General features: G+C 39.0%; 35 protein-coding genes, 1 pseudogene and 1 riboswitch. Of the genes and pseudogenes, 19 read left to right on the top strand and 17 right to left on the bottom strand.

What is annotated here, in order from left to right; translation table 11 throughout:
* The first annotated feature begins 126 nt into the window (after window positions 1-126).
* The 8 genes and pseudogenes from L641_RS0103055 to L641_RS22160 all read left to right on the top strand — a co-directional run bounded on the left by L641_RS0103055 (window position 127) and on the right by L641_RS22160 (window position 5,345).
* Window positions 127-1,365, top strand: a complete 1,239-nt coding sequence (locus L641_RS0103055) for a site-specific integrase (protein WP_024600955.1) — start codon at window positions 127-129, stop codon at window positions 1,363-1,365.
* On the top strand, window positions 1,362-2,288 hold the full coding sequence (locus tag L641_RS0103050) for a tyrosine-type recombinase/integrase (protein WP_024600954.1): 927 nt from the start codon (window positions 1,362-1,364) through the stop codon (window positions 2,286-2,288). The genes L641_RS0103055 and L641_RS0103050 overlap by 4 nt, the downstream gene beginning before the upstream one ends.
* Entirely contained in the window at window positions 2,285-3,286 is a 1,002-nt protein-coding gene (locus L641_RS0103045) for a tyrosine-type recombinase/integrase (protein WP_024600953.1), read from the top strand. The genes L641_RS0103050 and L641_RS0103045 overlap by 4 nt, the downstream gene beginning before the upstream one ends.
* A 99-nt stretch (window positions 3,287-3,385) precedes the next feature.
* Window positions 3,386-3,517: pseudogene (locus tag L641_RS23155) on the top strand (transposase domain-containing protein); the annotation flags it as partial.
* Between the two features lie 46 nt (window positions 3,518-3,563).
* The gene (locus L641_RS0103040; protein WP_051385852.1) at window positions 3,564-3,848 is read left to right on the top strand and encodes a 5-carboxymethyl-2-hydroxymuconate isomerase; all 285 of its coding nucleotides are present in this window, start codon (window positions 3,564-3,566) and stop codon (window positions 3,846-3,848) included.
* A 38-nt stretch (window positions 3,849-3,886) separates the two neighbouring features.
* Window positions 3,887-4,330, top strand: coding sequence for a hypothetical protein (locus L641_RS0103035; protein WP_138765354.1), 444 nt, complete (start codon window positions 3,887-3,889; stop codon window positions 4,328-4,330).
* A 17-nt stretch (window positions 4,331-4,347) separates the two neighbouring features.
* The gene (locus L641_RS0103030; RefSeq protein WP_024601090.1) at window positions 4,348-4,824 is read left to right on the top strand and encodes a hypothetical protein; all 477 of its coding nucleotides are present in this window, start codon (window positions 4,348-4,350) and stop codon (window positions 4,822-4,824) included.
* A 155-nt stretch (window positions 4,825-4,979) separates the two neighbouring features.
* Window positions 4,980-5,345, top strand: coding sequence for an energy transducer TonB (locus L641_RS22160; RefSeq protein WP_024601089.1), 366 nt, complete (start codon window positions 4,980-4,982; stop codon window positions 5,343-5,345).
* A gap of 385 nt (window positions 5,346-5,730) precedes the next feature.
* Here L641_RS22160 and L641_RS0103015 read toward each other — a convergent pair whose 3' ends face one another.
* Together L641_RS0103015 and L641_RS0103010 are read right to left on the bottom strand one after the other, a co-directional pair.
* A complete protein-coding gene (locus L641_RS0103015; protein ID WP_024601088.1) occupies window positions 5,731-7,320 on the bottom strand; it encodes a sulfotransferase in 1,590 nt (529 codons plus the stop codon).
* An 86-nt stretch (window positions 7,321-7,406) separates the two neighbouring features.
* Window positions 7,407-9,749, bottom strand: coding sequence for a TonB-dependent receptor (locus tag L641_RS0103010; RefSeq protein WP_024601087.1), 2,343 nt, complete (start codon window positions 9,747-9,749; stop codon window positions 7,407-7,409).
* Between the two features lie 107 nt (window positions 9,750-9,856).
* Here L641_RS0103010 and L641_RS0103005 point away from each other — a divergent pair, with 107 nt between their 5' ends.
* On the top strand, window positions 9,857-10,741 hold the full coding sequence (locus tag L641_RS0103005) for an IS982 family transposase (protein ID WP_008465638.1): 885 nt from the start codon (window positions 9,857-9,859) through the stop codon (window positions 10,739-10,741).
* Window positions 10,742-11,189: 448 nt separating this feature from the next.
* On the top strand, window positions 11,190-12,284 hold the full coding sequence (locus tag L641_RS0103000; protein WP_024601086.1) for an NADH:flavin oxidoreductase/NADH oxidase: 1,095 nt from the start codon (window positions 11,190-11,192) through the stop codon (window positions 12,282-12,284).
* Between the two features lie 76 nt (window positions 12,285-12,360).
* Here L641_RS0103000 and L641_RS0102995 read toward each other — a convergent pair whose 3' ends face one another.
* The 3 genes from L641_RS0102995 to L641_RS0102985 form a co-directional block, all read right to left on the bottom strand.
* Entirely contained in the window at window positions 12,361-13,230 is an 870-nt protein-coding gene (locus L641_RS0102995) for a DMT family transporter (protein WP_024601085.1), read from the bottom strand.
* Between the two features lie 192 nt (window positions 13,231-13,422).
* On the bottom strand, window positions 13,423-14,424 hold the full coding sequence (locus L641_RS0102990) for a Gfo/Idh/MocA family oxidoreductase (protein WP_016899601.1): 1,002 nt from the start codon (window positions 14,422-14,424) through the stop codon (window positions 13,423-13,425).
* A 37-nt stretch (window positions 14,425-14,461) separates the two neighbouring features.
* Complete coding sequence (locus tag L641_RS0102985) at window positions 14,462-15,463, bottom strand: AraC family transcriptional regulator ligand-binding domain-containing protein (protein ID WP_024601084.1); 1,002 nt, start codon at window positions 15,461-15,463, stop codon at window positions 14,462-14,464.
* A gap of 89 nt (window positions 15,464-15,552) precedes the next feature.
* Between L641_RS0102985 and L641_RS0102980 the strand changes: the two genes are divergently transcribed.
* Window positions 15,553-17,163, top strand: coding sequence for a GMC family oxidoreductase N-terminal domain-containing protein (locus tag L641_RS0102980; protein WP_024601083.1), 1,611 nt, complete (start codon window positions 15,553-15,555; stop codon window positions 17,161-17,163).
* Here L641_RS0102980 and L641_RS0102975 read toward each other — a convergent pair.
* From L641_RS0102975 to L641_RS0102965, 3 genes are all read right to left on the bottom strand, one after another.
* Window positions 17,160-17,969, bottom strand: a complete 810-nt coding sequence (locus tag L641_RS0102975) for a class I SAM-dependent methyltransferase (protein ID WP_024601082.1) — start codon at window positions 17,967-17,969, stop codon at window positions 17,160-17,162. The two genes, L641_RS0102980 and L641_RS0102975, sit on opposite strands and share 4 nt — an antisense overlap.
* A gap of 6 nt (window positions 17,970-17,975) precedes the next feature.
* Window positions 17,976-18,374 carry a hypothetical protein gene (locus L641_RS0102970; RefSeq protein WP_024601081.1) on the bottom strand — a complete coding sequence of 133 codons (399 nt, stop codon included), beginning with the start codon at window positions 18,372-18,374 and terminating at the stop codon, window positions 17,976-17,978.
* 67 nt (window positions 18,375-18,441) lie between these two features.
* Window positions 18,442-18,861: a DUF3429 domain-containing protein gene (locus L641_RS0102965; protein ID WP_024601080.1), complete on the bottom strand. Its 420-nt coding sequence runs from the start codon at window positions 18,859-18,861 to the stop codon at window positions 18,442-18,444.
* Window positions 18,862-19,160: 299 nt separating this feature from the next.
* Between L641_RS0102965 and ahpC the strand changes: the two genes are divergently transcribed.
* Both ahpC and ahpF read left to right on the top strand, forming a co-directional pair.
* Window positions 19,161-19,730, top strand: coding sequence for an alkyl hydroperoxide reductase subunit C (gene ahpC / locus L641_RS0102960; protein WP_008115650.1), 570 nt, complete (start codon window positions 19,161-19,163; stop codon window positions 19,728-19,730).
* 164 nt (window positions 19,731-19,894) lie between these two features.
* Window positions 19,895-21,472 (top strand): alkyl hydroperoxide reductase subunit F, encoded by a 1,578-nt coding sequence (ahpF, locus tag L641_RS0102955; protein ID WP_024601079.1) that lies wholly within the window; start codon window positions 19,895-19,897, stop codon window positions 21,470-21,472.
* A gap of 95 nt (window positions 21,473-21,567) precedes the next feature.
* On the opposite strand, the gene L641_RS0102950 is transcribed toward ahpF, so the two are convergent.
* The 4 genes from L641_RS0102950 to L641_RS0102935 all read right to left on the bottom strand — a co-directional run bounded on the left by L641_RS0102950 (window position 21,568) and on the right by L641_RS0102935 (window position 26,072).
* Window positions 21,568-21,759: a DUF3185 family protein gene (locus L641_RS0102950; RefSeq protein ID WP_024601078.1), complete on the bottom strand. Its 192-nt coding sequence runs from the start codon at window positions 21,757-21,759 to the stop codon at window positions 21,568-21,570.
* 48 nt (window positions 21,760-21,807) lie between these two features.
* The gene (locus tag L641_RS0102945; protein WP_024601077.1) at window positions 21,808-23,832 is read right to left on the bottom strand and encodes an ATP-binding protein; all 2,025 of its coding nucleotides are present in this window, start codon (window positions 23,830-23,832) and stop codon (window positions 21,808-21,810) included.
* Between the two features lie 336 nt (window positions 23,833-24,168).
* On the bottom strand, window positions 24,169-25,038 hold the full coding sequence (locus L641_RS0102940; RefSeq protein ID WP_084298550.1) for a patatin family protein: 870 nt from the start codon (window positions 25,036-25,038) through the stop codon (window positions 24,169-24,171).
* Window positions 25,039-25,097: 59 nt separating this feature from the next.
* Window positions 25,098-26,072, bottom strand: coding sequence for a helix-turn-helix domain-containing protein (locus tag L641_RS0102935; RefSeq protein ID WP_024601075.1), 975 nt, complete (start codon window positions 26,070-26,072; stop codon window positions 25,098-25,100).
* 151 nt (window positions 26,073-26,223) lie between these two features.
* On the opposite strand from L641_RS0102935, the gene L641_RS0102930 reads away from it, so the two are divergent.
* Window positions 26,224-26,811: a cysteine hydrolase family protein gene (locus tag L641_RS0102930; protein ID WP_024601074.1), complete on the top strand. Its 588-nt coding sequence runs from the start codon at window positions 26,224-26,226 to the stop codon at window positions 26,809-26,811.
* Window positions 26,812-26,931: 120 nt separating this feature from the next.
* On the opposite strand, the gene L641_RS0102925 is transcribed toward L641_RS0102930, so the two are convergent.
* Window positions 26,932-28,356, bottom strand: a complete 1,425-nt coding sequence (locus tag L641_RS0102925) for a diguanylate cyclase (protein WP_024601073.1) — start codon at window positions 28,354-28,356, stop codon at window positions 26,932-26,934.
* A 223-nt stretch (window positions 28,357-28,579) separates the two neighbouring features.
* Here L641_RS0102925 and L641_RS0102920 point away from each other — a divergent pair, with 223 nt between their 5' ends.
* Entirely contained in the window at window positions 28,580-29,473 is an 894-nt protein-coding gene (locus tag L641_RS0102920) for a cation diffusion facilitator family transporter (protein WP_013463085.1), read from the top strand.
* Window positions 29,474-29,515: 42 nt separating this feature from the next.
* Here the strand turns inward: L641_RS0102920 and L641_RS0102915 are convergent, their stop codons facing one another.
* A complete protein-coding gene (locus tag L641_RS0102915) occupies window positions 29,516-34,015 on the bottom strand; it encodes an EAL domain-containing protein (RefSeq protein ID WP_024601072.1) in 4,500 nt (1,499 codons plus the stop codon).
* A gap of 158 nt (window positions 34,016-34,173) precedes the next feature.
* Here L641_RS0102915 and L641_RS0102910 point away from each other — a divergent pair, with 158 nt between their 5' ends.
* The 3 genes from L641_RS0102910 (at window position 34,174) to L641_RS0102900 (ending at window position 36,833) form a co-directional block, all read left to right on the top strand.
* Window positions 34,174-34,728, top strand: a complete 555-nt coding sequence (locus L641_RS0102910; protein ID WP_013463086.1) for an isochorismatase family protein — start codon at window positions 34,174-34,176, stop codon at window positions 34,726-34,728.
* Window positions 34,729-34,858: 130 nt separating this feature from the next.
* Window positions 34,859-36,325 (top strand): methyl-accepting chemotaxis protein, encoded by a 1,467-nt coding sequence (locus tag L641_RS0102905; protein ID WP_024601071.1) that lies wholly within the window; start codon window positions 34,859-34,861, stop codon window positions 36,323-36,325.
* Window positions 36,309-36,833, top strand: a complete 525-nt coding sequence (locus tag L641_RS0102900) for a DUF6436 domain-containing protein (RefSeq protein WP_024601070.1) — start codon at window positions 36,309-36,311, stop codon at window positions 36,831-36,833. Before L641_RS0102905 ends, L641_RS0102900 begins: the two co-directional genes overlap by 17 nt.
* 106 nt (window positions 36,834-36,939) lie before the next feature.
* Here the strand turns inward: L641_RS0102900 and L641_RS0102895 are convergent, their stop codons facing one another.
* The gene (locus tag L641_RS0102895) at window positions 36,940-37,497 is read right to left on the bottom strand and encodes a TMEM165/GDT1 family protein (RefSeq protein WP_024601069.1); all 558 of its coding nucleotides are present in this window, start codon (window positions 37,495-37,497) and stop codon (window positions 36,940-36,942) included.
* A gap of 84 nt (window positions 37,498-37,581) precedes the next feature.
* Window positions 37,582-37,683, bottom strand: a riboswitch (yybP-ykoY riboswitch).
* A 178-nt stretch (window positions 37,684-37,861) separates the two neighbouring features.
* Here L641_RS0102895 and L641_RS0102890 point away from each other — a divergent pair.
* Window positions 37,862-38,173 (top strand): hypothetical protein, encoded by a 312-nt coding sequence (locus L641_RS0102890; protein ID WP_013463090.1) that lies wholly within the window; start codon window positions 37,862-37,864, stop codon window positions 38,171-38,173.
* A 95-nt stretch (window positions 38,174-38,268) separates the two neighbouring features.
* Here the strand turns inward: L641_RS0102890 and L641_RS0102885 are convergent, their stop codons facing one another.
* Together L641_RS0102885 and L641_RS0102880 are read right to left on the bottom strand one after the other, a co-directional pair.
* Window positions 38,269-39,894 (bottom strand): methyl-accepting chemotaxis protein, encoded by a 1,626-nt coding sequence (locus L641_RS0102885; protein ID WP_024601068.1) that lies wholly within the window; start codon window positions 39,892-39,894, stop codon window positions 38,269-38,271.
* A 450-nt stretch (window positions 39,895-40,344) separates the two neighbouring features.
* The coding region (locus L641_RS0102880) for a transposase (protein WP_024601066.1) at window positions 40,345-40,788 on the bottom strand (444 nt) is incomplete at its 5' end.

Below are 40,788 nucleotides of genomic sequence, written 5' to 3'. Positions count from 1 at the left end.
GTTTATACCGAAAGAAAAACTATGCCGAATCACTTGGCTAGAACCCTATAATACAAAGATACTTGCATATGATTGCTTCGGCATAGTGTGATCTGACTTCTAATAATTAATTTACGGAGAAGGATTATGAGTGTTTCGGCATTTTTCAAGTGTAAAAAAACAATAGCGCGACTTCATACGGGCCCTTTGGGCGTTTATATGAAGGCTTATGCAGAGCATCTAATTACTGAAGGTCACTGCTACCAGAGTGGCGCTCGTAACATTAGAGTTGCTGCTGATTATAGCGCATGGTTAGCCAGTAAAAAGTATAAGGTGACTGATGTTAACGAAGCATCAGTACTACAATATGAAAAATTTAGGCAAAAAAATCGACATCCTTTTTTGTCTGATCACGCAGCTCTTATTAGACTTCTTATAGTGCTAAGAGCGCTCAATGCAACAGCAGCAGCAGCAACGATTGTGTTAGATCATCTGTCGCAGATCATTCAGGACTTTGAACAGCATTTGATGCAAAATCATGGACTTTGTGAAACTTCAGTCATCAGACATCGAATACCACTGAGGAAGTTTCTTTGGCAGTGTTGCCCTGATGGTGTTTCATGCTTTTCAAGCTTAAGAGGACAAGATGTAAGGCAATTTCTAGTGCAACACGCACATGACCAAAGCCCTAGCTCTGCAAAAAATATGTGTTGGACACTACGTGCGTTCGCTAGGTATCTTTTATATAAGGGGTATACAACCTACAATTTGTCTTCTGCTGTACCTAGTATCAGAAGATGGAGCCTAACCACCCTCCCAGAACATCTATCTTCTAACCAAATTCAAAAGGTGCTGAACAGTTGCGACACGAGCAGTGCCGTTGGCTTAAGGGATTACGCAGTACTTATGCTATTAAGTCGGCTAGGACTGAGGGCGAATGAAATAGCTCTGTTGAAGTTAGATGACATCAACTGGCATGCTGGTAACCTCAACATTCGAGGAAAGGGTCGAACGCTTATTGCTTTGCCTTTGCTGCCTGAAGTGGGTGCGGCGCTATCAGATTACTTACAAAACGCACGGCCAAAGACTGATAGCCGTTCAGTTTTTGTACGCTCATTGGCGCCACATTCTCAGTTTGCAAGCTCTGCTGGGATCTCACAAATTGCTAAAGCAGCGTTACTGCGAGCTGAGTTAACACTAAAGCATAAAGGGACTCATATTTTTCGCCATAGCCTTGCAACTAACTTGCTTCAAGCAGGTGCTTCACTGTCCGAAATTGGTCAACTACTTCGCCATAAGAGCCATGATTCGACACGTATTTATGCCAAAGTTAATATTGATGGATTAAGAGCATTAGCCATGCCATGGCCGGGAGTAGCACAATGATCTCCTTACGTAAAATATTACATGAATATGTGGATCTTAGACGCGGACTGGGCCACAAGTTTATTCAACCAGCTAGAGATTTAGAAGGCTTCGTTACGTTTATGGAGCAGTACAGTAGTACTTTTGTCACTACCAAACTTGCACTTGAATGGGCAACCCAATCGCCTGGAAAAAATGCTAGCTGGGCTATAAAACTGGCCTATGTTCGCGGGTTTGCTCGGCACTTGCAAACAATGGACATACACACAGAGGTACCGCCGGTTGGACTTTTATCCTATAGCGGCTCTGCTAAACCGTACATTTACTCTGATATTGAGATACAGGCATTGTTGGAGGCCGCATTAGCTCTTAAACCGGTAAACAAATTAAGGCGCTGGACATACCATTGCCTCTTTGGTCTTTTACCGACAACAGGCTTGCGTATCAGCGAAGCTTTGACTCTCAAACGCCAAGATGTAGATCTTGAGAACTGTATTCTCACTGTACGCGATACAAAGTTTGGAAAATCACGCTACGTTCCCATACATGCAAGTACTCAGCGTATTCTAGTCGAGTATGATCGCCGTCGCGATGAACTTATTAACCCTCCTTGCAGTGAGTACTTTTTGGTAGCAGAGCGCGGTGGCCGTTTATTACCGCAGTATGTTTCTCGTGTATTTTTACGTTTATCACGACAAATTGGATTACGTACCCCAAATGCTAGCTCAGGACCACGGATCCATGATTTTAGACATAGCTTTGCGGTCAATACGCTATTACGATGGTATAGAACTGGAGAAAAGGTAGACACCTTGTTACCAAAATTGTCTACTTACCTCGGTCACAGTTGTGTGCGTGATACCTATTGGTATTTATCTGCCTGTCCAGAGCTACTGGAACTTGCTGCGCGTCGCTTAGAAACACGTTTGGAGGCTGAACTATGAAAGCCACTACCGCATTTCCGTGCTTGCTTGAACGTTGGTTTACTATTCGTTTAATCAATCAAAAACGCGTCAGTCACAACACGATATACTCCTATCGAGACACCTTTCGACTGCTATTGGTGTTTGCAAAAAAACAGCTAGGGAAAGCGCCATCTGCGCTAACGCTAGAAGATATCAACGCAGAATTAGTTAGCGCATTTCTTAATGATCTTGAAGAGCACCGAGTAATCAGTGCTCGCACAAGAAATTTACGTCTGACTGCCATTCATTCATTTTTCCACTTTTTAGAATACGAAGAGCCTGGGTATAGCGCACAAATTCAGCGAGTATTAGTTATCCCTAGTAAACGACATGAGCAGAGGCTGATCCACTTCTTGGAGCGAACGGAAATAGAGGCATTACTGGCAAGTCCGGATAAAACGACGTGGATAGGCCATCGTGATCACGCTCTACTTTTTTTAGCGTTACAGACAGGGCTGCGTCTTTCTGAAATCATCGGGCTCAATAGTACGTCCCTATTTCTTGACCAAGGGGCGCATGTCCGATGTCTTGGCAAAGGTCGGAAAGAAAGAAGTACTCCTTTAACCAAACCTGCTGTTCGTATCATGAAAACTTGGCTGTTAGCGCTTCCTGGTATGGAAGAGGATATACTGTTTCCAACAATACGCGGCAATCGTCTTAGTGCAGACAGTGTGCAGTATTTAGTAAAGAAACATGCTGCTAATGCCAGTATTCAATGTCCATCGCTGAAGCAGAAGCATGTAACACCTCATGTGCTTCGACACACCGCAGCAATGGAGCTGCTTAGCGCAGGTGTTGATACCACGGTAATAGCGATGTGGCTTGGACATGAATCTACACAAACGACACAAAGATACTTACATGCTCATATGGCACTGAAGGAAGCAGCATTAGCGAAAGTAGCGCCATTTAATAAGCACAGTGATCTTCACTATAAACCGAGCGATAAGTTGTTAGGTTTTCTCACCAGCTTGTAGTTCTAGGATTAAACTATGCCGAATAGAAACTGGATCCTTACAGTCAAATGACAGTAATACCAGCACACTTATGAAATTGGGCAGCATGTGTTCGGCATAGTTTTTCTTTCGGTATAAACTGCAAGATCCAACGGCTTAACGCCATTTGATTACATCATGCATTGCCTCGATGAGCTTTGTCAGCCTGAGCCAGACATAGAACAATTATTGCCTTGGAATATCAATATCTAGGTGATGATCACCGGACGTTTACTTTGGGTCACATAGCGAGGAATACATTATTGAACAAATTCATTTTGTAGCTCACGCTACAGGTTTATTCGATGAAGGTGATATAAAAGTTAGAGTAAATCCATTTAATACTTTCTCTGTGGGGAATAAGCGTGAAGACTTTATCCATGTGTTTGCCCATATAATGCAAGGAAGAACAGCAGAGCAAAAAGCGAACCTCTCACGAGTAATTGTTAGTAAGCTTGTTACTTTATTTCCTGAAATTCCTAACATTGCAATGAATATTAGTGATTTTGAAAAAGCGACATATTGCAATCGTACGATGCTTTAGCCAGCAATTAAACATAGTTTTGGATGTTTATAAAACGTATGAGTAATTCTCAATTACAAAAAATAATATCTCTTTATACTGCTTTTGTTTTTATACCTACGTTATTGCTTTATTTGATTTATAGTATATTTGGTTGGGTTGTATTTTCAGTTACATTAAATCCTTTATTGGGCTATTTTTTGCTGGGTGGTGCATATGGTTTATGGTCACTACATTCATTAATAAAAACGATGAAAAAATTAACGGTATTAAAGCATCCTATTATTGTGATAGTTGGATTGTTATTAGGTTGTAGTTTTTGTCCTGTCGTTTTAACTACGACTGAATTTAGTACGATGAAACCGCAAGAATTTATTTTTATATATATTATTATTGCACCCTTTATAGCGACCTTTCATTTATTTTATTTATATAAAAAAAACAGTCGACTAGCGCCTCTTGAGGATACTTTAACGAAACTATTTCTCAGTGGGCTTTATTAAACAAGGAGAACACAGGTATGGAACCAAATTACTCAGAATATTCAATTTCAGAGCTAGAAGAGTCATTACGTGCTATCGATCAAGAAGCGTATCCTGAAAGAACAAATGAACTAAAGAAAGAGTTAAATAATCGCCTTGAAAATCCAATAACGAGTCATGAAGTAGAGGATGGTTTTGAGGCGAATGAACAATTTTATAAATGTCCTCATTGTGAAGAAAAAATTGGATTTTTTTCTAAAGCGCTACAAAGTTGGAGCAAGATAAGAGAGTGCCCACAATGCAAAAAACCATTTGCAGTAACCTTTAATGTAAAAGTGTTTTTCGTTGCGCTTTTACCTATGGTTATTTTTAATTATTTTATGATAAAACCTGTTTTAGGATCACTGGGATTAAGTAAGTCCATTGGTTTGGGGATAGTTTGCGGTGTGTTAATTATTATATCAACCCGCTTGATCAGAGTTCGTGATGAAAATGACACTAAAAAAGAGGTTTAAGATAAATTTTGAAATGTTTTGTCTAGGTTTATACGTTCATAGAAAAGCGTTTTTTGTTGGGAGTATTTTAGTAAGTTCGTTTAGCGCTGCTGTACACCTTAGTAAACTTAACAACTAGTTGTACATTTAACTGAGCTATATTTTTAGGAGTGTCTTTGAAGTACATAACTATATTTTTAGTCCTTTTACTGGTTGGTTGTAATAGTACTGATAAAGCGGCAAATTCAAGTATTGTGTATATCAATGCGCAAACAGATTCACCTGCTAAATGGGTTGTGAAGATTGAACCAAAATATCCTGAAGATGCGGCTAAAAATAGCGTAGAGGGCTACTTAAAATTCAAAGCAATAATTAATGAAGTTGGAGCGTTAGAAAGAGTTGAAGTAATTGAATCTGCCCCAAAAGGTGTATTTGAAAAGGAAGGTTTACGGGCTTTAAAGCTATGGCGATTTAAGCCTGCGTTATTAAATGGTAGGCTGGTTAAGGTTGAGTACGCTGGTACTCTCGAGTGGAAGTTATAATGTCTTTAGGGATGAGCATATCATGGAGATCTAAGCAACCTAAACAAAAGCGATGTGATAGGTGTGAACTGTATTATTCTGAATTCTTGGATAAATGTACGCATTGTTCCGATTTAAACGAAGCACAATTACTTATGCTTAAGGCTAAACACCAAGAATCTCTTAAACACAATGCTAAGCTTGGTAAATACTTATTTATAGCTGCTGTAGTAATTGGTGCATTACTTTTTGTTAGTTTTTTATGGTAGCGTTGGATTTTTCCTTAAGTGGAGTAGGGTAAGTTAACAGAGAAAAAACCTCAAATACATTCAGCCTAAAAAATTATATCCATCCGCTAACTTTTAAATTAATCAAACTGAACTATCCGTCCACGTAATATTTTTTGTTATTTAATTAAACCTAAAACTCCTTCCTTAACTAAATAAGACTGCGCTGCGTCTGTATGGGGTTTAAACTTTTTCCAGCGGCCTATGGCTTTGTTGTTAAGCGGTTGGCGCACTTGCATTTTGCTGGCGGTTGAAACCGGTGCGGTGTTTAAATGAAAATCAAGGCACTGTGGTTGCCAGTCTAAGTCGCAATAGCTCACTAATTCTTTTATTTTTTGCTCTGGTGCGGCGATGAGTTCTTCGTATTTTACTAGTTTAATATTGCTGTGCAGGGCGCTGAAGTGCTGTATCAGTTTATAAAAGCGGCTGTAAAATTTAGCGGTGTCGAGTAAGTCTAACGAGTAAGCATAATACGGGTTGTTAATAGTAAATAGCTGACGATAGTTACCAATGCAGGTGTCCATGGGGTCGCGAAGTAGGCAAATTATTTTGGCGTTTGGCAGGGCTTTGGTAATTAAATCAATATAAAAAAAGTTAAACGGTAGTTTATCAATAAAGTGTTTATGGCTGCCGGTTACAACGCGCGTTGCTTCAAGGTAAGTACTGCCAAGTTTTGCAAAATCAAGCTGGTAAACTTGGTTTAAGGTGTCTATATCGAGTACTTGAGGCGTGTGCGTTTGGCTAAGTTTTTTTACACTTAGGCCAAAGTCTTGCAGCTCGCCCGCCGATTGTACGTCGCTGTGGCTTGATAAAATGCGTTCAACTAATGTGGTGCCAGAGCGCGGCATGCCTAATACAAAAATTGGCTCACTGCTTTGGTTGCCAGCTGTTTGTTGGTTTTTGTATTTATCACTGAGCTGTTTTATATGTGCAAATAAAGCCTCAGACGCTTGATTATCAAACGCCTTATTAGCGAGTTTTGCTGCTTTACCTTGTTGTAACGCGGCAAAGGCTGCTGAAAACTCTCCTAAGTCTTGATATTCTTTTGCGAGCGCATGACCTATATGCAGTTTAGCGTCAGGATGATTGACCTGTTCAAATACGTTTTTTAATCGCGCTATGTGGTTGTTTTGCTCAGTGACTTTAGTTAAATCAGCTAAAGCAAAATGACTTTGATGATGAAGCGGATTCAGTGCAATGGCATTTTCAAACGCGTGCTGCGCCTTTTCAAACTGGCCTAAAAATTTAGCACATACCCCATAGTTATAATAAAACTGCGGCTGACCAGTATTACTCGCTTCAGCCAAACTTAACGCGCATTTAAAATAGTCAGCAGCATGCTGATGTAAACCCGCTTGGTTGAGTGCGACGCCTAATGTATCGGCATCAAGTGCTTTACTAATATGTTCAAGCTTAACGCTGAGTGCGGTGCTTTTCGCTTTTTGTAAATCGCCAGTAAGGGCGTAACACTTGGCAAGTTGCGCTGTATATTCAATAGACTTAGTAAAGCTTAATGCTTTTTCAATTAGCTTTATTGCTTTATAAATTTGGCCAACCTGTAAATTAACCATGGCGAGTAAAAAGTAGCCATCAGCAAAGTCAGGCTGCTGTGTCACTAGCTCAACCAGTGCTTTATGCGCTTGCTGAATGTTGCCTTGGTTTAAGTTGTTTATAGCGCTTTGGTGTAGTTGCTTTAAGTTTGGCTGCATGAATACTCTTATAAATAATGTACTTACAAATAAAAAGGCTCAAAATTAATTTGAGCCTTTTTATTGTACTTAAACTTATCGTTTAATTATATTTCAAACTTATAGTTAAATTTAATGCCAACAGTAAGCGGGCGATTAATATAGTAACCATAGTTACGTTGTATGTCTGCGCCATTGGCTGTTGTAATATCCGCATCTGAACGACGAACAGAGGTAACCGCATATTTATTAAATAGGTTATCTACATATAAAGTAGTCGACCATGCATCGGCGGTTAATTTAGCTGAAATATTACTTAAGCTATAACCTGGGAGTGCTTCACCATTATCACGTAGGCCTACTTTTGAAATTACATCACTTTGTGCAGTTAAACCGTAGTTAATATCTAAGGTTTTGTCGTTAAACACTTCTGTTTGGTAGTTAATCCCCATAGAGAACTGATGCTCAGGTGAGCCCGGTAAACGGTCGCCATCTTTTGCGCCATCAGTGCCATCGGCATTAAATAAATACGGAGCGTCTGAGGTTAGCTCTGCTTTTGTATAGGCATAAGTTGCATAGGCAGTAAATGAGTCTGATAAGATTGCACGCGTGGCAATCTCAATCCCTTTCGCATTTGCGCTACCAGCATTTGATAAATACGGTAATTGACCTACTGTTGTTGCACCGGCAATTTGTGCGTTATCCCAATCTACATTGAATAGGGCAGCGTTAAAGTGTAGTTGGCTTCTAAACCAGGTACTTTTAAAACCTAGCTCATAGTTGGTGGTTGTATCTGCCTCATACAACATTTCATCAGGTGTACCACAGCCTGTTTGTTGATCCTCAGGTAGAGGTGTTGGGCAAGGCACTAAGCCATTTGAGCCACCAATTCTAAATCCTTCGCTAATAGTTGCATACGCCATTACTGAATCTGTAAATTGGTATTTAGCATTAAATTTGAACAGATTACCGTTGTCACCGGCTTCGTTCTCTTCAAAGTTAACTGAAATTGCATCAGGTGCAGCACCTTCATACAAGGTATTTGCTAATGGGAAGTCAAAAGCCGCTTTTGATTCTACGTCGTATTCGTAAAAACGCGCGCCAATAGTAATGTCGAGTTTATCGGTTACTTGGTAACCCACTTCACCAAAAAGCGCAGACTCAGTGACTTTGCTGCCAGTAATTTCTAAATACTCTAAAGAGTCTGGTCTAAGTTGTGCGCCACCAAAATTATCAACCGCGAACTGATCAAAGCCTGGTGTGGACTCTCTGCTTGATGCATCGGTGTCGGTTTTGTTGTAAAAACCACCAACAATCCAGCTTAAATCGCTATCACTTTGTGAGACTAAACGCAGTTCTTGGGTAAAGGTGTCTTTTTCGTCAATTTCACGGGTAAATGCTGAAAACGAAGGAAACTCTTCGTAGCCATAGTCTAAGCGAATTAAAAGATCTGTTTGATCACGTTGCCCATCGGCGTCAAATTGTGAAATACCGGTAGCTGATACTAGCTCAGCAAAACCTAAGTCGGCTTTAAGTTCAAGGCTCAATAATTGGTCTTCTTTTATCCGTGGCTCTTCATAACGGTACGCTGACTCGTATTTGCCAATGCGATCACTTAAGCCATTGTTAGCATTAAGGCTGTTGTGATGAACAATGGAACGACCCTCAGTATCTTGCTTTTGATAGAAGTAGTTTAATGTACCTTCGAATGACTCATTTGCTTTGTAACGCAATGAAATACGGCCAGTTGTGGTTGTTTCACCGTTGGCGTCTTTTACATTTTTAAGATTGCTGTTGACTGCATCAAGGTTTGTCCAATCAGGGTCGGTTATCGACACACCTGGTTCACGAACGGTATAGCCGTAGTCAATAAACCCTGGGTCTTCATAAATATTTAAGCTGGTACGTACCGCCAGTTTGTCTTCAATTAAAGGTAAATTGAAGATAAAGCCCGCTTCACCACCGATTGAATCACTTTCTTGAGTTTGAAAAACATCACCAAATACTTCACCTGAGGTGAAATCAAGCTCTGGCTCTTTAAGCATATAGCGAATAGCACCGCCTAGTGTGCCTGCGCCATATAATGTGCCTTGCGGCCCAATAAGCACTTCTACTCGCTCTACATCAACTAAACGCATATCAACTGAGACAGGAATTTCATTAATATAAGTGGCAACAGTGCCACCATCTGATGAAGGCCCTGATGAATTAGTATTTAAACCACGGACTATAATAGGTGAACCGGCACGGCCACCTTGATCTGTAATTGTTAAGCCCGGTACCCAACGTGCTACATCGGCCAACTCACTGATGTTTTGATCTTTCATTACATCAGCATCGAGCGCGGTAATGTTAAGAGGCGCAGCTTGAATTGAGCCACTTCGGCGCGTTGCTGTAACCTCAATAACTTCAAGCGATTTGTTCTTTTCAATAACTTGCTCTTGTGCCACTGCATTACTGCTAAATAACCTGAATCTCGTTTAAGAAAATTGAACTAAATGCCTGTTCCGAGATCCGATCTTTCGACCAAGAACGATTGGATAAACAAGGAACAGGCATGATTAAATTAGTTGAATTGTTTTGCGATGTCGACGATTTTTGCAAAGTATTTATACCTCAATGGGAAAAACAATTACTCGAAGACGGTACCCAAAAACGTCAACGAGCAGGACGTATGACGACCAGTGAAATCATGACAATTGTCATTAGTTTTCATATGTCACATCACCGTGATTTTAAAAATTACTATCTTGGCTATGTTTCACTTATGTATAAAAGTGAATTTCCTAACTTACTCAGTTACACACGATTTTTAGCCGTTATGCCGAGGATACTTGTACCGATGTGTGCTTATTTTACTTCACTTAAAGGTAAACCCACAGGCGTTGAATTCATTGATTCTACATGTATTAAGGTGTGTCATAATATTCGTATTCCCAGACACAAAACCTTTGATGGAATAGCCCAGCGAGGCAAAGGAACGATGGGTTGGTTTTATGGCTTCAAGTTGCATTTAATAGTTAATCACCACGGTGAAATTGTCGCTGCCAAAGTGACAACAGGTAATGTGCATGATACGCAACCAGTGCGTGAATTAGCGAGCTGCCTTACAGACAAATTGTATGGTGACAAAGGGTATTTAAGTAAAGCCTTAGAAGCGGATTTACTCGATAAAGGTGTGAAGCTCATTACGACTGTTCGCAAAAATATGAAAGCAAAAGCGATGTCATTATGGGATAGAGCGATGCTTTCAAAGCGGTTTATAATCGAGACAATTAATGATCAACTCAAGAACATATCCTTCATTGAACATTCGAGACATCGGAGTATGAACGGTTTTATGTTGAATTTAGTAGCTGGGTTGGTGGCTTATTGCTTGAAAGAAAATAAGCCACACCTTAATTTAACTGACGTAGAGCTCAACGCACTAGTTATCGCTTAAGCAGATCTCAGGTTAAATAATACACCGCTCAGTGCGCTTGATACAGCCAAGGTTAACAGGCTTGGTTTAAACATAAAAAGTGATCCTAGTTCAATAAAATGTGTTTATAAATGAGCGCTAATAGTATCAGGGTGTTTTAGTGATGGAAATAAAAATATGAATTTTAATTCACTTTTTTAGAATAAAAATATAAAAGTGAGTTTGAGTGTTTCACGCTGTATATTAAATAAACAAAGGCGTTGCTTTAAAATCAACCAAAATAATAACTGTGCCTAATATAGATAAAAACTGGATAATGAATAGTTTAAAACGTCATTACTTATATTTTTATAAACACTATAAAAATGAATATTCCCCCCCATAACCTTTATAAATACACGTTTAATTATTGATAACACCAACAGCACAATTTAGTTGTGGCTGTGAGTTAGTTATATGAGGATTTATAATGTCAAAGCTGTTTTCACCATTGTCACTTGGTAAGTTAAGCCTAGATAATCGAATTATTATTGCACCCATGTGCCAGTACTCGGCCAACAATGGCGCTGCAAGTGACTGGCATACCATTCATTTAGGGCAATTGAGTTTAAGTGGAGCGGGTTTACTTATTTTAGAAGCGACGGCCGTTAATCCCGAAGGGCGAATTAGTTACGCCGATTTAGGATTATGGGATGATACTACCCAAGCTGCATTAGCAAAAAGTTTAACGGCCGTAAGACAATACAGCCCAATGCCTATTGGTATTCAATTAGCCCATGCAGGTCGAAAAGCGTCAACCGATAAACCATGGGATGGCGGTGGGGTACTTATGCCCGATCACCTCAATGGTTGGCAAACGGTTGCGCCATCAGCCATTGCCTATGATGAAAACAGCCCCACTCCCAAAGCGATGAACCAAGATGATATAGATTCGCTCATAAGTGACTTTGTTAATGCGGCAAAGCGCGCTGACGAGTTGGGCCTTGATTTAATAGAAATACATGGCGCACACGGTTATTTGCTACACCAGTTCTTATCGCCGCTGGCAAACAAACGTGATGATCAATACGGTGGTAGCCTAGAAAATAGAATGCGATTATTACTCGACGTATTTAAAGCTGTAAGAACGGCATTTCCAAGCAATAAAGCGGTGGGTGTACGTATTTCAGCAACCGATTGGGTTGATGGTGGTTGGGATTTACCGCAATCAATTGAACTGGCAAAAGCGCTTGACGCGTTAGGGTGTGACTTTATTCATGTAAGCACTGCGGGTTTAAGCCCTGAGCAAGATATACCTGTTGCTAAGAATTTTCAGGTGCCGTTTGCAACCGCCATTAAACAGGTTGTGAATATGCCAGTGATAGCGGTGGGTTTAATTACCGAGGCGCAGCAAGCTGAAAGTATTCTCAGTGATGAACGTGCTGATGGTGTCGCTTTAGCGCGGGGTATTTTATATAACCCACATTGGCCTTGGCATGCTGCGGCCGAGTTGGGCGCGCAAGTGCAGGCACCAAAGCAATATTTGCGCTCAAGCCCACATGGCCAGCCATCCCCTATAAAATAGTGAATAACTTAACTGCAAAACCCAAGCAAATAGCGTGGGTTTTGTGTGTCTCGGTAGCTTAATATTTAATTAAATATTAAGCAGGAGCTGGCTGCTTTTTACTGTTTGACGTTGAGCTGCCAACCGAGGCAATAATAACTAATAAAATAGCAAGCCACTGCCAAATGCTAAGTAGTTCACCTAAAATAACTAAGCCAGCGAGTGCTGCAATAGCGGGTTCAAGGCTCATCATAATGCTAAACCCTTGCGGCGACATATTACGCAGCGTGATCATTTCTAAAGTGTAAGGTAGGGCACTTGAAAGTACCGCAATGGCAATACCTAACGGAATAATATCCCAAGTAAATGCGGCACTTTGTGATATGCCACCATAAGGTACAAGCACAATAGCTGAAATGGTCATGCCCATCGCTACCGTTGCGCCACCAGAGCTTTGGCTGCCGGTTTTTTTACCGAATAAAATATAACCTGCCCAACACGCACCCGCTGCTAGAGCTAAAATCACGCCAATTGGATCTAAACTTTCTTGGCCTTTCATATCGGGTAACAGTAATAATATTCCGGTTATTGCGCAAGCAACCCAAAATAAATCACGCTTTCGTCTTGATGAAAATAACGCAACGGCAAGTGGCCCGGTAAATTCAAGCGCAACACCAATACCCAGTGGAATACGTTCAATGGCGTAATAAAATAGAATGTTCATGCCGCCTAGGCTCAAACCATAAATTAAGATGGGTAAACGCTGGCTTGCAACCGGAAAGTGTCTCCAAGGTTTAAAAATTAAACAAAGAATAGCGGCAGAAAAACCTAAACGTAAGGCCGTTGTGCCCTCAGGGCCAACAATAGGGAAAAGCTGCTTAGCCAGTGAAGCCCCAGACTGAATAGTGATCATTGCAAGCAATATGCATAAAATAGCCAGTAATAGCTCTTTGGTTGATTTTTGCATGGTCGTCCTTAAATATTGCCATTTAATTGCGGCGCATATTACCTGCTTTTACCTACGCAGGTAAATGTAAATTAACGTTTTACATGGAGTCCCCAGTGATGAGAGGCTATCACTGGGCTGAATGAAAAATAAGCGTTACTCTTTTTAAGATTGAGGTGGCGGGTAATGAGGGCTGACTGATTGAGTAAAAATTTATAGCTCAGCTTTACTATCGGCAGGGTATATAACGCCCAATTGTGCGCGGGCGGTATCGAGTACCGTCATCACATCGCGTGAAAGCTGGTGGTTGTTAATATGTGACTCTAATGCATTTTGCTCAATCATCTCAATAAAGTGCGCCACTTCATACTTCATAAAATGCTCATCAAAATCTGCACTTATTGTTTCTTTTTGGCCATTATTAGCGATGAATTCCACTTTTTTAAGTTGCGATACAGCTTCAATACGAATACGGCCTAACTCACCTTGTATTTCGGTGATGTTCTCGCCTTGCGATATTTTTGAATAACTAATTACCGCTTGTTTATCTGCATAATTTAAAAGTACATCGCCGGCACCATCAACACCGGTTTCTAGTAATACGCCACTGGCGTGCACACTGTTTGGTGCGCCCCACAGTGCTATAAGTAAATAAAGTGGGTAAATACCCAAGTCTACTAATGCGCCATTTGCAAATTCAGGCAAAAAGGTATTAGGGCGCTCGCCGTTTTTGAGCTTATCGTAACGTGACGAATATTGGCTAAATTGGCCAATAAATTTACGCGGTGTACCGATTCTTTTTAATGCGTTTTTTAAAACAGCAAAGTTAGGTAAATGCGTTGTCATCATCGCTTCCATGTACAAACGTTGATGTTTTTGAGCAGCCGTTAAAATAGCAGTAAGCTCATGACTATTTGCTGCTGAGGGTTTTTCGCCAAGTACGTGTTTGCCCGCAGCTAAACATTGCACTGCATAGTCTTTATGCAGACTATTTGGTGCGGCAATATATACTGCCTCTACAAGCTCGTCTTGGCAAACAGCGTCAATGGAGGTAAATATTTTTGCTTGAGAATGAGTGGGGTGATTAGCTAAAAATCGCTCAGCGCTACTTTCTGCCCGAGAACACACACCGTATAAATTAAAATTACTCAGAGTACTTGCCGCATCAAGTAGGGTGTCGCTAATAAAATTGGTACCTACAATCACAAAATTCATGTTTAGCCTTTTTATGTATTTTACACAGCTTTGCAGTTTAACAATATTTTGCTCTAAATGCGCGGGCAGAGCAGTTAAACCAGCGTTTTACACTGGCACTTAATGTGGCTTGTTCTTGATAACCTAACAGCTCGGATATTTGTGAAATAGAAAATTGGTTTTGCATTAAATAGTGTTCACATAATGCGCGGCGAGTGGCATCTTTTAGTTTTACAAAGCTGGTGTTATGTTTTTTAAGTTCACGATGCAAGGTGCGAGGATGCAGATTAAGTGCCGTTGCTATCGTTTGGTTTGAGCATTGAAAAAGGGGCAGCATGGGTCGAATAAGTGCACTTACTTGCGAAGGTAACGACTGAGTATGCGCATTATTAGCGGCTAAAAAGTTTAATGCGGCTTGTACTTTGTGTTGATCAGAAACATTAAGTGGCAATAATAAATCGTTTTTGGCGATTAAAATACCGGCGCTATTTCTGTGTTCAATAACGTTACAGCCAAAGTGTTGATGATAAGCCCGTATATTTGCATCAATCTTTTGCGGTAAAAATACCTTAATGGGTTTACATTGATTTTGGCTCACTTTTTTTAAGGTAGCGAGCGCCAGTGCAATTGTTAATTCAATAACTTGATTTATAACAGGTAAAGGCTTGAGTTTTATTTCGAATGATAAAAATATATTTTGGTCATCTTCAAGTGTATGCGTGGTTAAATTAAGTGCGGGTGTATGTAAGTGCAGGTATTTAATTACCCATGTAAGCGCTTCACCTAAATCAGTTCCACTTTTAGCGGCGATAGCGATATGCCCTAAAATATCAAAACTTTGTTTGCTAGCGAGTTTAAGGCCAAAACTTGGGCAGTTTAAGCTATGAGCGCAGTATTCTAAAAGTTCGGCATAATGGCGATAAGTTAAGCTTTGGGTTTCAAGGGAGTTTAACGTTACCTCAATGGCGCAATGGCGCATGATGCATGCTGTATCACCACCTAGTTCGGTAATTAATGTATCAATTCCCTGTAAAGAAGTGGCTTTAATTAGGCTGCTCATAACAATTGCATTAGTGAAGAGGTGTCTAAAAATATCAAGTTTTTAGTAGATAATCCATGCAAAGTAGATTTTTTAATGGGAGATATTTTATGCATACCACCTCATTTGATTACATTGTGATTGGCGCAGGCAGTGCTGGCTGTGTTGTTGCCTCGCGATTATCTGAAAATAAAAATGTGAGTGTGTGTTTAATTGAAGCCGGCGGCCGTGACCAAAGTGCCATGGTGCAAATGCCTGCGGGAGTTGCAGCTAGTGTGCCTTATGGCATTAATAGCTGGCATTACAACACGGTGCCACAAAAAGAGCTTAATAACCGCTGTGGGTTTATGCCCAGAGGTAAAGTGCTTGGTGGTTCAAGTTCAATCAATGCCATGGTGTACATTAGGGGGAATAAAAAAGACTACGACAACTGGGCCGCTATGGGAAATACCGGCTGGGATTATACCAGTTTGCTGCCTTATTTTATCAAAGCTGAAAACAACAAAACCTTTATCAACAGCCCATATCATGGTGTAAATGGCCCCTTACATGTGCAAGAGCTAAGTTTACCAAGCCCAGTTAATCAGCTGTTCTTAAAAGCATGCCAAGAGCAAGGCGTGGCCCTTAATGACGATATTAATGCGCAGCAACAGCTAGGTGCGCGGTTATCGCAGGTCACTCAACATAAAGGGGAGCGTTGCAGTGCGGCAAAAGCGTACTTAACACCTAATTTAGCTCGTAAAAACTTAACCGTGCTCACTGATGCGCAGGTAAATAAAATTAATTTTTGCGGGAAATCTGCAACTGGTGTAACAGTTGCCGTTAATAATAAAAGCTATGTGCTAAATGCCCATAAAGAAGTTATTTTAAGTACCGGTGCGATTAACTCTCCCCAACTTTTAATGTTATCGGGAGTGGGGCCTGCAGATCATTTAAAGCAGCATAACATTGAGCTTGTAACGCCATTAGAAGGTGTAGGCAGTAATTTGCACGATCACTTAACCGTTGTGCCATTATACAAAGCAAAATATTCGCAAGGCACATTTGGAATAAGTGCCAGTGGTGCGTTTAATATTGCAAAAGGATGCGTTGATTGGTTTGCCAAACGCGAAGGAAAGCTAACCAGTAACTTTGCCGAATCGCATGCGTTTATAAACTTATTTACAGATTCTATTGTGCCCGATGTGCAACTTGAATTTGTTATTGGGCTGGTGGACGATCACAGCCGTAAACTGCATTATGGCCATGGATACAGTATTCATAGCAGCATAATGCACCCTAAAAGCCGCGGCACTATTCGTTTAGCGGATGCCAACCCTTTAAGTGCGCCACTCATTGATCCTAATTATTTAAGCCACCCCGATGATTTACAGGTTATGCTACTTGGGCTTAAAAAAACATTGAGCATAATGCAAAGCAAAGCGTTTGATACTATTCGTGCAGATATGGTGTATCCGCTTGATATTAATGATGATGCGCAGCTTATTGAGTTTATTAGGCAAACAGCCGATACAGAATATCACCCCGTAGGAACCTGCAAAATGGGCCAAGACGATATGGCTGTGGTTGATAGCGAATTACGTGTTCACGGTGTGCAAAATTTACGGGTGGTAGACGCCTCTATTATGCCCAGTATTATTACCGGAAATACCAATGCTGGGGTAATAGCAATTGCAGAAAAAGCAGCTGACTTAATAAAGCAAGCTGCACTTTGTGACTAACTTGACTTATAAAACGCTGTTAACCATTGCTGCCAGTCTTGCTCTAGTTTGAGCATTTGCTGGTGCTTTTTAGCGGAAAAATGTTTGTTTTTATCTTCATCCGCTAAAAACGGCCCCACACGACAAAGCGGGCAATAATCATCAGTTAGATAATTAGGGGTTGTTAACATATCACTTAGTTCGGGTAGTGTATTTTCACTAAATACATAAGTAATACCGCTGGTGTCTTTGACGTGTTTGTCACGGTCGACATTGCGAATTTTATAGCCATCAAAGCGACTGATATCGAATGACATTTGTCCTTGGTATGCCACGTTTAAATGGGTATTTAAACTCCCCTCAATATTCCACTCACGATACGGTTTAACATCTTTTGAGGTTATATAGCATAACCCAGGGCCTTGTGGGTTCAAGGCAAACTCATTGGCATATTTTATAAATTGATGCAGTAACGCACGGTTAAGCACGTTCATGCTGTTATTACGTGTATTTTTCTCAAATGCGTCGCGACCAATAAACGCAGGAATAAGTGGAAATTGAAAAATCACTACATCAAAGCTGTTTAGGTGCTCGGCTAGTTGTTGCCAACATTGTGTGTTGGTGACATCAAATTCATTAAGCACATCAATTTTATGTGCTTTAAGTGAGGCAAGCGCGTTATCGGGGTATTTTTCTGTAAGAGTTGCAGCTGCATCATAGGTTGAGGCAACTAACTTTTGCGGTTTAATGTGGTTGTAAAGCGCGTTTGAAAACGATAAGTCGCCATCACCTACCGTGAGTATGTTCCAATTTGGGTTTAAATACATATTAAATTATATGTTTTTATTAGTAACAAGCGATGTGTCAGGATGCGGTGTATTAATCAGCTGTTGATGCAACCTATACATAGCTAAACGCGTTTTTAACCCTTCAATGGCAACTTGTTTAAGAATTAAGTTAAAGGTAATCAAAATAGCAAACACAATATGAATAGGGCCATGAGTAAAACCGGCTTGAGGGTCGTAAATGGCTAAGCCAAATAAAACAAACAACACCACCATAAATATTTCAATGAGCTGATTTGAATAAAAAGAAAGACGCCCCTCACTTTTATGATCTTTTTTTATGCTAATAGCGCAAAAAAACGGGATAACTTTAATTTTAAAAGCCGCGTTTTTTTCTACAAAATTCTCACCAAGGTCAGTAAGCTGTTGGCGTAATTGGTCTATCATGGTGTGTCCTCTCAATACAGTGCACGGATGTTACCCTATTACAGACCAATGGTTAAGCCATGGCGTGTTATTTAGGGTAAATACTCATACCAATAATTAAGATATGACACACAAATACCACTGATGTGAGCACAAAACGCATTTTTTGATAATCTTTATGATAACCCTGCCACTGTATTGTGGCCTTTTCAAAAATCAGTACTAACCAAAAACTCGCGCCTAACCAAGCAAGCATCCACTCAATCGGTAAGAATGATAAAAACGGAATAGGAATGACCGGTAGCACTGCTTTAATCGCATCGGCAAAGCTTTGTTGGCCTGCATGCCATAAATTACCCGCCATAAACGCTAAAATAGCAATGCTGTAAAAACTAAAAAACTCTAAATTTACACTGTTACTGCCAACCATTAGTGGCCAGCCCACACAGCCTAAAAATGGCAATAAGCCCATATAGCCAAGTTGAATGTGATTGACGAATTTTTCCATAAATGAAATGCCTTTGAAGGTTGTGTAATGTAAACCACGTTATTGTAGCAAGGATGTGCAGTGTAATCTTATTAAAATCTATATAGCGCAACTGACTATGAGTGGTAGTTGAGTTGTAACTGCTTTAACGCTTAAAAATAAGCAGTAGATCACTCTTTGGGTTTGCAATCTTAAAAATCGATTGTTTTAATCTAAACAATCAATTTTATTTAATTTCTCAATGGCCTTATTGTATTAATCAAGCCAACGCATACAGCGTTAACTTTTTATAAATACACTAAACATAAATGAGGAATACTATGAGCACTTCATTGATTAACACAAAATTACAACCTTTCAATGCAACAGCTTACCACAATGGTGACTTTGTAGAACTCACTGAAAAAGACGTATTAGGTAAGTGGTCTATCTTTTTCTTTTACCCAGCTGACTTTACGTTTGTATGCCCTACAGAGCTAGGTGACCTTGCAGATCATTACGCACAGTTACAAGAAATGGGCGTTGAAGTTTATTCAGTATCAACTGATACACACTTTACGCACAAAGCATGGCATGACACGTCAGATACAATCGGTAAAATTACTTACCCAATGATTGGCGACCCAACAGGACGCATTACACGTAACTTTGGTGTCATGATTGAAGATGACGGTTTAGCACTTCGCGGTACATTTGTAATGAACCCAGAGGGCGAAATTAAAGTTGTTGAAACACATGACTTAGGCATTGGTCGCAGTGCTAAAGAACTTGTTCGTAAAGTGCAAGCAGCCCAATACATTGCAACACATGATGGCGAAGTTTGTCCTGCATCTTGGCAGCCAGGTGAAGACACATTAGCACCTTCACTAGACCTAGTTGGTAAGATTTAAACCTTACCACTATCTAAATTTAGAGTAGAACATGACTCTAATACCAGTGAGTCTGTATAGGTTCACTGGGCACTTTCCCACGCCATCACACGTTTCTAAAATTTCGCACATGCACTGATGGCATGGGAACCTTGCTGTTTTAATTTTCCTTAAGGGGCTAAGCCATGTTAGATAACAACATAAAGAACCAACTAAAAAGCCATTTTGAATCGCTGACTCAGCCTGTTGAGCTGCTTATCGCCTTGGACGACAGCAAAAAATCAACAGAAGTAGAAAGTCTTGCAAACGATTTAGCGTCACTAAGCGATAAGTTTAGTGTAATAAATAATCCCGATACTAGCGCCCGCAGGCCTTCTATGGTGGTGCATTCACCAGAAAAAAACACCCATATTACCTTTGCAGGTGTACCTATGGGACACGAATTTACTAGTTTAGTGTTAGCGCTATTACATACGGGTGGTCACCCTAGTAAAGCAAGTAAAGATGACATTGAACAAATACAAACACTTGAGCAAACACTTAATTTTGAAGTGTACATTAGCTTGAGTTGTCAAACCTGCCCGCAAGTTGTGCAGGCACTTAATACTATGGCAGCAACAAATAGCAATATTAAAGCCACCATGATTGATGGGGCATTATTTCAAGATGAAGTAGAGCAAAGAAACATACTGGCTGTACCCGCTGTATATTTAAATGGTGAACCCTTTAGCCAAGGGGCCATGAGCCTCACTGATATTTTAAATAAAGTGGATAGCAAAGGTGCACAGCGCCAAGCAGCATCACTCAATGAAAAGTCGGTGTTTGATGTACTTGTCGTCGGTGGTGGGCCAGCTGGTGCTTCGGCAGCTATTTATTCAGCACGTAAAGGGCTCAATACTGGGGTTGTAGCAGAGCGATTTGGCGGTCAAGTTGCTGATACATTAGCGATTGAAAACTTTATTTCAATAAAAGCAACGCAAGGGCCAAAAATGGTGGCTCAGTTGGAAGAACACGTTAAAGAATACGATGTTGATGTTATACACAACCAACGCGCGGCAAACCTGCAAAAAGGCAGTAATGGGTATGATATTACTTTAGAAAATGGCGCTGTATTAAAAGCAAAATCACTCGTACTAGCAACCGGTGCACGCTGGCGCGAAATGAATGTACCCGGTGAGCAACAGTATAAAGGCCATGGCGTTGCATACTGCCCGCACTGTGATGGGCCTCTATTTAAAGGTAAACCGGTTGCGGTTATTGGTGGTGGTAATTCAGGTATTGAGGCGGCAATTGATTTAGCCAATATAGTTGAACACGTTACTGTGCTTGAATTTGCTGATACGTTACGCGCCGATGAGGTACTTATTCGTAAAGCTAATAGCTTAAAAAACATCACTATTATTAAAAACGCCCAAACCACGGAAGTACTTGGTGATGGCAAAAAAGTAACGGGGTTAAGTTATACCGACCGCCTTAGCGGCGAGAGTAAACAGTTGAACTTAGCCGGTATATTTGTACAAATTGGTTTAATACCTAATACCGAATGGTTGAAAGACAGCGACCTTGAACTGAGCCAATTTGGTGAAATACTCATTGATGCCAAAGGCGCAACATCGTTACAAGGCGTTTATGCTGCAGGTGATGCAACCACTACGCCATTTAAGCAAATTATTATTGCGATGGGGGCGGGCGCAACAGCAAGCCTAGGTGCGTTTGACTATTTAATTCGTCAAACGCCCGATGCAGAGCAAAGCGCTGCTTAATAGTGTTTTAGCTTAAAGTCTCTTGATATAACAGCTCTCACCCATAGCTGTTTGTTCACCCAAGCCGCCCTCTCCAAAGGCGGCTTTTTTGAGTGCTATTTAAGTCGGGTAATACCCACTAAAATACAGACAGCGGCACCAATAAAGCCAAGCCAGGCTTCCATAGGTGTTTCGCCGTTTAATGCCCGGGTAACCTGAGAGGTTGCTGAGTCATAAACGTCATAGCCCCATATTGCCAGTGCGATACCAATAACAATAAGTACAATACCAATAATTTTATTTGTCATAATGATCCTTTGTTTTCTAGTGCAAGTTAATCTGAGCGACACTCGTTATTATAATGTGGCTACGCTCAGCCTTTTTAATGTATTTGTAATTGCTTCTTCTATTGCTGGAAGCTTAAATGGTTTGGCTATAAACATATCCATGCCCGCTTGTTTACAGCTTAGTTTATCTTGGGAAGAAGCATTAGCCGTCAGAGCGACGATATATGTGCTTTTGGGGCTACATATGTTATTAGATCTTAATTGTTTGGTAGCTTCAAAACCATCAAGTATTGGCATAATACAATCCATAAATATAAGATCGTAATGCTTTTGTTTGCACTTTAAAATTGCGTCTTGGCCGTCTATGGCAAAGTCTGATTTTATATTAAACTTATCCAGCGCAGCTTCTAACACAAGGCGGTTTATTTCGTTATCATCAACCACCAGTACTGATAATTTGGCACCATGATTATTAATCGATTTAAGACTCGGTGTCTGTATTTGTTGTTTGCCAAGTTCAATCGGGATAGTTAAGGTAAAACACGTACCCACATTAACCTCACTCGTTACTTCAATTTTGCCATTCATAAAACCAACGAGTTCTTTAACAATTGCTAAACCTAATCCGGTGCCGCCTTTATTGTTGTTAGCATCAACCTCTTGGGTAAAAGGCTTAAATAATGAGTTTAAATACGCTTTACTCATGCCGCGACCCGTGTCGGTTATTTTAATGGTAAGTAAAGGGTGTTTTGTGTCTAATGCTAATTGCGAATAGAGAGAAACAGATCCATGCTCTGTAAATTTTAACGCGTTACTTAGTAAATTAGAGACAATTTGGCTTAATCGAGAGGTGTCGCAGTATACCCAAACATCATTAGGAATGAGATTAGTGGCTAGCAGTTCAATGTTTTTATTACTAAACAAAACCGAATATAAAGAAACCAAATCGGTAAATACCGTTTTAAGTAAAGAGTGGTGAGGCTCCAGTTTTAACTCACCATGATTTATTTTTGAAAAATCGAGTACTTCATTAATAATATTCAATAAAATGTCAGCACTTCGAAGGGCTACTTTAATTTTTTCTGCCCGCTTGTCATAATCATGTTCATCAATGAGAGTCGCTAACATTCCCGTAATACCATTAAGCGGGGTTCTAAGCTCATGACTAATTTTGGCAAACAGCATACTTCGGTCTTGGAGGAGTTGTTCTGCAAGTGCTTTTTTTTGTTTTAACTCTTCGCGTAACTTAACGGCTTCAGTTATATCTTGAAAAGTACCAAATAATCGCACACATTTGCCGTTGTTAAACTCGGCCTCTCCAAAAGTCGACACCCAAATATTTTGCTGCTTTGCGGTAACTATTTCCAGCTCTAAATGCCATTTTTCACCCTTAGATACCGCATTTTCTACCGCTTTATTAATGCTATCTCGACTTTTACCCGCTTTATAAAATTCAATGGCTGTTTCCATGTTTGGAGTATAGCCTTCTTCGGCTTGATGAATACGTCGAGTTTGCTGGCTCCAAAAAATGCTATTGTCTATTAGGTCGACTTCCCATGTGCCTATATTTGCAACGCTTTCAAGTTTCAATAAGGTGTCACTATTTTTAGTGAGATTAACTTTATCCTGATTGCGCGCAAATTCTGAGCCCAACCACTGAGCTAATAATTCAATATAATCATAAGCTTCATCGCTAAAAAGGGCGCATTCTTGAGCTGATGAAAAGTTAACAGTTCCAAATACGTCAGTACCTATTCGTATAGGCGCTCCAATATACGCCTCCAATTGGAAATTAATATAGCAAGGATGATTTGCAATACTACTTTGCGACGCATTATGAAACGCCAGTGCAGAGTTGGCCAACAAAGTATGTGTACAATAGGTGCCGTTTAACTCAAACTCAGTACCAATAGCAAGAGAATTGTCAGGGGTAATAGCATGTAAAACAATGTAAGAATTATTTTTTACGCGGCTGATAATAGCCAAATCGAGCTGAAAAACATCGAGCCCAAAAGCAAGTAAGTCTGCAATTTTTTGATCAAAGCTAAGCTGTTGATCAGAGACTATATTATGAAAGCATCGAAGAAAATTCACAAAAAACCTTAATTTATTTAGTACGTACACAAGAACACAAGCAAGCACTATGCCTAAACATAATCTATTTTTTGACAATAAGCCATTAACACATAATTCCTTACTACATTAACTCGCGGGTTTAAAAATTAATAGCTTGAATTAGATGTAAATTCAGGTTGTATCACTATGTAGTTCTTCTGAGTCCACGCTGTTTATTAATAACCCTTCTTGTATTACCTGTGTATGCTCAAGCACGTTGAGTAACGTTCACCATAAACATATTTTATAATTTCAATAGCTTTGGGTGTATGAGTAAATGCAATTTTGACTTCGGGCAATCTGTTTGAAATGGTTTTATCGCTCGTAACCATTGCTACCAAATCTAGGTTTATCCAAGTAACTTTTAGCTTCATTTATGCCCATTTGATAGCCTGAATTGAGTATAGCTCGATTTTTAGTGGTGCGGCCGACTTTAAACCCTGTTGGTGGTGCAATAATATTTATTTTGCAATCTGACGGAGCATTGTGCAAAAAATCAATACTGTCATTATAATTTTTAGAACGTTGTATGGCGGCCTCTGCAAGCGCAGGGCTCTGTTTATAGAGTTGTTTAGTTAACCACGGTACTTTGTTGTCTTTTTTACGATAGCCTAAAGGTTGGGAGAGGATAACTGTTATTTCTGATGCACCCATTTCATAGGCTTTTTTTACCGGAATAGAATCGGCAACGCCACCATCGGTCATTGCGATCCCGTTTATTGTTGGGTAATCCCGATAAGCGATTGGGATGGCGCAAGAGGCTTTTAATTGCTCAACCATTTCATTGCCCGTTGCTTGCAAATAGTGAGCTTTACCTGAATCTATTGCCGTTGCAACAATATAAAAATCGTAAGGAGATTGCGAGAATTCGTCGGTATTCAAGGGGATTTCACGAACTGTTTCTTGCCACAGCCAATCTAAATCAAATAGATGGCCGCCTTTGATAAAACGTGCGAGATTAATAAATTCTGGCCTGCAGGAGTAATCGGTGATCACTTTGTAGTTGCGTGTTGGCTGCTTACATAAATAGGCTGCCACATTTGTAGCACCAGCTGATACTCCAAAATACCGATTAAAGGGTTGATATCCTTGATCTAAAAGCTCATCAAGTACACCTGCAGCAAAAATACCGCGCATTGCACCACCTTCAACGACTAACGTATGATTATTGTTCGTCATGCTCATTTCCATCCTTTGATAATACCTCATGCTAACAAGTGATTTGCGTATGTGCGAGTAACTTTTTATTGCGGCTCGCTACTTTTAAATTGCTTTCTGTAAGCGGAAGGTGAAATAGAGAAAGCGGCTAAAAACTGTTGTCGAAAGCTAACACTCGATGAAAACCCAGATTGATTAGCAATTCTATCTATATTGTGGTTACTTGTTTCTAATAGCTGCTGCGCGATGGTTAGACGTTGACTCAGCAGCCATTGTGTAAATGTAGTGCCCATTGCTTTTTTAAAAAGTCGAGAAAAATTACGGCGACTCATACTTGCTTTACTGGCGAGTTCATCGATTGTTAAAGGTTTAGTTAAATTTTTTAGTGCCCAAGTGATAGCCGGCTCTAAACGGTTACTATCGATGTGTCGAGGAATGGGTTTTTCTATGTACTGTACTTGTCCTCCACTGCGGTGAGGCGCCACAACCATGCGTCTGGCCACGCTGTTGGCAATATCTGCTCCGTGATCACGACGTAATAAATGTAGGCAACAATCAATTGCGGCAGCGGCGCCTGCTGAGGTAAAAACATTTCCTTCATCAATGTACAGTACATCGTTATCAAAGTTTACTTTTGGGTATTTTTTTGCGAAGTCGTTAGCCCATACCCAGTGGGTTGATGCTGTTTTGCCATCCAATATACCTGCTTCAGCAAGCACAAAAGCGCCTAAACATAAACCTACCATTCTTGCTCCACGAGCATGTGCACGGCGAAGTGCATTAAGTAAAGCTGTTGAGGCGGGTATATCAGGATCGCACCACGCGGGTACGATGACAGTATCAGCAGTTTCAAGTATTGACAGGTCTTGTTTTATTTCTATGGGAAAGCCAGAAAGTGTTGGCACCAGACCTACCGTTTCTGTACATACTGTGACTTTATATGGACGAGCGCCCACGCGGTCTAAGTCTTCACCAAAAATACTACACGGAATAGATAGGTGAAATAAACTGATATTGTTATAAGCAACAATCGCAACGGTATGTTCATAGAGTAATGTCATTTTGGCCTAATATCATCGACTACCGTCCTTTAGGACACTATTTGCAACCGACTATAAAGTATAAGCTGTCACGGTGCAAACGCAGCAGCACGGCTGTCACAGCTGTGATAGCTTATAAACTTAAATTTAACTCGGTATTAAAGGATAAATTATGACGACGACACTTCGTGAACTTAATGGGCTTGACTCAACACCCGCTTCACTTACAAACGCCACACTTATATTTGTTGATTATCAAAATACTTATACACAAGGTGTTATGGAGTTAGAAGGGTGGCAAGATGCTCTTAATAATGCGGCAATTTTACTGGCTGATGCACGTGCTGCTGGTTCTAAAATTATTCATATTATGCATGATGGTGGTGAAGGCTCGCCTTACGATATTAATGCCGAAATAGGCCAAATACACTCAAGTGTCGCGCCAATTGCGGATGAAAAAGTTATCGTTAAAACAGCTCCCGATAGTTTTGTAGGAACAGACTTAGGCGAACAAGTAGATGTAATTGGTAATAATAAATTGATCATTGTTGGGTTTATGACCCACATGTGTGTGACATTTACAGCGCAAGGTGCATTTTTAAGAGGTAACCACGCAACGGTAGTCGCTGACGCATGCGCTACAAGGTCATTACAAACTTCAGTGAGTGATGTGTTGGCATCTGATCTACATAAAAGTGCCTTAGCAACCATTAATGACTTATATGGCGTGGTTATCCCAAGTGCTGATGACTTAAGCTAAGAAAGTGTTTTTAATTTATAAATTTAAATGGGCAATTTATTGTTCATTTAAATAGCACAAAGTGGTTATTAATATAATGATATGACTTTCATTGTGAAAAGAGTAATTTATGATTGTTTATTATTCAAAAATACATATTTGATTTCTGCCAGCTTTCTTTGCTTTATATAAAGCGATGTCAGCGCTTTTTATTAGGGTTTCTGTGTGTGTATCTGCATTTGGATAACTACAAAAGCAACCAAAGCTAAGTGTTATGTAAGGGGCAATAGGAGAGAACTCATGCGTAATATTAAGTGCTTTTATTTTTTGCTCAATCAATAAAGCAAATTTATGGCATTGCTCTATATTCGTAGCAGGTAAAATGATTGCGAATTCTTCACCGCCATAGCGAGCTGCTATGTCACCCTCACGTTTACATAAATTTTTTAATGCACGAGCAACGTGTTTTAACGTTTCATCGCCTTTGTGGTGGCCATAATTGTCGTTATAGCGCTTAAAAAAGTCGATATCACACATAATTAAACTAATTGGTTGGTGTTGTCTTGCAGAGCGTTTAATTTCGCTCTTTAGGGAAGTATCAAAAAATCGGCGGTTGGCAATATCAGTAAGTGCATCGGTGTTTGCTAACTTATTTAATTTTGTATTAGCGTTAATTAATTGTTTTTGGGCTAACTGCAGCTTTTTTTTATAGTTTATGTTTTTGAGTGCGTTATTAATAATTTCGCCTACGAGCTTGATTCTTATTAAATCTATTTTGCTCCATTGGCGTTTTGTGTTAACACAGTCACAGCCAATAAAACCAACAAGCTCCTTGTCAAAGCGCAGGCCAACACATAAGACAGACTGAATACTCTGCGCTTCAAACTCTGCCTTTTCTGAATTCGCTTCCGGCGGTAACTGAGCAACATCATTAACTTTAAATAGGTGTGTTAAGTTCATTACATCAAAAAAGTAGGGTAGTTCGGCTTTAGGGACGTTTTGCAACCTATCTTTGTAGGCAGTTATGCCGGTGTTCACCCATTCATGCGTATTGGTTAAAGTTTCACTATCGGTATTAAATTCAAATAAGTAGCTTCTATCTGCTTTACAAACGGTGCCTATGGCTTTGAGTGCAAAGTTAATTTGTTGATCAATATTGTCATTTTGAATATCAATTAGTTTGGTGGATATTTTTGAAATAATATGGTCAAAATTATATTGCTCTGCATGACTATGGTCTTGCTCTAAAGTGATCATAGAAACAGAGTCATCAATGATTGAGTGGTTCACATTTAAAAGCTGAGGCGTGAATTCACACTCTAATAAAACAGCTGTTATAGTAGATGTGAATAATTGCTCAACGGTAACAACCGTATCATCATTAAAGTCGCGAAGCGTAATACTGTTAAAAACATCGCTGCTAAGCGCGTCGTCACTATTTATGTTAAGTAACGTTTTGGCATGTTGGTTTAAGATGTAATTATGTGTTTTATTGTCATAAACAATCACCGCCAAATTAATTAGATTAAAAACCTGCCAAATTGTATTGTTTGAGTCATGGCTCACGGGTTTCTCCGCATTAAAATATGATAACTGACCATATTTATGAATTAATTATTATTTTTGTATCTGCTTAGTTATTTTTAGTACAGTTTTTTGTGTTTTACTAAGTTTTTAGTGCGTTTATTTGGCCTACGTATTACAATTGTGACTGTATATCATTACGTATTTCCCAATTTGCTTTATTTCATAAGCTTACTTTATTTTTAGTGAAGGTCTATTATATTTCATGACAGAAATAACCACACATCATGCTTCTCGTCGCCGTTTGTTAATTGCACTTGCAATTACCTGCTCATTTATGGTGATTCAATTAGTGGGTGCGTATTACGCAAACTCACTTGCAGTACTTGCTGATGCAGGGCATTTGTTTGTTCATAATAGCTCTTTGTTCATTGCTCTCATTGCGTCTAGCTTTGCTATTCATTTAGCTAAAACCTATAACGATGGCCATCAAAAAGCAGAGCTAATAGGGGGGTTGATCAACGGCGTTTTATACCTAGCCATTAGTTCACTTATTTTATATGAGGGCACTGAGCGCTTTATGCATCATAAAGGGGGACATGAGCTGGTTATTAATAGTTACTTGATGTCGGTAATTGCTGCTATTGGTTTTTTATTTCATGGCGCAGCGGCATGGGTGCTTTATAAAGGCCGTAAGGCGAGCATTAATGTGTATGCCGTGTTTTTACACTCGTTTTTTGATTTAATATCAACGGTTTCTACTTTTGCTGCTGGTGTACTTATATACATAACAGGCTGGAATGTAATTGATATTTTATCGAGCATGTTAATTGCGTCTTTTGTCTTGTTTACCGGTATTAAGGTCATTATTAGCTGTCTCAAGGGGTTGCGTTCAAATAAAGCTAAGTTACCTAAAGTGGCCGATATTGAAACAGAAATAACCACCATGGAACATGTTGCAAATGTGCACAATGTCACTGTTGTTCGTAAAAACAAAAAGGTTATTGTTGGTGCTCATGTTGTGCTAAAACAACACTGTACTATAGAAAAACATGATGAAGAGTGCCGCTTAAAGGTAATTAAACTGCTTGCAGATAAATTTAATGTGCGCAACAGCGTATTACAAATAGAAAGCTACGAATGCAAGCACATACACTAATGCGTTAAACCTAAAAGCGACTTAACTAAGTCGCTTTTAGTTTCATATCAAATCAATAATTTTTTCGAAGCACTCCGGGCTCATTAAATCGTTAGCACTCATAGGGCGAGCAAGGTAATACCCTTGTAACTGATAACAGCCTATATTACGCAAGAAGTCTAGCTGCTCACGCGTTTCTACACCCTCGGCAATACAATATAACTCTAAGTTTTCAGCGAGTGAGTAAATCGTTTTAATAATAGATTCATCCCCTTTATCAATGCCAATACTATTAACAAAGCTTTGATCTATTTTTATCACATTAATTGGAAATTGACTCAAATAAGTTAACGATGAATAGCCAGTGCCAAAATCATCAAGATACAGTTTGAAACCAGCAGCCTGTAAGCTTTTTAGTTGCTTAGCCGCTTTGTATTTATCTTCTAATAGCGTGTTTTCTGTAATTTCTAAACGAAGTTGTTGTGGTTTTATCTGTGCTTTTTCTAGTATGGAGCTGAGCTGCTGCGTTATGTTGGCCTTTAAAATATGTTTTGGAGACAAATTTAACGATATGTAAAACAACGGGTTAATGTTCAAAAGTGGAGCAAGCTCAGTAATTGCACGCTGTAATGCTTGCTCAGTTAACATATCAATTAAGCCAGTCTCTTCAGCAACAGGTATAAATAAAGCGGGAGAAACCGGTTTGCCTTGGTTTTCCCAGCGCATGAGTAATTCAACCCCACTTATTGTTTTATCTAGTGTATTAACAATAGGTTGATAGTGATTAAAAAACAGATTGTCCCTAGCAGCATCTTTTAAGTCGTTTTCAAGAATAAGCTTTTGTTTAATTTGCTCATTCATTTTTTCATTAAAAAACTGAAATCCATTTCTGCCTGCTTGTTTAGCATGCATCATGGCAATATCTGCGTTACGTATGAGGGCATCGGTCGATGTTGCATCGTATGGGTACAATGCAATACCAATACTGGCTGATATATTAATAGCGAAGTCTTCAATAATAACCTTGTTAGCCAGCTCTTTGCTCATTTCGTTGAGGGTGTGTTGTAAAGAAGCCATTGAGGTAACGTTTTCAACTAACACTAAAAATTCATCACCACTTTGGCGGCCAAATGTAGCGTCATCACCTAAGTATTGGCTCACTCGCTCGGTAATATTGCACAATAGTTTGTCACCCACAGCATGGCCAAAGGAGTCATTGACGGGTTTAAATTTATCTAAATCTATAAATATTACAGCGCATTGCGAATCGTCTTTAGCGGCGCTTGTAATGGCATTTTCGATTTTTTGATTCATTAAACTACGATTAGGTAAGCCCGTTAACGCATCGTAATTAGCAAGGTAGCGTAACTCATTTTCAGCGCGTTTTTGCTCTGTTAAATCGGTAATAACAATAACATAATAACTGACTTTATCTTTTTCATTAGCAACGGCTGTGGCACTTAAATGAATAGGGTGTTTTTCAGCTTTTGTGGTCTTTACATAAGCATTTGTTCGCCAGTTTTCTTTTGGTTTAAGTGCTTTTAAAATTGTTGCAAACTCTCTACACTTAGCTTGACCAATGGCATTAATAAATAATTTTGAGGTAACAATCCCCTCTCTGCCTTCATCAGAAAACACATCCATAAAGCTGTTATTGGCTGAAAATGGCACGAGGTCTTCATCTAAAATAAGTAAAAAGTCATTTATTTGACTAAATGCTTCGCCTAATATCTTGGCTTGTTGTTCGTTTGCCAGCTGCTCGGTAATATTAGTAAAAATACCCGACACATAAAGAGGCTCTTTAGTGTCTTCATTATAAATAGTTTGCCCCAAATCATGAAACCATAACCAGTGCCCATCTTTGTGCCGTAAACGATAAGTAGCTTGCCAATGTTTTTGCTTAGTTTGGTTTGTAAAAGTATTCCATTTACTTTGTAGCCTGCGACGCTCATCAGGATGCATAATATTAAAAAAACTACTTATATCGATGCGTTCAGGTAAATTCTCGTAGCCAAGCTCTGCGCCTCTATCTGTATTTACTGAGTTATCTGCAAAGCTATAGTTCCATACACCGCTTTTATTACTTTTTAGTGCCAGCTCAGTTTGTGTTTTAGAGTGCACAGCGGCGCGGTGAGCTTGTTCAATTGCAATTTTACGGCTTCGGTATTGCCAGAAAAATAAAAACAAAATAACAGCAATAGCAATAAAATATAAAGTATATGCAATAGGAGACTGCCAAGGGGCGTAAGCTACACTAAATTTTAACTGTATGGGGTCACTTGTGATCACTCCATTTCGCTGTTGAGTAGAGACAGACAAAATATAATCACCAGGTTGTAATTTAGTAAAAAACACCTGGTTAGATTTTAAATCGTTGTAGCTCAAAGACGAAGGGCCTGTAAGCTCAACTTTATAGTAGGTTTTATTAATATTTTTATAATCAAAATTTGAAAACCGAACCGTTAAGCCCATATCGTCGTGCTTAAGCATTAATGGATCAGTGCTGTATTTTGAAGGGGAGTAATTAAGGGCTTGTGAAAACAAACTAATATTAGTAATTGCTAAGTTATTATTGATTTTTCGCTGTTCATTATCAAATTGCTCTGGGTCAAACATTAGCACGCCGCTACGGTTACCAAACGCTAACTCGTTGTTGTGTAATCTTAATGCTGCTAGAGCTGTAAAGTGATTGTTACTTAAGCCATCTTTTATTGTGTACGTGGTGATGTTAAGCGTATCTAAATTAAGTTGATAAAGACCGTTATCAGTACTTATCCATAAAAAGTCTTTATTATCTGCAATAAGTTTAAAAATAGAGTTAGTATTCAATGAGTTGTGTTTATCAAATACATGCACTTGCTGATATGTTTTAGCGTTTACTGCAATTAAGCCTTCTTGGGTGGTGGCTAACCACAGCAGCTCTCGCTTAGCATCGTAATAATAATTCTCTACTGTATGGTAAAGATTTTTTTTTGCTGTTTTAGATTCAAAAATAGTAATTAAAGTCGCTGTTTCTTCGTTGTATCGATAAAGCGTGTCAGAGGTACTTAACAGTAATTCGCCAGGGAAAGCCTCAGAGGGGGTATGAAACGTATATGCAAGCATGGGCGATACCTGCTCTTTTAGTCCATTAATAACTCGGTTTTCGCCTGTGTTACCATTAAATATATAAAAGTTATCATTGTTTATATAAGCAAAAGTATCGGGTGCAACTTGTGCAATGCCGAACGTATAGTCGGTATTTAACTTGTACTGAGTAATGTATTTGTTTTTTTCAAATGTTGTTGTTTCTTTATTAAAGAGATCGAGCCCGGAAAAAGTTGCTAGCCATAGGTAGTTATCGCCTTTGCCATATGCAGGGAAAATATCACCTATAGCCGATAGGCCATAGACCGCTTTGCTATCTTTAGATTGTAGATATAAGTCACTCTTTTGGGTTTCTAAGTTATACTGAACAAGCCCATCGTCAGTGCCTATCCACAGTAATTTACTATTATCTTGGTAAATAGTGTTTACAATATTATTTTCAGGTAAGGTTATTTTTTTAAACTTTTTTGTTTGTGCTGCCCAAGTAAATATTCCATGTGTTCTAGAGCCTAACCAGAGTAAGCCCGACTCATCAAACATAATATCGTTTATCGTGTTCTCTGTTACGTTGTAGTTACTATCTTTGAAGTTTAAAATAGGGCTAATACTTGTGTTTTTTCTATCGAATTCAAATAACCCACTTTCTGTGGCAATAAACTCACCATACGGTGTGTTTATATAATCCCAAATATTATAGTCACTTATCAAAGTTGTTAATGCTGAAGGGTTTATATTTTTAATTTCATCAAAAGCAATCCGATACATTCCTTCAACCGTACCAACTAGCAAACCAAGCTCATCATCTATGGATAAAAATTTAACATTGTTGCTATCGTTTGTAACTTCTTGAATGTCGTTAAGTGTTATTTGTTGTAGGTCGTTATTGGCAAAGTTATAAACATATAGCCCCTGATCGGCACCAATATACAATGTGTTTTGGTATAATGATAATGCTCTAATAAACATATTTTCATCGGGCAAAGATGAGATGAGTGTTAGGTCTTTTGATGTTTTACCATATCGGTAGATGTGCGAATCAATAGAAAAATAAAAATGCGCCGGTTGTTCAGCAACGGCCTGAACAGGAGAGAACTTTTCTTGATTTTGGTTTAAGTGCCCTGAATATATTAGCTCTGCTTGCAAGGTATTAGGGTTAATCAAATAACTTCCTGCAAGTTGAGTATTAACCAGAATTTGGCCGTCAATTGCTTTATAAATACTATTAATGTAGTTATTTTTTAAACCCAATTCGCTCTCGTAAGGCGTGACTTGGTATCCGTCGAATCGGTATAAACCTTCAGTTGTAGCAATCCATACATAGCCCATGTCATCTTGGAGTGATTTCACTATAAAGCTTTGCGACAATTGTTCGTTGTTAGTGATACGTTGTAATTGTTCTGAATAAGTTTGTGAAGCAAAGCTATGCTGCGAGCAAACAAATAAAAACATATAAACAATAAAGAAAAACTTACTCAAAAGCACTTACCCTTACAACGAACAAGGTTGGTATTAAATATTGGCGTAATATAACATGAGTTTAATTCAAAAATTACAAAAAGCATTAAATGTAAACTGTTTGTTGTGTTTTTGTTGTTTGTTACAAGGTTAATCTAGTTATAACGTAAGGACATAGTATGAATTACGCAGGAAATATTAAAGCAGAGCACAGTATACTTTTAGTTATCGACTTACAAAGTAAGTTAGCACCAGCGATTGCTTCGTTTAATGACACGCTAGATTGTGCTCTGCAGTTAGCAAAAGCAAGTGCTATTCATCAAATTCCTTCAATAATTACAGAACATTATAAAAAAGGACTAGGTGAAAGTGATGAGAAAATAAAATCTGTGTTACCTAATACACGCTATTTTGAAAAAATTAACTTTAGTGCCTGTGCACAAGAGGGGTTTTTAGATATTCTTGCGCAATTAAATCGCCCACATATAGTTGTAATTGGCACTGAAGCGCACGTTTGTGTGTTACAAACATGCTTAGATTTATTACAGCAGGGTTATGCGGTCACTGTGGCAGCTGATGCAGTAGCATCAAGAAACACAGAGCACAAAGCTATTGCACTAGAACAGCTTCGTCAAGCCGGTGCTATAGTCTCTTGTGTAGAGACCATCATATTTCAATGGACAACAAAAGCAGGGACGTCTACCTTTAAACAAATACTACCAATTGTTAAGTAGCGCATTAAAAACGGTTTTAAATCAAATAATTTGTACTTTGTTTGATTTGAAATAATAAATAGCTAGCTGTTTTGAGTTTAAATATCAGCTGAACGTGTTTAAATTAGAACACAATTAATTTAAGGTTTTTATGTCTAGTGTAAGTCGGTTATTCACAATTATTTTTAGTCTTTTGTTTATTGAGTCTATAGGTATTGGTCTTTATTTTGGCACCCTGACAGAAGCATTTCTTGTCGGCTTACCGTTATGTTTGCTCCCCATTTGGCTTTTAAAAACCCAACCCGATAGCAAAATGACACCGCATGTTGTTGCGGCTGCAATTATGATGTTTTCATTTTTACATATTCAACAAGCCTATGGCCTTATCGAAGTGCATTTCGAAATATTCATTTTCTTAGCCATGCTAATAATGTTCATAGAGTGGCGAGTGTTTATTACCGCTATTGTGTTTGTAGCTATACACCATTTATCTTTTTACTATTTGCAAACACAAAATACTGGTTTTTACGTATTTGATCCAGACCGACTTGCCTTTTCAACAGTGCTTATTCACGCAGCGTATGCCATTGTGGAAGCGCTTGTAGCTGGTTTTATTGCCGTAACATTAAATCGCGAACGCCGTGCGGGTCTATCGTTAAGTTATGCCACAGAGCAAATAATGCAAGATCCAAATCAAGTTAAGCTTTCTATGCGAGCAGATGACACAACAAGCAAAGCGGTAGTTGGTTTTAATACTTTGCTTGAGTACTTATCAGATGTGATTAAGCAAGTTCAAGTTCAGTCAGACTCTTTAAAAAATAACTCTAAAGAGCTTATTCATGTTCATGATGAGTTAGCCAATAGCGCGCAGCAACGAAACGCGCAAACAGATGATATTGCTAATTCAGGCGCACAAGTTGCGCATGGTTTTAAGTTAGTTGAACAAGAAAGCGATACTTTAAAACAACAAGTTAATAGCATTACTGAATCAGCCAATGTTGCGCTGGAGGAAGTATTACAAACCGACAGAAAAAGCACCGAGCTACTCACCTTGTTAACAAACACTGAAGAGCAGTTAAGCCATTTAGTGGCCGCTGGGGATGTTATTACTAGTTTACTCAATGAAATTTCAGGCATAGCCGACCAAACTAATTTATTAGCCCTTAATGCTGCAATAGAGGCCGCACGAGCGGGTGAGCATGGCCGAGGGTTTGCTGTTGTTGCCGATGAAGTACGCTCGCTTGCAAATAGCAGCCAAGCAACAACAACCAAAATAGCGTCTACGCTTACAGATCTGGTAAATAATAGTCGCACGTCAACTCAGTCGATGAATCAATGTGTAGAATTTGTGGTTGATTTAACAAAAATAAGCGCAACGATGAAAGAGAATATTTCGTCAATGAGTGATCAAATTCAAGCGGTATCTGCCAGCACTAACTCAGTAGCTCAAGTGGTTGCCGAACAGGCTGGAAATACAGAGCAAATAGCAATGAGTACAGATCAAATGCGCCAAAATCAGTATCAAGAGACTAAAATAGTTGAGCAGTTAACGGCTAAAGTGCAGCTGATAGACGTAAGTATTGATGTATTAGAGCAAAGTATTGCAAAATTTAAGTAAGTCTCGTTATTTCACCATTAGCTTAATTTGTATATGGCTTGCTTTTGTTGTGTCGGCACTTGTTTACTTTCAGCTAGGGCAGCTAAAGCCCTTTGATGAGGGTAATATGCTTAAACAGCAAAACTGGTTTTCGCAATTTAAAAACCAAGTACTGTGGCAAAACAAAGACAGTGCTCAACTTGTGATTATTACGCAAGAAAATTGCGGCTGTACAATTCAAGCACAGCCTCATTTATCAGCCCTGCAACGCTTTGCTACAAACCAAGGGGTTGAAGTGCAAAATTTTGTATTAAATAATGAGTTAAAGTCAGTGATCCCTGCCACACCTGCCGCCGTTTTAATTGATAAAAATGGTGAGTTTGTTTATGCAGGGCCTTTATCTGAAGGGCTGGCATGCTCTCAAGGTAGTGGCTTTGTGGAAATCGTTATTAGTAATTTACAGGCCGGATTTAACTCATCATTATTAATAGCGGATACAAAAGGCTGCTATTGTGTAAATAACGCCTAAATCATATACCCTTATATAAAAAGCGCTTACAACTAACTTGTATAAAAGTAGGCAAGCGCTTTTTATTGTTTAACGATTAAAGAGTGATTTAAACGTTATTTAATCATTATATAGTCACTAAACCATAAATACCCAACAGTACAAAAACACTGGCTGCTATCGCTCTTACGGTATTTAATGGAATTCTTTTTAGTAACGCCTTACCGGCATAAATAACAGGGACATTGGCAATTAACATGCCTACTGTAGTACCCAGCGTAACCCAAAGTACTGATTGATATTGTGCACCGAGCAACACGGTTGCAATTTGTGTTTTGTCCCCAATTTCAGCAATAAAAAATAAGATTAAGGCCACTAAAAATGCACCATAGCGGTCGTATTTATGGCTCACTTCTTCATCTTTATCTGGAATAAGTAGCCACAGCCCTACCACAATAAAGCTTATATTGACTATCCAAGGTAAGTATTCGACGGCAAAGTTTCCGCTTAGCCAATCACCAAACCATGCAGATAAACCATGATTAATAATAGTAGCAGCGAGAATGCCTAAAATAAGTGCAATTTTATTATGAAAGCGAGCAGCTAATAGTAAAGATAAAAGCTGGGTTTTATCGCCTATTTCAGCAAGGGCAACAGTGACGGTAGAGGTTAAAAAAATATCCATTAATATAATCTTCAGGCGGGAATACTAAACCAAGGCAAACAGCTATCTCCCGCCATGAGGATAGTGTCTACCTAGGTCTCGCCGATAACGCTTGCTACAACATTACAAACTTACCATGCACATGAGGTGCAATTATGTTGATAAGTTTACTCATTACTGAGCGGGCTACTCCCCTAAGAGAGCAGCGATTATTCCACAAAGTTTAAAGTAGGTAAATATATACGGGTAACTTTTAAATTTAAAAGGTGGCTTTGTGTCGTTAGTGCACAAATAAACTTGCTTTTGGCTATCAAGTTAGCTGTAATAATAAACAGAAGGAAGTTGAACAATTTGAAATTATATTCACGTGTAAAGGAATTTAAATATGCAATCAACTGTCGTTAAATCAACAATGGCAACCATTCAAAATGGAGTTATGAAAGCGGACGGAAAGTTTTGGATTACGCAAACCGACTTAAATTTTGAACCTTTTAATGAAAAATTAGGGTTAGAACCATATACAATTGCCCGTGATACAATTTTAAAAGTGGTTGAATGTAAAGGCAAAGGCGCAGGCCTTGTTCCAATAACAGCTGATGCGATAGAGGTTTTCACGCAAGATGGCAGCTCGTATCAGTTTATACTCTCAAACCCCAGTGATTGGATAAATATATTGTCAAATCAAACTAGTGCTTAAAGTAACAAGCATGCCATCAATTAATAATTTTAATTGATGGCAAATAAGGCTTTCATTTAAGGTATAACTCCTAACATGCGGCAAAATGAAAGTACCTAAACTTTAAATACATTAACTTGCCCTTGTAGCATTGCCGCAAGCTGTGCGAGTTCTTGCGATGCCTGTGCATTTTGCTGTGAGCTTTCGCTAACCGACGTGATACTCGCGCTAAACTCATTAATATTACTGCTTAGCTCATTTGCGACCATTTTTTGCTCCTGAGTTGCGGTTGATATTTGAGTATTCATATCTGCAATTTCAGTAACTTCACGGTTAATTTCGCTGAGCACCTGCGAAGAATAATTAGCATGGTCAACACTCTCTTTAGCGCTGCTTTCAGCGTTACCCATGGCATTAACAGCTTGCTGAGCCATGCCTTGTAGTTTAGTGATCATTTCATTAATGCTAGCGGTTGCCTTTTGAGTATTGTGGGCAAGTTGCCTTACCTCATCGGCTACAACGGCAAAACCACGACCAGAATCGCCAGCTCTTGCTGCTTCAATAGCTGCATTTAAAGCTAACAAGTTAGTTTGCTCAGCAACGCTTTGAATCATCATAACAACTTGGTTTATATCATTGGTTTGTGTATTTAGATCTGTGATGAGCTGCGTATTAGTATTAACTAAAGTTGAAAGCGTATTTATTGACTCTATATTATCAGCAACAGCTTGTTGCCCTTGGCCTGCCTTAATGTCGGCACTTGTTGCCTTGTCGGAGGTTGTTTGCGCGTTTTGAGCAACTTGTTCTATTGCACTGCTCATTTGAGTAATTGCAGTTGCAATCATAGCCGATTGTTGCTCTTGCTGCGTTGCTGTACTGGCAACCTGAATACTAATAGAGTTCATTTCTTCAGCTGCTGAGGCAAGTGTTAGTGTTGCGCCTGCCATATCTTTTACTAAACCTTGGATCCGAAGTAGCATATCATTAAAGTTAGATGCGGTATCTGCAATCTCATCCTTACCTTGAACCTCAGCACGAGCTGTTAAATCAGCATTGGTCGCAATGTGCGTTATGGTATCGCGTAATGACATTAATGGATTTTGTATCGAGGAATAAATAAAGTAAGCAACAATCAGTAACAGTAAAATCAATATCGCGATTGTCACACTCATTATCAATTTTATAAATTGATAATTCTCATCAGCTTTAACTTTAAAATCACTTGCTTCTTTAAGTTGTAAATCAATTAAAGCTTGGTAGCTGGCACTCAGCGGATCAAAGAGTTGGTAAAGCTCATAAACAAATTGCTTTTGTGGTAGTGATAAAAATTCACCACTATTAATGCTTAAAATCAAATTATTCAAGTGCGTAAGCACAGGCTGTAGTTTACTTTCAACGTTATCTACTAAGCGCTTTTCTTCAGCTGTTAGCTGTGTGCTCAGGTAGGCCTTCCATTCATTATCAGCCGTATTTCTAGCATCATTAATATTCGCTAAAAGCGCTGATTTGGTAATAGACTCAGCGCGATACTTGTGAAGTAAGTCAACAATATTTACAGCGTAATTATCAGACACATGTTTAATTTGCTTAAGTGGTACGACTCGGTCGTCGTATAAACTATCAATCCCTGCTACTAACCTTCCCATTGTGTTTATTGAAAAAAACGATGTAATTAAAAAAATCATAATTGGTAGCAATGCAAGCACGGCTAAACGGGTACGCACAGAATAATTGTTTAACATAGTTATCCAAAATTACAGCAATAATAAAAAAGTATAATATGGATAAAAAATTTTACTGAATTTTTATATGAAAATTATTCAGGTTTAATAACTCTTTTGTGTTTTAAGTTAAAAAATGCCTGCCTAATTTAAAAATGCTTTTACTCGCATAACCCAATCAATCTTTATTATTGTTACTGCAGATAGGGGGGTAGGTAATCTTGTCATTGTTTGCAAAACGCCAAGCAAATTATGTGTGATTGAACTGCGCTTAGAGCGAGAAGCAGACGGTCAGGTAAACTCGTTTTTGGACATAAATGAGTTAGAGCCGAAGGACGGCTCTGTGCCCAGACTGTGTAAAAACTAATTTTTAATAAATTGTCTTGGGTATGTTCTTAGTTTAAAACCATCTAGGATGGTTGCGATCGATTTTTTCTCAGTATTGCAATTTTCTCCGCGCGAGCGAAACTGCTATAGCAACGCTACTCTAATCGCTTTACTTAGACCATTAACTCCCATAATTGTGAGCATTCTTCTGAAGTTGTAAGCCAGAACATGAAGACTTATTTCTGTACTCACGCTTTTTAAACCTCGTGTTAGTAAGTGGGTAGCTCCCATCCAGAGTTTAATTGTGCCAAAGGGGTGCTCAACAGTTTGCTTGCGATGAAGCATCAATTCAGGTTCATTCTTTAGCTTTTGAAGCATTTCTTCTGTCAGAATCTCATGCACCCACCGCCTTATTCGCCTAGGGTCTTTTTTAGAGTTAGTGCACTGACTTCTTATTTTACAATCTCGACAAGCAATGTGATTGAAGTAAACATCAAGGTATTTACCTTGCTCAAATACCTGCATTCGATTTTGAAGTTCATTACCAGCGGGGCATAAGTAAATATCTTTATTTGCATCGTATTTGAA

Source organism: Pseudoalteromonas sp. TB41 (assembly GCF_000497975.1).
Taxonomy (GTDB): Bacteria; Pseudomonadota; Gammaproteobacteria; order Enterobacterales; family Alteromonadaceae; genus Pseudoalteromonas; species Pseudoalteromonas tetraodonis.
Note: the sequence above shows the minus strand (reverse complement) of the source record. Positions and strands in the feature narration are given on the sequence as shown.

Excerpts from the sequence above, each read along its gene's own strand:
- L641_RS0102975 (WP_024601082.1), bottom strand. The coding sequence starts at position 17,969 with ATGTATTTAAACCCAAATTGGAACATACTCACGGTAGGTGATGGCGAC.
- L641_RS0102985 (WP_024601084.1), bottom strand. The coding sequence starts at position 15,463 with ATGAGCAGCCTAATTAAAGCCACTTCTTTACAGGGAATTGATACATTA.
- L641_RS0102970 (WP_024601081.1), bottom strand. The coding sequence starts at position 18,374 with ATGATAGACCAATTACGCCAACAGCTTACTGACCTTGGTGAGAATTTT.
- L641_RS0102905 (WP_024601071.1), top strand. The coding sequence starts at position 34,859 with ATGTCTAGTGTAAGTCGGTTATTCACAATTATTTTTAGTCTTTTGTTT.
- ahpC (WP_008115650.1), top strand. The coding sequence starts at position 19,161 with ATGAGCACTTCATTGATTAACACAAAATTACAACCTTTCAATGCAACA.
- L641_RS0103000 (WP_024601086.1), top strand. The coding sequence starts at position 11,190 with ATGTCAAAGCTGTTTTCACCATTGTCACTTGGTAAGTTAAGCCTAGAT.
- L641_RS0103035 (WP_138765354.1), top strand. The coding sequence starts at position 3,887 with ATGAGTAATTCTCAATTACAAAAAATAATATCTCTTTATACTGCTTTT.
- L641_RS0102895 (WP_024601069.1), bottom strand. The coding sequence starts at position 37,497 with ATGGATATTTTTTTAACCTCTACCGTCACTGTTGCCCTTGCTGAAATA.
- L641_RS0103050 (WP_024600954.1), top strand. The coding sequence starts at position 1,362 with ATGATCTCCTTACGTAAAATATTACATGAATATGTGGATCTTAGACGC.
- L641_RS0102890 (WP_013463090.1), top strand. The coding sequence starts at position 37,862 with ATGCAATCAACTGTCGTTAAATCAACAATGGCAACCATTCAAAATGGA.
- L641_RS0102930 (WP_024601074.1), top strand. The coding sequence starts at position 26,224 with ATGACGACGACACTTCGTGAACTTAATGGGCTTGACTCAACACCCGCT.
- L641_RS0103055 (WP_024600955.1), top strand. The coding sequence starts at position 127 with ATGAGTGTTTCGGCATTTTTCAAGTGTAAAAAAACAATAGCGCGACTT.
- L641_RS0103015 (WP_024601088.1), bottom strand. The coding sequence starts at position 7,320 with ATGCAGCCAAACTTAAAGCAACTACACCAAAGCGCTATAAACAACTTA.
- L641_RS0103005 (WP_008465638.1), top strand. The coding sequence starts at position 9,857 with ATGATTAAATTAGTTGAATTGTTTTGCGATGTCGACGATTTTTGCAAA.
- L641_RS0102995 (WP_024601085.1), bottom strand. The coding sequence starts at position 13,230 with ATGCAAAAATCAACCAAAGAGCTATTACTGGCTATTTTATGCATATTG.
- L641_RS0103030 (WP_024601090.1), top strand. The coding sequence starts at position 4,348 with ATGGAACCAAATTACTCAGAATATTCAATTTCAGAGCTAGAAGAGTCA.
- L641_RS0103045 (WP_024600953.1), top strand. The coding sequence starts at position 2,285 with ATGAAAGCCACTACCGCATTTCCGTGCTTGCTTGAACGTTGGTTTACT.
- L641_RS0102920 (WP_013463085.1), top strand. The coding sequence starts at position 28,580 with ATGACAGAAATAACCACACATCATGCTTCTCGTCGCCGTTTGTTAATT.
- L641_RS0102965 (WP_024601080.1), bottom strand. The coding sequence starts at position 18,861 with ATGGAAAAATTCGTCAATCACATTCAACTTGGCTATATGGGCTTATTG.
- L641_RS0102950 (WP_024601078.1), bottom strand. The coding sequence starts at position 21,759 with ATGACAAATAAAATTATTGGTATTGTACTTATTGTTATTGGTATCGCA.
- ahpF (WP_024601079.1), top strand. The coding sequence starts at position 19,895 with ATGTTAGATAACAACATAAAGAACCAACTAAAAAGCCATTTTGAATCG.
- L641_RS0102980 (WP_024601083.1), top strand. The coding sequence starts at position 15,553 with ATGCATACCACCTCATTTGATTACATTGTGATTGGCGCAGGCAGTGCT.
- L641_RS0102990 (WP_016899601.1), bottom strand. The coding sequence starts at position 14,424 with ATGAATTTTGTGATTGTAGGTACCAATTTTATTAGCGACACCCTACTT.
- L641_RS0102935 (WP_024601075.1), bottom strand. The coding sequence starts at position 26,072 with ATGACATTACTCTATGAACATACCGTTGCGATTGTTGCTTATAACAAT.
- L641_RS0102910 (WP_013463086.1), top strand. The coding sequence starts at position 34,174 with ATGAATTACGCAGGAAATATTAAAGCAGAGCACAGTATACTTTTAGTT.
- L641_RS0102940 (WP_084298550.1), bottom strand. The coding sequence starts at position 25,038 with ATGAGCATGACGAACAATAATCATACGTTAGTCGTTGAAGGTGGTGCA.
- L641_RS0102885 (WP_024601068.1), bottom strand. The coding sequence starts at position 39,894 with ATGTTAAACAATTATTCTGTGCGTACCCGTTTAGCCGTGCTTGCATTG.